Annotated in this window: 42 protein-coding genes, 3 tRNA genes and 2 pseudogenes; 16 read left to right on the top strand and 31 right to left on the bottom strand. The window is 67.2% G+C overall.

Annotated features, from left to right (window positions below):
- Nucleotides 1–184: pseudogene (locus tag G4G93_RS20095) on the bottom strand (IS21 family transposase); the annotation flags it as partial.
- 106 nt (nt 185–290) lie between these two features.
- Complete coding sequence (locus tag G4G93_RS20090; protein WP_165086602.1) at nt 291–605, bottom strand: hypothetical protein; 315 nt, start codon at nt 603–605, stop codon at nt 291–293.
- 310 nt (nt 606–915) lie between these two features.
- Here G4G93_RS20090 and G4G93_RS20085 point away from each other — a divergent pair, with 310 nt between their 5' ends.
- Genes G4G93_RS20085 through G4G93_RS20075 form a run of 3 tightly spaced genes read left to right on the top strand, consistent with a single transcriptional unit; the run spans nt 916 to nt 1,612 of the window.
- Nucleotides 916–1,167: a hypothetical protein gene (locus tag G4G93_RS20085; protein ID WP_060850300.1), complete on the top strand. Its 252-nt coding sequence runs from the start codon at nt 916–918 to the stop codon at nt 1,165–1,167.
- Entirely contained in the window at nt 1,164–1,334 is a 171-nt protein-coding gene (locus G4G93_RS20080) for a hypothetical protein (protein WP_165086600.1), read from the top strand. Before G4G93_RS20085 ends, G4G93_RS20080 begins: the two co-directional genes overlap by 4 nt.
- Nucleotides 1,331–1,612, top strand: a complete 282-nt coding sequence (locus tag G4G93_RS20075; protein WP_060850299.1) for a hypothetical protein — start codon at nt 1,331–1,333, stop codon at nt 1,610–1,612. The genes G4G93_RS20080 and G4G93_RS20075 overlap by 4 nt, the downstream gene beginning before the upstream one ends.
- Before the next feature lie 68 nt (nt 1,613–1,680).
- Here the strand turns inward: G4G93_RS20075 and G4G93_RS20070 are convergent, their stop codons facing one another.
- The 6 genes from G4G93_RS20070 to G4G93_RS20045 form a co-directional block, all read right to left on the bottom strand.
- The gene (locus G4G93_RS20070; RefSeq protein WP_060850298.1) at nt 1,681–2,814 is read right to left on the bottom strand and encodes a hypothetical protein; all 1,134 of its coding nucleotides are present in this window, start codon (nt 2,812–2,814) and stop codon (nt 1,681–1,683) included.
- Nucleotides 2,811–3,326 (bottom strand): DUF4365 domain-containing protein, encoded by a 516-nt coding sequence (locus G4G93_RS20065; protein ID WP_060850297.1) that lies wholly within the window; start codon nt 3,324–3,326, stop codon nt 2,811–2,813. The genes G4G93_RS20070 and G4G93_RS20065 overlap by 4 nt, the downstream gene beginning before the upstream one ends.
- A 70-nt stretch (nt 3,327–3,396) precedes the next feature.
- Nucleotides 3,397–3,726, bottom strand: coding sequence for a hypothetical protein (locus tag G4G93_RS20060; RefSeq protein WP_145984730.1), 330 nt, complete (start codon nt 3,724–3,726; stop codon nt 3,397–3,399).
- Between the two features lie 70 nt (nt 3,727–3,796).
- Nucleotides 3,797–4,081, bottom strand: coding sequence for a hypothetical protein (locus G4G93_RS20055; RefSeq protein WP_060850295.1), 285 nt, complete (start codon nt 4,079–4,081; stop codon nt 3,797–3,799).
- Nucleotide 4,082: 1 nt separating this feature from the next.
- Nucleotides 4,083–5,879, bottom strand: a complete 1,797-nt coding sequence (locus G4G93_RS20050; RefSeq protein WP_060850294.1) for a DEAD/DEAH box helicase — start codon at nt 5,877–5,879, stop codon at nt 4,083–4,085.
- 326 nt (nt 5,880–6,205) lie between these two features.
- On the bottom strand, nt 6,206–7,702 hold the full coding sequence (locus tag G4G93_RS20045) for an integrase arm-type DNA-binding domain-containing protein (RefSeq protein ID WP_060850293.1): 1,497 nt from the start codon (nt 7,700–7,702) through the stop codon (nt 6,206–6,208).
- 112 nt (nt 7,703–7,814) lie between these two features.
- Here G4G93_RS20045 and G4G93_RS20040 point away from each other — a divergent pair.
- Both G4G93_RS20040 and G4G93_RS20035 read left to right on the top strand, forming a co-directional pair.
- Nucleotides 7,815–7,908: transfer RNA gene (locus tag G4G93_RS20040), tRNA-Ser, on the top strand.
- A gap of 393 nt (nt 7,909–8,301) precedes the next feature.
- Nucleotides 8,302–8,670, top strand: a complete 369-nt coding sequence (locus tag G4G93_RS20035; RefSeq protein WP_165086598.1) for a hypothetical protein — start codon at nt 8,302–8,304, stop codon at nt 8,668–8,670.
- Here G4G93_RS20035 and G4G93_RS20030 read toward each other — a convergent pair.
- The 9 genes and pseudogenes from G4G93_RS20030 to G4G93_RS19995 all read right to left on the bottom strand — a co-directional run bounded on the left by G4G93_RS20030 (nt 8,660) and on the right by G4G93_RS19995 (nt 21,680).
- Nucleotides 8,660–9,397, bottom strand: a complete 738-nt coding sequence (locus G4G93_RS20030) for a TylF/MycF/NovP-related O-methyltransferase (RefSeq protein WP_165086597.1) — start codon at nt 9,395–9,397, stop codon at nt 8,660–8,662. The two genes, G4G93_RS20035 and G4G93_RS20030, sit on opposite strands and share 11 nt — an antisense overlap.
- Before the next feature lie 32 nt (nt 9,398–9,429).
- Nucleotides 9,430–10,386, bottom strand: a complete 957-nt coding sequence (locus G4G93_RS20025) for a transposase (protein ID WP_281409714.1) — start codon at nt 10,384–10,386, stop codon at nt 9,430–9,432.
- 64 nt (nt 10,387–10,450) lie between these two features.
- Nucleotides 10,451–10,725 (bottom strand): annotated as a pseudogene (locus tag G4G93_RS36770) (transposase); the annotation flags it as partial.
- Between the two features lie 399 nt (nt 10,726–11,124).
- Nucleotides 11,125–13,014: a tetratricopeptide repeat protein gene (locus G4G93_RS20020; protein ID WP_165086595.1), complete on the bottom strand. Its 1,890-nt coding sequence runs from the start codon at nt 13,012–13,014 to the stop codon at nt 11,125–11,127.
- Nucleotides 13,011–14,348, bottom strand: coding sequence for an HlyD family type I secretion periplasmic adaptor subunit (locus G4G93_RS20015; protein ID WP_165086594.1), 1,338 nt, complete (start codon nt 14,346–14,348; stop codon nt 13,011–13,013). Before G4G93_RS20015 ends, G4G93_RS20020 begins: the two co-directional genes overlap by 4 nt.
- 10 nt (nt 14,349–14,358) lie before the next feature.
- A complete protein-coding gene (locus G4G93_RS20010; protein ID WP_165086592.1) occupies nt 14,359–16,578 on the bottom strand; it encodes a peptidase domain-containing ABC transporter in 2,220 nt (739 codons plus the stop codon).
- Between the two features lie 211 nt (nt 16,579–16,789).
- Nucleotides 16,790–18,952, bottom strand: coding sequence for a calcium-binding protein (locus tag G4G93_RS20005; RefSeq protein WP_165086591.1), 2,163 nt, complete (start codon nt 18,950–18,952; stop codon nt 16,790–16,792).
- 56 nt (nt 18,953–19,008) lie between these two features.
- Nucleotides 19,009–19,479 carry a hypothetical protein gene (locus G4G93_RS20000; RefSeq protein WP_165086590.1) on the bottom strand — a complete coding sequence of 157 codons (471 nt, stop codon included), beginning with the start codon at nt 19,477–19,479 and terminating at the stop codon, nt 19,009–19,011.
- A gap of 1,460 nt (nt 19,480–20,939) precedes the next feature.
- On the bottom strand, nt 20,940–21,680 hold the full coding sequence (locus G4G93_RS19995; protein ID WP_165086589.1) for a ParA family protein: 741 nt from the start codon (nt 21,678–21,680) through the stop codon (nt 20,940–20,942).
- A 586-nt stretch (nt 21,681–22,266) separates the two neighbouring features.
- Between G4G93_RS19995 and G4G93_RS19990 the strand changes: the two genes are divergently transcribed.
- The 4 genes from G4G93_RS19990 to dksA all read left to right on the top strand — a co-directional run bounded on the left by G4G93_RS19990 (nt 22,267) and on the right by dksA (nt 26,055).
- Entirely contained in the window at nt 22,267–22,641 is a 375-nt protein-coding gene (locus G4G93_RS19990) for a hypothetical protein (RefSeq protein WP_165086588.1), read from the top strand.
- Nucleotides 22,642–23,060: 419 nt separating this feature from the next.
- On the top strand, nt 23,061–24,437 hold the full coding sequence (locus G4G93_RS19985) for an MBOAT family protein (RefSeq protein ID WP_165086587.1): 1,377 nt from the start codon (nt 23,061–23,063) through the stop codon (nt 24,435–24,437).
- 13 nt (nt 24,438–24,450) lie between these two features.
- A complete protein-coding gene (locus tag G4G93_RS19980; RefSeq protein ID WP_165086586.1) occupies nt 24,451–25,476 on the top strand; it encodes a hypothetical protein in 1,026 nt (341 codons plus the stop codon).
- A 159-nt stretch (nt 25,477–25,635) separates the two neighbouring features.
- Complete coding sequence (dksA, locus tag G4G93_RS19975; protein ID WP_060847286.1) at nt 25,636–26,055, top strand: RNA polymerase-binding protein DksA; 420 nt, start codon at nt 25,636–25,638, stop codon at nt 26,053–26,055.
- A gap of 462 nt (nt 26,056–26,517) precedes the next feature.
- On the opposite strand, the gene flgH is transcribed toward dksA, so the two are convergent.
- The 4 genes from flgH to flgF are packed head-to-tail and all read right to left on the bottom strand — an operon-like array spanning nt 26,518 to nt 29,891.
- A complete protein-coding gene (gene flgH, locus G4G93_RS19970; RefSeq protein WP_165086585.1) occupies nt 26,518–27,255 on the bottom strand; it encodes a flagellar basal body L-ring protein FlgH in 738 nt (245 codons plus the stop codon).
- A gap of 12 nt (nt 27,256–27,267) precedes the next feature.
- A complete protein-coding gene (gene flgA / locus G4G93_RS19965; RefSeq protein ID WP_165086584.1) occupies nt 27,268–28,329 on the bottom strand; it encodes a flagellar basal body P-ring formation chaperone FlgA in 1,062 nt (353 codons plus the stop codon).
- Nucleotides 28,330–28,337: 8 nt separating this feature from the next.
- Complete coding sequence (gene flgG / locus G4G93_RS19960; protein ID WP_165086583.1) at nt 28,338–29,129, bottom strand: flagellar basal-body rod protein FlgG; 792 nt, start codon at nt 29,127–29,129, stop codon at nt 28,338–28,340.
- A gap of 15 nt (nt 29,130–29,144) precedes the next feature.
- Nucleotides 29,145–29,891 carry a flagellar basal-body rod protein FlgF gene (gene flgF, locus G4G93_RS19955; protein WP_165086582.1) on the bottom strand — a complete coding sequence of 249 codons (747 nt, stop codon included), beginning with the start codon at nt 29,889–29,891 and terminating at the stop codon, nt 29,145–29,147.
- Nucleotides 29,892–30,169: 278 nt separating this feature from the next.
- Here flgF and fliL point away from each other — a divergent pair, with 278 nt between their 5' ends.
- From fliL to G4G93_RS19930, 5 genes are all read left to right on the top strand, one after another.
- Complete coding sequence (gene fliL / locus G4G93_RS19950) at nt 30,170–30,679, top strand: flagellar basal body-associated protein FliL (protein ID WP_165086581.1); 510 nt, start codon at nt 30,170–30,172, stop codon at nt 30,677–30,679.
- A gap of 27 nt (nt 30,680–30,706) precedes the next feature.
- Nucleotides 30,707–31,921, top strand: a complete 1,215-nt coding sequence (gene fliM, locus G4G93_RS19945) for a flagellar motor switch protein FliM (protein ID WP_165086579.1) — start codon at nt 30,707–30,709, stop codon at nt 31,919–31,921.
- A 41-nt stretch (nt 31,922–31,962) separates the two neighbouring features.
- The gene (locus tag G4G93_RS35545) at nt 31,963–32,598 is read left to right on the top strand and encodes a DUF6468 domain-containing protein (protein WP_206289889.1); all 636 of its coding nucleotides are present in this window, start codon (nt 31,963–31,965) and stop codon (nt 32,596–32,598) included.
- Nucleotides 32,595–33,572: a MotE family protein gene (locus G4G93_RS19935; protein ID WP_246736893.1), complete on the top strand. Its 978-nt coding sequence runs from the start codon at nt 32,595–32,597 to the stop codon at nt 33,570–33,572. The genes G4G93_RS35545 and G4G93_RS19935 overlap by 4 nt, the downstream gene beginning before the upstream one ends.
- Before the next feature lie 71 nt (nt 33,573–33,643).
- Complete coding sequence (locus G4G93_RS19930) at nt 33,644–37,060, top strand: hypothetical protein (RefSeq protein WP_165086578.1); 3,417 nt, start codon at nt 33,644–33,646, stop codon at nt 37,058–37,060.
- Nucleotides 37,061–37,239: 179 nt separating this feature from the next.
- Here G4G93_RS19930 and G4G93_RS19925 read toward each other — a convergent pair whose 3' ends face one another.
- The 8 genes from G4G93_RS19925 to G4G93_RS19890 all read right to left on the bottom strand — a co-directional run bounded on the left by G4G93_RS19925 (nt 37,240) and on the right by G4G93_RS19890 (nt 44,639).
- On the bottom strand, nt 37,240–37,446 hold the full coding sequence (locus G4G93_RS19925; RefSeq protein ID WP_165086576.1) for a hypothetical protein: 207 nt from the start codon (nt 37,444–37,446) through the stop codon (nt 37,240–37,242).
- Between the two features lie 168 nt (nt 37,447–37,614).
- A tRNA-Leu gene (locus G4G93_RS19920) sits at nt 37,615–37,699 on the bottom strand.
- A gap of 440 nt (nt 37,700–38,139) precedes the next feature.
- Nucleotides 38,140–38,224: transfer RNA gene (locus G4G93_RS19915), tRNA-Leu, on the bottom strand.
- Between the two features lie 96 nt (nt 38,225–38,320).
- Nucleotides 38,321–39,736, bottom strand: coding sequence for a 3-isopropylmalate dehydratase large subunit (gene leuC / locus G4G93_RS19910; RefSeq protein WP_165086575.1), 1,416 nt, complete (start codon nt 39,734–39,736; stop codon nt 38,321–38,323).
- 195 nt (nt 39,737–39,931) lie between these two features.
- Nucleotides 39,932–40,822 carry a carbohydrate ABC transporter permease gene (locus tag G4G93_RS19905; protein WP_165086574.1) on the bottom strand — a complete coding sequence of 297 codons (891 nt, stop codon included), beginning with the start codon at nt 40,820–40,822 and terminating at the stop codon, nt 39,932–39,934.
- 16 nt (nt 40,823–40,838) lie between these two features.
- A complete protein-coding gene (locus G4G93_RS19900) occupies nt 40,839–41,783 on the bottom strand; it encodes a carbohydrate ABC transporter permease (protein WP_165086573.1) in 945 nt (314 codons plus the stop codon).
- Between the two features lie 334 nt (nt 41,784–42,117).
- Nucleotides 42,118–43,428, bottom strand: a complete 1,311-nt coding sequence (locus G4G93_RS19895; RefSeq protein WP_165086572.1) for an ABC transporter substrate-binding protein — start codon at nt 43,426–43,428, stop codon at nt 42,118–42,120.
- 119 nt (nt 43,429–43,547) lie between these two features.
- Entirely contained in the window at nt 43,548–44,639 is a 1,092-nt protein-coding gene (locus tag G4G93_RS19890) for an ABC transporter ATP-binding protein (protein ID WP_165086571.1), read from the bottom strand.
- Nucleotides 44,640–44,913: 274 nt separating this feature from the next.
- On the opposite strand from G4G93_RS19890, the gene G4G93_RS19885 reads away from it, so the two are divergent.
- Nucleotides 44,914–45,876, top strand: coding sequence for a 2-hydroxyacid dehydrogenase (locus tag G4G93_RS19885; RefSeq protein ID WP_165086570.1), 963 nt, complete (start codon nt 44,914–44,916; stop codon nt 45,874–45,876).
- Nucleotides 45,877–45,890: 14 nt separating this feature from the next.
- The gene (locus tag G4G93_RS19880; RefSeq protein WP_165086569.1) at nt 45,891–46,646 is read left to right on the top strand and encodes an AprI/Inh family metalloprotease inhibitor; all 756 of its coding nucleotides are present in this window, start codon (nt 45,891–45,893) and stop codon (nt 46,644–46,646) included.
- A gap of 16 nt (nt 46,647–46,662) precedes the next feature.
- Here G4G93_RS19880 and G4G93_RS19875 read toward each other — a convergent pair whose 3' ends face one another.
- Nucleotides 46,663–47,331: a pyridoxamine 5'-phosphate oxidase family protein gene (locus G4G93_RS19875; RefSeq protein WP_165086568.1), complete on the bottom strand. Its 669-nt coding sequence runs from the start codon at nt 47,329–47,331 to the stop codon at nt 46,663–46,665.
- Between the two features lie 133 nt (nt 47,332–47,464).
- Nucleotides 47,465–48,838, bottom strand: a complete 1,374-nt coding sequence (locus G4G93_RS19870) for a metallophosphoesterase (protein WP_165086567.1) — start codon at nt 48,836–48,838, stop codon at nt 47,465–47,467.
- Between the last annotated feature and the right edge of the window lie 54 nt (nt 48,839–48,892).

The raw sequence follows: 48,892 nt of genomic DNA, 5'->3' as shown, positions 1-48,892 counted from the left end.
GCCAGGGCCCGAGCTTGGGTGCAGGCTGGACGCTGCGGGTGTAGCGGAAGGCGGTTGCCTCCGAGCGGATCACCTTCCTGACGACCTTGCGGGAGAGCTTCAGCTCCCGGCAGATCTGCTTGATCGGCTTATGCTGCACGAAGTACGCGCGGCGGATCTTCGCGACCGTCTCCACGACCAACATCCTCCGCGAGCCTCCCGTTCCGAGTGCGGGAGGCAGTCTGGATGAAGTATCCTGGGGGGCCCGTTTGGACGCCGATCACCCCGGAAACGGGGTCCTTATTCCACGCCTAATCACACGGCAGGAGCTGCGCGGCGTCGTAGAGCGGCGTGGCGAGATGCTCTGGCGAGCCCTTCTTCTCGCAGGCCGCGAGCAGGGCTCGCTCGGCCCGCAGCGCCGTCCCTGCGCAAGGCTTCGTGAACACTGCCTGGATCGCGAGCCGGCACTCGACGTCGGCGCGGGCGTCCCACAGGAGGAACTCCCCGCCGAACTGCAGCTGCTGCAGCGTCAGGGGCCGACTGGGCTCGCGCGGGCCGGAGATCGGCGACGGGTCGAGAATGAGGGCGCGGATAGCCGAGGCCTCGCGATAGGCAGTGAACGTCATCGGGGGAGTGCTCTCTGAAACGGGACGCGCGTGGGCACGCCGAGCGGGTGGCTCAGGCGGCGGCGGGTTTCTTCCGTTTCAGGCGAGCAGGCATCGGCGGGGGTATCCCGTTCGAGTGGATGGCCACGATGCCGGGGCCCGGGCCTCCCCGCAAGCGGCCTCTCTCCGACTGGTGAACTTTTCCCTGGCCGGATTGCAGAGCGGGGTGACCCTACGAATCAGGGCGGCTGCGCGATTTTTTGGTCAGAGTCCAGTGGCGAATCGGCAAATCGTGTAAAATCGAGCCGGGGATCACAGGACGGGGTGCGGGATGGCTCACACAGTAGCAGTCGCGGCGGCTGGCGGGGTGCCGCCCGAGCTTCGGGCCCGCCTCCACGCGCGGTTCCCCCGCTCCCCGCTGTGGGCCCCGCCGGTCGAGCAGGCCGCCGAGCCAGCGCCGTTGGAGGTCATCCGCGAGGTGCTCGCCAAGGCGCAGGCGGACGGCCTCTCCACGCTGCAGCAGGCCGGGGCGGTCTACGCGATCCTCGTCGGCCGGGGGCTCATGGACGGGGGGCACGCGTGAGCGCGAGCGATCTCATTATCCTGGCGTCTGCCGGTGTCCTCTTCGCCGCCGTCATGCTCGTGGGCTTCGTCGCCCTCATCGAGAAGGGCCTGCCGCGCCGCGACTTCGACATCGTCCGCCTGCTCGCCTCGGTCGAGGCGTCGGAGAAGAAGGGGCGCCGCCGGTGAGCCGCCGTCTCACGGATACCGAGTTCCTCGAAGCCCTCGATGACCTCTGCGTGGACGCGATCTTGGCGATGACGCCGGAGGATCTCCATGCCGAGATCATAGACGAGGGCGGGGATCCGGACGCCATGGCCGCCCAGGTGCGGGAGGCGGGACTGCGGGCGATCCGCGAGTGCAGGGCCCTCGCGGCAGAGGCCCGCCAACTGGCGGAGATGGCCGCCCGCGCGCGGGAGAAGGCCAAGCCGGCGGGCCTGCCGGCCTGCGGATCGTTCTGGAGCTGACCGTGAGCAAGCGCGCCCACCCTCGGGGCGGGGCGCCCTATGGCCCCTGGTGAGGCGGGCCTAGCCGCTCAGAGCAGGGTGAAATCCCTCGGGTTTTCGAGGCGCCAGAACCGGCCCGGCGGCTTGAGCTCGCCATGGATCGAGACCATCCGCCCCGTCTTGTGGGCGTCGACGGCCTGCAGGTACTCCTCAGGGGGCAGCGAGACGCGCACGCGGATGAGCCCGTGCTCCTCGCTGGCCCACTCGACGATGACATCCTGCGTCCCCGAGATGCTGAAGAGGTCGCTCGGGTTCTCGTTCGAGTGGAGGGTGCGGATGAGGCCAACGATCGTGCGGCGCCGCTCGTCGTCGGAGTGACGCAGGGCCTTGGCCGCCTCCCGCATGATCTCGGCCGAGAGCGCGTGCCGGATCTCGAACGAGGGGGCCGCACCGACGTCCTCAGGCACGCCCCACTCGGGAGAGAAGACGATATCGAGCCGGACCTCGCCGGCATGCGGGACCTCGACCAGCGCCGCGAGCTCCTCGCAGGCGTTAGCGTTGAGCCCGACCTCGTAGCCCCGCACGATCTCGCTGGGGTCCTCGTGGGCGATCGCTCCCTCGATGAGGCGCAACCCGCGTGCGAGCCGCTGCACCGTGCGGCGCTCAAGGGGCGGCGCGGGGGGAGCCGCCTCGCCAGGCATGATCGTGTTCGGGCCGACCGGGCTCTCGACCGTGAAACCGAATGAGCCGCGGAACGTGTGCCCGAACCGGCACTCTTCGGCGTAGCGCTGGGCCACGCCATCGACGCAGGTGAAGTAGGCGCTCGCGTGCAGCTCAGCGTGGGCGGAGGCGGCGAGGAGCCGGGCCATGCGCCGGATGAACTCCTCGGCCGTGCCGAGCTTGATCGTGTCGTGCCGGATGACCGAGTCGGGGAGGCGGGACTTGATCAGGTCGTAGCTGATGGCCCGTATTGCCGCGACGACCGCGGTCCGGTCCCGGTCTTCGAGCGCGGTCAGTGTCCGGAGGGCCTGACCGATCCGGACCTGAGCGTCTCGGGCATGCGATGTGCCGGGCAGGATTATCTCGATCTCGTCGTCCTCGGGGCCGAGGGCGAAGAGCTCCAGCCCGCTCCGCAGCGCGTGCCTGCGCCACCCGGCCGTCGCCAGGTAGCGCTTGAGGGAGCCGAGCGGGACACGCTCGATGTCATCGGGCTCGCTGGTCATCGGCCTGCCAGGGCCTCCTCGCGGGCGAGCGTCATGATGCCCTGGAGGCTGTCGGGTGTCAGCACGTTGGCGCGCGGGATCCGAATGCGCTGCTTCGAGGGGTTTTCAGTTGGCGGGTCTTCCGTCCGATACCAGTAGCAGCAGTGCCGCAGGTACATCTCGGTCTCGGACCCAGTCAGCCATTGATTTTCGTCGCGCGGCAAGCAGAGGAGGATGAGGATCGTCATGACACCCTCAGGATCTCGCTCAGCGATAGTCCGGTGCGCGCGGGCATCCAGGTCGTAGACGACATGTCCGTCCCTGTGCTGCCAATCTACGCTGGCCTTCATCTGGAAGCGTACGGGGGCTCCTGTCTCGACACGCTCCCGCCCACGCATCTTCACTCGATAGAAGTAGCCATCGATCCCGTAATCGAAGGTGGCCCTGGCAGCGATGTTGAGCCCCGCGCGACCGGCCAGAGCATGGACGTACGCGAGCGACAGGGCCTCCTGGGTGTGCTCGCGACTAATCAAATCCCCGCCCCGGCGAGATCGTCTTTGCCTGTTGGCATACCACGCAGTCTAGGGGAGTCCAGGGGGCGTCTTACGGCTGGCGATCCCTCTCGACGAGGGCCTCCTCGACGAGCTCGGCAACCCTCTGCGCCGCGGCGCGGGCGCGCTTCACCCGGATGGCGACGATCCGGGTTGGGGGTGTCCCCGGGGCGGAGACGACCAGGGCGCCGTCGGCGCGGAGGCGGACCGCCGCGAGGAGGGTGGGCTCCAGGGTTGGCGGCTGCCCCTCCACCTCGTCTATCGAGGCGACCAGGCGTACGCGCTCGGCGCGGAGACCTTCCAGCCGGGCGTCCACGTCGGCGAGGGCCTCCCGCATCCGCCTAAGCGTCCCCACCCGGACCTGCTCCCTCAGATCGCTCAATGCCGCCTCCATGAAGGGAGGCATCCTCGGGCCCCGGCCGGCCCGAGGCAAGCCCGGGCGGGTGCAGAGGTCAGGCGTCTGGCGGGGCCGGCAGCGCCTGGACGCCATCGGCCGGGATCTCCTCGGCGAAGAGAACCTGACCAGGGACAGCCGCCACGTCCAGCATCATCTGCAGGTATGCCACGTCCTTCCGCAGGATCTGCTGAGCACACGCAAGGCAGTAGTGATCCCAGCTTCGGCCGTTCCTGACCTTCAGCCGTAGCTCGCCCTTGGAGACCCGGTGCTTCGCGCTGGCCTGGCAGTCGTGTGCGCGTAGGGCCCGGTCGAAGCTTATCCGCTCGACGAGGGATCGCACCCTAGGCACCGATGACCTCCGCCACGGCCCGTGCGACGATGGCGTCGAAGTCGGCCTCGATGGCTTCCAGCTGTTGGCGGCTGAACTCGCTCCTCTGACCGGTGCCCCGTCCCGCCGCCACGTTGGCCTGGCGGTCGAGAGCACCCTTCAGTATTACGAAGTTCGTCTTCCCGAGGTGTCGGCGGTCGAGGTCCCTGCCGTCATGACGCAGGCCGCGTGCGCCAAGGATGCGGCCCACCTCGGTCCGGATGCGCATGTCCAGGGATTGGCGCATCGCCTGCCGCTCCCGCGCCCGGGTCGTTGGCACGGCCTCCAATTCCGCCGACGCCTCTGAGATCTGCTCGGTGCTGTACCCTTGGGCGTGCAGTTGGCGAAGCAGGTCGAGTGCCTCCGGGTTGTCCCGGATCAGGGGTATCTCCTGCAGGTCGATACCACCCTGCGCCCGGACGTCGACCTGGTCGGGGAAGTCCCGCGGCGCCGGCTCGATCTCGATCTCGTCGCCGTGGCCGAAGTCGAGACCCTCGACTGGCAGCAACTGGTCGAAGTAGTCCCGGTCTGCCTCGGTGTAGGCTTGGAAATCGGTCCAACGTGATGCGATGTTCGCGCCGGCGTGGAACACGACGACGCCGCGGTTCACGGGCGCGTCAGGCGCACCCTGCTCCACAACCCGCATGATGCGCCCAACGAATTGCACGAACGGTGATAGGTTTGCGAACAGGCTGAAGACCGCCGCCACGGCGAGCAGGGGATGGTCGAAGCCCTCGCCGAGCTTGCGCACCTGGACGATGACGTCGATGCCGTTCGCCTGGAGACGGCCCATCACGCGCTCGTTCGCCGCGGCGTCCTCGCGAGAATGGACGTAGTCAGCCCGCAGTCCACGCGCTCGGTACGCCGCCACGACTTGGCTGCAATGAGTGAAGTTCAGTACCGACGCGATGATCTTCAGATATGGGTTGCCGCTCTCCCGGCGCAGCCGCTGTAGCTCTCGGATCGAGGCGTCGACAATGGTCGTCAGCGTCTCCTGCGAAGTTACGATGCCGCGACGGAAGTCGGCGTCGGTCTCGCCGAGCCGACGGACCTCTTCGAGGCTCACGTCCACCTCGACGCCATCCTCCTGCCGGACGTACCGAAGGGTCCGCGGGTTCAGCACCACGGCCTTCAGCCGCTTGACGTAGCCCTCTCGGATCGCGCGGACGACGGGGTAGGAATAGATGATGCGGCCGGACATGAGCTGCCCGTCCGACCGGAGAGGGGTCGCGCTGAAGTTCAGGATCCGGGCATGCGGGAAGGCCGCCTTGAGGGTGTTCCAGCTCTGCGCGACCGTGTGATGGCCCTCGTCGAACAGGATCAGGTCGAAGTAGTCGGGTGGCAGGTCTTGGAGCCAGCGGTTGTCCGCCCCTTGGAGTTGCTGGATGTTCGTGATGACGACGTGCGCTTCATCCAGGTCGGCGCGGTTCGACGTGCGGCCGCGGATCTCGACCGGCTCCGGCCAGGGTGGACCGCGTAGGACGTCACACTTCTGGTAGAACATGTCTGGCGACGCAGGATCGAAGTCGGCGGCCAACTGCCTGGCGATGGCAACGTTGGGCGCGACGACCAGCGTTCGCTCCGACCCGAACGCGAACGGGGCGAGCGTGATCGTACCCGACTTCCCACAGCCGACCGGGAGGACGATGCCCGCCTCCCGTTCACCCTCGGTGGCGAACGCCTCGATCTCCTCGAAAGCCTCCTTCTGCGGTGTGCGGATGCGCAAGTTGTCGGCGATGGATGGCTGACGGTCGGCGAACGGACTGGGCAAGGGCGCACCGAATCAACGGGGACGGAAATACAGAATACAGATGTCTCGTCGTGCGGAAACTACGAGGATCCGGCTGTCCACCACTTGTGACGGGCTACTCTCGTGATGCTACTAACGTCCGGCCGCGAGCCGGCTCGCATGTTGCCGACCGCCCCGCAGAACGTAATGTCATTCCGCGTTTCAGTATTTATCTATATTATCAGATGTCTCTATATATTCAATGGTAAGGCAGTCAGGTTTATATAATGACTAGTACGATGTGTTCTTAAAAATTAATTTAGGCTGCACGCACGCGGTTTCTAGTGTGCTGGCGCAGGGGAGGGACCCTAGGCGATCGGCTTGAACCTGGCCTTCTCCCGCTCGTAGGCCGCGAGGACATGGGATACCCACGGCTCCATCCCCCTGGCCTTGAGGTCGAGACGTTGCGCCTTCGCGTAGACTCGGCGCGTGATATCCTCGACCTTGGCCTCCTCCTCGGACGCCTTGCCACGGCTGTGGGCGAGGATCGCCGATGCGGCGCCACCTAGATCCTCGTCGTCGAGGAAGGTCGCGATGGCCCGGCGAGCGTCATGGGGCCTCCAGACGCGGATCCCGTACGCCGCGAACAGGTCTCCATTATGCCGCTTCGTCACGGCCGTCCCCTTGCCGGGCTTCATCCGGCCCTGGAGGCGGTAGAAAAACTGGTTGATGCCCGTGGGGGTGATCGGCTTACCCTCGGCTCGGCTCGGGAAGATCCACTCGCCACCCGCCGGCGCGCCTTGCCGGGCGATCGCTTCGATCGCGCCGGGCGGGATCGGTAGGGCGTGGGGCCGGCCGCCGTTCTTGCCGCCCTTCATCATAGCCCCGCTCCATGTCCACACCTGCCACCCGGGCCGATCCGGCATGGGGATGACCGCGTCCCACCGGGTGCTCGTTAGGGGGCCCGTGCGCTGACCGGTCAGAACGACGGCCCAGAGCGCGGCCAACATGCCGGGGCTCGTCTCCTGCGTCGTGCCGCCGAGCGTGAGATGCCGCTCGGCCATCAGGAGGGTCCGGACGAGCTCGGTCACGGTCGGCGTGTGCTCGCGCGTTCCCGACTGATATTGGATCGACCACCGATCCCACCACGTATGCTGGAACTCGCTAAGGCCGGAGCGGGTGGAGTGGTAGCTCCACGCCCATGTCAGCATCTCGCGGTTCTGCCGGACGACGCGCGCCGCGGCCGACACCGTGCGGTTGTCGGCGACCGCGTCCCGCAAGCTCTCAAGGTCGGATATCTCGATGTCCCGGACGTACATGTGCCAGAGATCGTCGAACTCGGATCCGCGGTGATAGGCGCTGTACTTCGGACCGTACCCGGGCTTCAGCCCCTTCACCTTCTCGGCCAGGAATTCCTCGACGAGGTCGCGCCATTGCCACGGACCGCGCCGCCGGCGGTCCTCGTCGGACTGCTCCATCACGACCTCCGGGAAGCCCGCGTCGATCGCGACGTCCAAGTCGCCGGTGCGCTTCATCACGTCGGCGAACACGTAGAGGTCGAGGGGATCGGTCTTGCGGCCGGCCTTGAGGTCGACGAGGGCCCGGAGCGCGGCCTCGCGAGCGGCCGCCACCGGCAGATCCTCCATCGGGCCGAGGCGCACGGTCGCGGCGCGGGTTCGCAGGTACCAGGTCCCGGATGCCTTCGTGACACGAAGCGTGAGGCCCTGGCAGGACGTGTCGAGGAACTCGTGCCCGCGCCCCTCGAACCGGCCGGCGGCTATCATCGAGCGCGCCTTGCGGATGACGTCGGCGGTGAGGTGCAGGCGCTCGCGGGCGTACGTCCCGCGGCTGGCAGTCTTGGGCATCGGCGGCTCGGTCCCCCCGGGATACAACGGGGATACAACGACTGATCCGCGAAGGGCTCAAGCCGGCCGATTGCGCAGATGGCGGGAAAACGGTAGTACAATCAGGGCTTTGGCGAATGTGGTTAACAGTTTTCGGAGAGGGCGCAATCTCGGCAATACAGCCTTCCAAGCTGAATACGAGGGTTCGATTCCCTTCACCCGCTCCACGAATTTCCCTCACGTGTATAGCGGCCTAGCCGGCCTCCTCATGCCACGCGCGGGAGCCTCGCACCGCTGAGGTCCTGGATCTGCAGGAACCCTGCCGAAGCGGTGAATCACGCGCCGGGTGGATCGGCGAGCTTTCCCTGTCATCAGCAGGCTGGTCTGGATCGTCGTACCGCCCGCGCGAGGGCAGGTCTGGAGACCGCTCGGCCGCCGGCCCCGTTCCGAACAAGCCGCCTTTGGCGTTGGTCGCCGCGCGCTGTGCTGGATGAGAGCCCCCTACAGGCTGCGCCCGGTGCCTGCTTGCCGTACGAGATCCCGCCTGGGGGAGACCCGCGCGCCGTCGGTTCCTGCGGGGGCCGCGGGCGGGAATGCGAGGGCCGGCTCGCGCCGCGACGATGGCCGATCGCGAGGGCGCCGGGCACGAAGGCAGCCTGATCGCCGCCGTTCTCGACGCCGGGGCTGCCCGTTCGGCTGGATCGGCCGCGACCCGACGGCGTGTCATCGATCATGGGGCGACCGTGTCCTCCGCGCTCGCCGTCGTCGTTCTGGACGCCGTCATGATCCTCGCCGGGCGAGACACGCTCGCGCCTCGCGAATTCAGGTCTTGTTCGAGGTCGCTGTCTCATTTCAGAAGCCGCGCCACGGCGGGCCTGCATACGGCGTCACTGCAGCGCGATCCCTCGCAGCGCCTTCGGCGCGGACGTCTCGTGGAGCCGGTGCGCGATTCTCGCCCTCCCACAGGTCCCGACGCGATCACCGCTTGACCAGCAGGCCCTGGCCCGTCGACATTTCGAGGATGCGGTATCCGCGCTTGGCGGCCCACTCCTTCTCGGCATCGTGCTGCGCCCTGTAAGCGGACCAACCGTAGTCGTCGAACACGATCATCCCGCCAGGAGAAATTCTATCAAAAACAGCATCGAGTGTTTCGATCTCAGCGCGGGAAGAATTGAGGTCGAGGTGCAGCAAGGAGATTGCTCTGGGGGATTTGTGCTCCAGAATTGCAGGAAGCTGGCCTCTCACCACGTTGACATTGTCATAAGAGCGAAATCTCAGAACGACTTTCTCAAATAAGTTCTCTTCGTGCAGGACGGGGTGGTCGTGCTTCTCGGTGTCATATTTTCTTGGAATGCCCGCGTATGTATCATATAGCCACATCTTTTTATCTGTCTTCTCAAAATCAAAATATTCCGCTAGGACACGAAACAGAAATCCTTTCCAAACACCGCACTCGACAAGATCGCCTTCAATTTTCATTGCGTTGTCAACAGCCCAGACTAGCGTGTTGAGACGAAAAACAAGTGATTTTTCCTGTTCGGTCGTTGAGTGACGATTAATCGCAGTAATCAATTTTGAATCATGTAAAAAAGAGCAAGTTTTTCCTATGATAATATTATTGTCTCCATAGGCGGTGCTGCCAAAGATGACTCTGAGCTTGGTCAGGCATGATTGTAAGAACGAGCTATCGCCAGGCTGAAAATTGCCGTAAAACACCGTGTATCCCCCGTATCATTGCTAAAGTGATTTCATGCCCGCCAACACGGCAAGCGAGCACCATGCGGGCGTGACCTGACCCGCAATCTTTGGATCGGTCTGAGTGGATAGGTAACCCATGGTGGCGGATCGTGTCCCAAGGCATGGTGTGGCTGCGGGTGGCCCACCACGATGACCGGCAGGGCCGGACGGATCAGCCTGACCAGGGTGGGCAAGCTGACGAGGGTGTCAACGTCGATCGGGGCTATGTTGTCCAGTGTCATGGTGCGGCAGCGCTGGACGGCCCACTCGTCGTCCTGCTCCAGCAGGAGTGCGCCGACCAAGCGGCGGATCGCGGGCTCGTCGGGGAAGATGCCGACGACCTCGGTGCGCCGGTTGATCTCGCCGTTGAGGCGCTCCAACGGATTGGTCGAGGCAGCTTGGCACGATGGGCGGTTGGGAAGCTCATGTAGGCCAGGACGTCGGCCTCGGCCGCGTCCATCAGGGCAGCCAGCTTGGGCACCTTGGGCCGGAGTTGATCGGCCCACCCGCCGCCACTTCAGGCGAGCTGCCTCGGCGTCGTCCTGCGCGAACGCCGTGGTGAAGGCCGAGACGACGCGGCGGCCCGAATGGCCGGCATGGGCCAGGACGTTGCGCATGAAGTGGGCCCGGCACCGCTGCCAGGAGGCGGTCATCACCTTGGCGACCGAGGCCTTGATGCCATCATGCGCGTCCGAAATCACCAGCTTGACCCCGCGCAGGCCGCGCCAAGCCAGTTTGCGCAGGAACGCGGTCCAGAACGTTTCAGCCTCGGACGGGCCGATGTCGAACCCCAGCGCTTCGCGCCGCCCATCCGTGTTGACGCCCACCGCCATGATGACGGCGGCCGAGACGATGCGGTGGTTCTGGCGCACCTTCACGTAGGTGGCGTCGATCCAAGGATAGGGCCGCTCGCCCTTGATCGGCCGCTCCAGGAAGGCGTTTACACACTCGTCGATCTCCAGGCACAACTGGCTGACCTGACTTGCGAGAGGTCCCCGTCCCGCCCATGGTCTGAACCGGGTTGTCGGTCACGCGGCGCGGCTTGAGGAGGCTCGGGAAGTCGCTGCCCTTCCTCAGCCGGGGGACGCGCAACTCGACCTTGCCGGCTCGCGTCTGCCCGTCCCGGTCACGATATCCATTGCGATGAAACAGCCTGTCGGGGTTCTGCTCACCGTGGGCTGCGCTGAGTAGGCCGGCCACCACCAGTTCCATCAGGCGCTGCGCGGCAACGCCGATCATCTCGCGCAACACGCCGGTTGAAGGCTCCTCTCAGCCAGGGCGCGCAGGCTCATCACGGCATCGGTCACCGGGGGTCGCCCAGGTTCGGTGACGGTGGCTCACAACCCGCTTCTAACCCGTCACCGTCGATGGACACCGCTGGAGAGCCCGCCTGCTACAGTGCTGTGAGGCGCGCGGGCGGGCTCTCCCGCTTCCGTTCAGCTGCACTACTCCAAAGGACGCGCCCCGACGAGCCGGCATCCACTTCGTAGGAAAATGCTTCAGGGATGGATCGGCTCGCATACCGGCGATTCGAGGTGCCGCTGTTTGCTGCCTTCCCCACGCCAAGATGACGACTAATCCTCGTGGCATTCGGCGAAATGCAGTCCGAATCATTCGAGGACGGCAAGGGGATTCTCTTGTCATCCACGGGCGGGAGGACGGATCGGACTATTATCGGCCCGAGTCAATGCGTGAAAATTTAAATATCAATTTAATTTATTGAATTCTCCTGTCAGTCTGATCGCGCTTTGCAAGCCCTTGGCTGCTGCTGCTTCAAGAAGGCGCTTGGCCTTGATCGGGTCGGCGACGGTTCCAACTCCATTCAGATACATGACGCCTGCATTATATTGTGCGAGCGGATGTCCGGCCTCCGCTGCTGCAACATAATGACTGAGGCCGAGAGACAGATCTTCTGGCGTTGAATGTCGCTGACAATAAAAGACACCAAGGCTGAACTGTGCCGCTGCGTCGCCGCTAGCAGCGGCAGATTGCAGCAAACGTTCTGCCCGTTCACGATTTATGGGAAGATGCCGGCCGGACATAAGCTCGGCCGCTAGCACTGTCATCGCAGTTGAGACGCCCGCGTTCGCCCCCGCCTCAAGCGCTGCCAAAGCCCGCGACAAAGCAAATGAGGGAAGATCGCCGGGATCAAATCGCGTCAGAAGCAGTTCGGCTGCCGCAAGATTGTGCTTATTCGAAGCGCGGGCGAGGAGTTCCGCTGCCCTTGCTTTGTCCGTTTCATTGTTCTCGCTCAAAAGCATCTGCGCCAGAGCAAGCTCTGCTTCAGGGCTGTTTTGCGCGACGGCCTGTTCGAGCAGCGCACGTCCCGACTCGGCATTTTCACCGTGCACGCGCCCAGACACGAGGAGTGATCCGAGCCGTGCCTGCGCTTGAGGCAATCCTAGTGCCGCCGCCATGCCGAGCCACTTCGCAGCCTTGACGAGATCTCGGGGCACGCCTTGGCCCGTTTCATAAAAGATGCCTGCATTCAACGCGCCCACGGCATGACCGCCTAACGCACTGAGGGCAAAATATCGGGCTGCGTGGGTAAGATCCTTTGGCAGGCCCTCGCCGCGTGCGTAGAAGCATCCTATTTGAAACTGAGCTTGCACATGCCCGGCATCGGCGGCCTGCCGATACCATTGTGCGGCTTCGCGGAGATCGGGCCTGATCCGGTCGCCTCGACTAAAAATCTCTCCAAGCACGAAAGCCGCGCCTGTATGTCCAGCCTTCGCTGCGGCGCGAAGGTGATTAAGGACGGGCTCGACATCAAGGCCGTCCTCGACACGGGCGAGTTGCAACACGGCGAGTTCAAACGCCGCTTCAGGGTGGCCCTTTTCCGCGGCGGCTGCAAAATACCGTTCCGCCTGCGCGCGATCCGGCTCAGGCCCCTGCAGCAATGCCCGACCCAGATTGAACGCGGCCGAGGCATTCCCGTGATCGGCCGCTTGCCGCAGCCAGTGGCGAGAATTAGCCTCATCGTAATCTGGCTTGTCGCTCGCCCCGTAATATTCAGCGAGGCCGAACATGGCTTGAGAAATGTTGCTCTCGGCCGCTAAGCTTAACCAATGATGAGCTGCCCTCCTATCAGGCTCGCATCCGATGCCTTTGAGGAGAAGCCAGCCCAGGTTGGCTTGAGCTTCCGGCTTGCCTGCATGCGCTGCCTTACTGAGCCAATAAAAGGCGCGTACATTATCCTTTTCGAACGTCATTCCCCTTGGGAATGCAAGATCAGCCAATCGACTGCCGCGCTTTGTCGCCTCGGCGGCCCACCGGGCGGACGGCCCGGTGCACCATGCAAGATCGCGGTCCGCCATCAGCAGAACCCCGAGTTCGAATTGCGCTTCGACGTAACCGGCCGTGGCGGCCTGCTCGAACCATCGCAGAGCTTCACCGCCGGAGGGAACGCAGCCGCGACCGAGACTGTAATTCAGCCCGACGCGATATTGTGCCTCTGCATGACCGGCGCGCGCGGCGGCGGCGAAGTCACAATGCGCGGCGGCACTCCGCCCCGCCCGGTAGCGAACTTGGCCGCGCCAGAAACGGAGATTGCAGTATAAAATGCGGGTCTCCCGCAGCACGCGAACAGGCATCATGGCTCACGCATCGCTTCGGTCACACGAGAAGCCCCGGAGATCAAGTAGCCGAGCACAGAGCGTTCCCCGATATGGATGTCCGACGCGAGTGTCATCCCGGGGATAAGGCGGAATGTTGCAGGTACACGAGTAAAATGCATTTCATCGATCGACACCCGTGCCTTGTAGTAAGGGTCGACAGACTTGCCGTCCTCGTCGAGCGTGAAGGCCCCTTCACTGACCCAGCTCAACCGCCCGTGTGCCATGCCGTGCTCGATGAATGGGAATGCATCCACCTTGACCGTGGCGCGGTCGCCAGCCCTGATGAAACCGATCTCACGAGCCGAGATGCTGATTTCGGCTTCGATCGGAGAGTTGAGCGGAACAATGGTCATCAACGTCTCTCCCTCCTTCAGGACGGATCCGACGGACGCCTTGGCGCGCGTCAAAACGATCGCGTCGTCGGGAGCATAGAGCTGAACAAGATCCTTGTGCCTCGCAGCTTTTGACAGCTGTGCGACCACGGCATCACGATTTCCCCGTGCCGTAACCAAATCTTGGCTGCTCTGCGACATCCATTGTTGAGTGAATGCGTTCCGATCCGACTGTAGGGCTTCAAGCTGGTGCTTGGCTTCGACCAGACTGTTGCGCCCATTCTCCATCGTCCGTAGCATCTCTAGACGAGCATCGCTCGCGATCAACAAATTCAGAAGGCTGCCGGCCTGCTTCTCGACGAGCTGCTGGCGCATCCCTTCGATTTGTTGCGAGATCTTCTCACGTTCGGCATAGCGCGCTTCGTCACCCTGTAGACGTTTGATAGTGGCCTGGGTTTGCGCGATCTTCTGATCGAAGCTGGCGACTTGAGCCTTGAACTGGCCAGCTCGCTGATCGTACAAGGACTTCTGCAGCAGAGCGTATTGGGCGCTGACGGGATCCGTGATTTCCGGGGCGTAGATTTTCCCGGCTTGCTCTGCTGTCGCGCGAGCGATCTGTGCGTCCAAGCTGGCGAGCTGCTTCTCGAGTTGCTCGACATCGGCAGCTGCGAAAGTCGGATCAAGCGTCGCGAGGAGCTGTCCCTTCTTGACCTGATCGCCTTCCCGTACATTGAGCGTCTTGATAATCGATGTATCGAGCGCCTGGAATAACACGGTACCTTGGGTTGGGACGATTTTCCCCCGTTCACTCGTTACGACCCTGTCGACTCGGGCGATCGCCGCAAAGCCAATCGAGACCATCAAGACTGCTGCTGTAATGAAGGTCGTTGCGCGCAGCACGCGAGGTTCCGGCGCGTGGCGGATATCATCGGACTCCGACTGAAAGCGGAGGAGTGTCGTATCGAGAGATTCTTTCTTCATTGCCGTCTCCCTAGCTCACGAGCCGAAGCTTCGCGTCCGCGGCGTCGCGCACTGGCGCGTTCTGCTGATTCCAGAGATCCCGGTAGATGTCGCAGCGTTCGAGCAACTCCGCGTGCTTTCCAATGTCGTGTACGCGTCCGCGCTCGAGAACCAGGATCGCATCCGACGACACAAGGGAGGAGAGACGGTGCGAGATGACGATCACAGTGCGCCCCTCCGAGATTCGCCGCAGATTCGCGTTCACGATCGCTTCACTTTCAGGATCGAGCGCGCTTGTTGCTTCGTCAAGAATGAGTATTCGTGGATTGGTAATCAGCGCTCGCGCGATAGCGATGCGCTGACGCTGGCCACCGGAGAGGTTGTTCGAGCCTTCGTTGACGTAGGTCTCGTAGCCCCGGGGGAGCCGGTCGATGAATTCCTCTGCTCCGGCTAAGCGTGCTGCCCGCACGACCTCGTCGAACGACGCGTCGGGCTTGGCGGCAATGATGTTCTCGCGAATTGTGCCGGAGAATAGAAAATTGTCTTGAAGTACGACGCCCAAATTGTGGCGAAGGTGGTCGAGCGCATACTGACGAATGTCGATGCCATCGACTTTGATAAGGCCTTCGTAATTCGAGTGCAGACGTTGAAGCAGTCGAGTGACGGTCGTCTTGCCCGAGCCGCTGCGGCCCATAACCCCCAGTGTGGTGCCGGGCGGCAGATCGAACGAGACGTCGTTGAGCGCCGGACTGGTTGCGCCACTATACTGAAACCTCACGGACGCGAACTCGACATGTCCGATGAGCGGCTGCCGGACTCCGTTGCCGGATGTTTGGTCTTCAGTCCCGGCGTCGAGCATTCCTGCAACCATGTTGAGAGAAGTTTTTGCCTCCTCGTATTGCTCCAGCAGTTGTGCGATCTGCCGAAGCGGGCCGACAATCCGTTGACTGAGAAGGAGAAAGATAAATATCGAAGCAATGGCATTATAGTCCGTTGATGATAAGGCGATGTACACGCCAATCGCCAACACGCCTGATATCATGAACCGCTCAATCGGCAAGATTGCCGAGTGAATAATGTTCGCGAGTTGTCCTTCTGCTATTCGCAGCCTTGCGGTTCTGGCAACGATCACATCATGTTGATGGATCTGGCGCGGTTCAAGAGCCAGAGATTTTACCGTGCGAATGCCCTGAAGCGTTTGTACAATGAATGATCCGCGCTGTCCCTCGGCTGCAATGACAGCGCTCGATCGCTTGGCGTATATGGGAAGCATCGCCGCGATCCAGCCTACAATAATGACGCAGCAACCGAGCACAATCGCCGTTAAGATCGGGTTTAATACAAACATAACTGGAATAAAAAATATCAGGCAAATACTATCAAGAATAGTTCCAAATAAATGATTTGTCAAAAACAACTTCACTTTATGCGCTTCGTTCATGTTTCGCGCAATCAATCCGATCGGGGTTTTTTCAAATACATCAATAGGAAGTCGAACAACTCGCTCAAAAATTATATTTGTCATCTTCACATCAATGCGTGCTGTCAGGTGTAGTAACAGCGCTTGTCTGACGAAGCTGAAAATGGTTTCAAAAATTGTGCAAAGGGCGAGTGCGACACAAAGGACAGTGAACGTGCTCATCGCAGCATGGGCGAGCACGCGATCTGTCATCAGGCGCCAAAATAGAATTGGGACTAGAGTGAGCAAACTTAAAAATACAGCTGAAACCACGACGTCGCGGAGAATGCGCTTTTCGCGAAAGATGAGTGACGCGATAAAGCTGATCCCAAGCGGCTGTTCTTCGTCCCGGATGCTGTAGTCACGCTTGAGAATGAGCGCGCTGCCAGCCCAGATCTCCTCGAATCTCACACGGTCGAGAATGAGCGGAGCATCCTCAGGGGCGAGAGGATCCTGTAGGATCACCTGCTCGATGGCGTCCGATGACTCGGCCGACCGCAGGAGGAGGGGAGATCCGTCCGTCAAGAAGACGATGGCCGGAAGAGCCCTTCCGAGCTTCGGAAGATGGCGCCATCGAAGGGAAAGGCGCTTTCCGTTCAGGCCGGCGGCTTTCGCACAGCGAAGAAGTACGTCCGGCGTGACCGATCCGGGTTCCAGCTGATTATCGTGGATGATCTGCTCAGGTGTCAGATGGATCCCATGCTGCCGTGCCACCAGAGTAAGGCATTGCAAAGCGGGCCAATCCGTCTCCGCACCCGACGAGGCCGTAGGACCAGCCTGGATCTGCGACATGAGCACATGTCCTCTTGTCAATCGAAGAAAGTTTTGATCGCCGGACTCAACTGTCAAGCTTTGCCCGGACGCAGCGCATTTTTGCACATTCGAGCATGTGCTTGCGCGTCAATTGCGACGAATCTCGGACCAACGACGAAAGGGGCGGCATGCGCCGCCCCCGATGTTATGCACAAGTTTCAGGCAAGGTGAGCGCTCCTCGCGCCCCGCATTAGCTGATCTGCTTGGTGCCGTCCGTGAAGTTGATCGTGCTGATGCCCGACACGGTGACGCTCTCGGTCGATCCGAACGCGACGGTGTACGAGCCATTCTGGTTGTTGGTGACGCTGGTGATATCCGATTGCGCCCGATTGCCGATCGACAGGAGGTCGTTGCCGCCGCCGCCGACGATCGTGTCGTTCCCGCTCGCCTTGGAGAGGTAGAACAGATCGTCGCCGCTCGATCCGATCAGTTGAGCGCTGCCGGCCTTGGTATCGACGAAGGTCGAACCGCCCGACGCGCCCACCAGAGTATCGCGACCCGTTCCGGCGTAGAGCGTATCGCCCGCACCGAAAGCCGTCAGCAGGTTGTCGCCTGCGATGGCTTGCAGGGTATCCGCACCGATGCCGCCCGTGAGGGTATCGTGGCCCGTCGACAGCCCGCTCGTCGCGAGGGCGTTACCGCCGCTGCCCGCCGTGAGCTTCGAAGCGCCGCCGCCGTAAAGCGTGTCCTGACCCGTGCCACCCTGCAGGATGTTCGCGCCGGAGCCCGCCACGAGGACGTTGTTGCCGGTGGAGGCCGTCAGCGTATCGGCTCCGGTGCCACCGATCAGGAAGTCGTTTCCGCCGACCGCATTGATCTGGTTGGTGCCGTTGCTGCCGATCAGCGTGTCGTTGCCGGCGCCGCCAGTCAGCGTGTTCTGACCGCCGAGCGAGGTCATCAGGAAGTTGCCGCCGGACCCGGCGGTCATTTGCGTGTTGCCGCCGCCGAACAAGGTGTCGTGACCCGTTCCGCCTTGCAGGATGTTGGCGCCGGAGCCGGCGTACAGGATATTGTCCCCGCTGAGTGCGGTCAGCGTATCGGCTCCGGTGCCGCCATAGAGTTGGTCGGTGCCGTTCCCGGTTGCGAAGAGCCGGTTGGCACCGGTCTGCGCGACGAGAATGTCGCTGCCCGAGCCGCCCGTCAGCGTGTTGCTGCCACCGGCATTCGCCAGCAGGAAGCTCCCGCCGGACCCGGCGATCATGTTGGTGTTGCCGCCGGCGAACAGGGTGTCGTGACCCGTGCCGCCCTGCAGCAGGTTCGCGCCCGACCCCGCGTACAGCAGGTTGTCGCCGCCGATGGCCGTCAGAGTGTCCGCGCCGGTGCCGCCGTAGAGCTGATCGGTTCCGGTGCCCACCGCAAGCAGCAGGTTCGTGCCGTTCGTGGCAACGAGGGTGTCGCTGCCCGATCCGCCTTGCAGCGTGTTCTGACCGCCGGCGGAATTGAACAGGAACGTGCCCCCGGTTCCGGCGAGCATCTTGGTGTTGCCACCGCCGAACAGCGTATCGTGACCCGTGCCGCCCTGGAGCAGGTTCGCACCCGATCCGGCGCGCAGCACGTTGTCGCCGTTGACGGCCGTGAGCGTGTCGGCGCCCGTCCCACCGTAGAGCTGGTCGGAGCCGGTGCCGCCGGTGGTGAGCTGGTTGTTGCCCGACTCGGCGATCAGCACATCGCTGCCGGCGCCGCCGGTGAGCGTGTTGCTGCCCCCGATATTGGTGAACAGGGTGTTGCCGCCGCTGCCGGCGATCATCTGGCTCTGGCCGCCGCCAATCAGGGTGTCGTGGCCCGCGCCGCCCTGCAGCAGGTTCTTGCCCGAGCCGGCATACAGAATGTTGTCGCCGCCGCCGTTCGCCTGAAGCGTATCCTGGCCAGACCCGCCATACAGACGGTTGCTGCCCCCGCCCGAGGTGATGAGGTGATTTCCACCGCTCACGCCCGCCAGCAGGGTGTCGTTGCCGGATCCGCCCTGAATCGTGTTGGCGCCGGCGCCGCCCTGCACGTAGCTGGCGCCCGAGCCGACGATCACCTGAACGCTGGCACTGCCCTCGACGACGATCGTTCCGGGCTCCACCCCCGTGGCGATCACCATGTTGTTGGTGGGGCCGACGTTGAGGAACTGATTGTTGCCGTTCGCCACCAGCAGTTCGGTGTTGGTGCCCGAAAGATCGAGGGCGCGCGGCGAGCCGTCCTCGTTGACGAACGTGCTCTTGTAGAAGTCGACCAGCCCGGAACCGTCCGGCGCGACGGCGCCGGAGGCGATGAGGGCTTGCCGGATCGCCGCAGCGACGGACGGATCATCGTTGATCGCAACCGCTTGATCCAGCGTAACCTGGCCAGTCTCGTAGGTCCCCGACATGCTTATTCCCCTCGTGTCGTATATTTGTTTGATTGTTTGACGGAATCGCTTCCAGTCTATCGAAGACTAGAGGATCGAAAAACGCGCACGCGGCTGGCGCGCGTTTCAGCTGGCTGAGCCGTTGGAGGTCGGATCGCGGTATTCTCGCTCTGGACCTTGCCCTTTGTTGTAGGAACAAGGGCAATTTTGAGACCAACGAGCGGATCGACACCCGCGCCACTGATCAATTCCAAGGTATTCCCTCGCGCTGTCTCGACGGTTGATCCGAGGAACAACGCGTCGACATGGAGCGTGAGGAATTGAGCCGCATTGCCGGCGAGTCGAAAGCGGATACCCAAGAGAGGGCGATACTGCCCACGGGTACCCGCATATTCGCCACGCAGCCAGGGAGTCCAGCCACCGTCTTTGCCACCGACAAGAACTTGGTATTCGAGACGGAGCGTTGCCCCAGGGGCATTGAGCCGGATTTCCAGCCCCTCGATCGGCGCAGGCTCACTGGGCCCGGCGACCCACTTGTCGCCACCCACCGGGACGTCACCGCGGCGAGAGACGTGCGCTGTGCCGACCAGTTCGACTCCTGAGGGTCCTGCGGATCCGACAGGTCCTGGAGACGACACGGGTTCCCCGCGCTGCGGCGATGCTGCTTGCCCAGTGACAAGCGCTTCGAGCCGCAGTTCCACCTCACCCGCCCGCGCTCCAGTGGCAGAAACGACAGCGACCTGCACTGTCGATGCCTGCTCGGCCCTGATGACGAGACATCCCCCCGGCGCACTGATCGTATCTGCGGCGTCGAAGGGCGATGATATAATCTGCACATATCGCCGGGTTTCGCTCGGAACGCGAACTTCCACTACCGGCGGAGTGCCGCGGGAAAGTGATTTAATGTATTGTAAAACAAATAGGCCGGCCTGGACTGAAAGCGGGCTTACCTGATCCTCACCCATCACTTCGGCCTATTCCCTCGCACTTCGCGAATCTGAGTTACGGAGCACTCATATGGGAATCTGATGATTGGGTCAATCGTGATTTCATGTCCTGGAAGTGCATCAACTGTTGACGATTCGTGTACGGAAAGATCTCAAGTGCGCAGCCAAGCGATGACGGAACCGATCGCCTATCCGACATCACGTGATTTACAGTGTAAAAAAAACTGTCTAAACCACAAAAATGCAACACCTCCGGGGACGACTGCGAAGTTTTGGACATGTTGTCAATTCGAGTACGGGAATTTCGCTTCTCCCGCCGGGTGAAATGCTCTCTGACTCTTGAGGCTTAACCCGTTCGGGGTATCCTCCAATAGGAGTAGCGCCTCCGATTGCGAAATGCCCGATCGGGGACCAGGATAGCCTCGTCTTGGAGGCTGACGCAGGGCTCCCATAGGCCCCGATGGTTGCGGTGCTGCGCCATGACGGCATCTCGGGGTACATTCCGCTTCGTGATGGAGCACAAGGCTTGACGTCTGGGTAGGCGGTCCGCGCCGCTGGCGTCGGGACCGTGTCCGACGCTCGCCCGAGAGACCCGATAGGATGCGCGGCGCCCGGGCCGGGCTAGAGCGGCGCCCAATCGCGTTGCCATCGAACGCTGCCCTCGATCTGCGATTCCGCTGAATTCTCTGCGACGAGGCGATATCCGCTTCCGTCGCAAAATGCTCCAGGGCGGCGTGTGCGAACGGCTCGCGCCCGACGAGGGCCGATCGCGAGCTTTCCGGGCCCTGGCGCGCCGCCGTGCCGACCGCATGTCGCGCGTGATTGGCCTCGGTTGGGCCGATGCCGTCACGGTGGAGCTCGGCGAGCCCGAGGGAGTGCGGCTGGATCCGCCGCGACCGTCGGCTCGCCGGCGATCATGGAGCGACCGCGTCCTCTTCTGCGCTCGCCTCCTTCGTCCTCGCCCCCGGCATGATCCTCGTCAGGCGACTTGCACGCACCCGACCAGACAGGGGCCGAACCATGCCGTTCTTATACGTCCGCAGTGCAGCGGCAGCCTCGTCTTACGTGCGGGCGATCTGGCCGAGCAGGAAGTCGGCGACGGCACGGATCTCGCTCGCCGCGTTGCTGGCGGGCGCCGCCGTGGTCACCGTCACGCCCTGCGTGAATGCCCGGACATAATATGCGTCATGACTGAGTGCCGGACTCACCGTTTCCCCGAGCGCTCCTAACTCCTCACCGATCTGCTGCCCCTCGGGGGTCTCCCGCTCCACGCGTGTCGGCACGAGCACGACCCGAGGGTGATTGCGATTGTCGTTCTTGAGGTGATCGGTGATTGCCGTAAGGGTGTTGCGAACCGAGTTCAGATCAAGGCTCGAGGGGCCGCACGGGACGAGGACGATGTCCGCCACATCGATCGCGGCACGAAAGACCGGCCCGAGCCCTGCCGGTGTGTCGACGATGGTCACGTCCGCCTGTTGCTTGAGCACATTGCGCAGCCACTGCGACACGGTACCACTCGTGATAAGCTCCGCGCGGACGTGAAAACCAAGCTTGCGCGGCAAGGACCAGGCACTGGCGGAAGCCTGTGGGTCGGCGTCGATCAAGCTAACCTTCATTTTTCTCTGGCGCAACTCTCCTGACAAGTTGACTGCCAGCGTCGTCTTGCCGACCCCGCCTTTTTGCTGGACCACGGATACAACGAACATGCTGTCTGGCTCTCGGTCGAGATAAGGCCCAGGGAAACGGGCGCCTGCGGAGGTGAGGGTGAACGGCAAAGCCTTGAGGTCATTGGACGCTGCCATACTGGCGATCCTGCCTCAATGGCCATGTCGCACCTGCCGATCGGTGAGGCCGACATTGTGGCGTCTGCGTCGCATCACTGAAGTCGACTCGTTCGCGTCGTCGGGTTTCCCCAGGTGCCTCGTATTCGACCCCCGTCCCCATCCGACCGGTGAAGCGGGTCCTTCTGTCTCGGATCTGCCCGCTGCGCCACCGCTCACATCCATCGTGTCCCGTTCGAGCGATCGGTGGCGACGATCATACGGCCCCAGTCTTGCCCCGGACTGTGCCTTTTCGTAACGAGGATTCTTGAGAGAGGGCCGGCCAGGTGCTGACGCGGACCATCGCATACCTGGTTGTCCTGACGACGGATCGTACGGAGCCTGCGGCGCGCTTTCCCGGTCGTCGTCTGCGCCCCATCGGCGCGTCGCGGACCGACAGGCTTCGCTCCTTCCGGACCGCCCGGCACAAAGGCGACGTCCGGGGCGCGAGGATCACGTGCCGATCTTGCGCTGGATCGATCCGACTCGACGCTTCGCTGCTTTCCCATCGTCGTTCTCGTCGCATTGCCCATATCCGGGGCCGGACCACAGCCAAGGAGCATCGTGAATGAATACCGGCAACCGAGGAGGATCCGACGTCACGATCTTCCGCGTAGGCGGCGACGGGAATCTGGAGCGGACCGAAAGCCGGTCCGTCGGCCGCCCAGCCGAGTGGAACGCAACGGGCGATATCAAGGTATATTTAATCGTCTCACGCTTCGAGTCGGACCACGCCTTGACATATTTGTTTTGTCACGGCCCTCGATCGGTAGCTCATGTGCAGGAATTCGTCGACCGTCATCCGGACCGCTTCCGCGGAAGCAATGCCGTCGTCGAGCTTGCCGAGAATTATTTTAATTTATCGCAGGCAAAGCATCGCGCCGTTGCGCTGCGGACGTGGCTCGGCAACGTGAACGTTATTTTTCCTCCCGTAAAACTCTGATCGTCACGATAAAATTCGCAAAGAACACGACTGAAGAAGCGGCGCATCCGCCGGCTTGTCCCGGGATAGCGCCGCTCCTGGATCTCGCGCCACAGGGCCGTCGCGGTCTCGCAGCCCTCGCCGATCCGGCCCGTCAGGCCCGCAAAGGCCGGATCAGGGAGGTTCGGTCCGGCGCCACGGCACGGGCGATCCCGAGCTTCGGCTCGCGGGCGGCGGACCTCGTCGGCGATGGACTGCCATCGCTACCCGCGAACGAGGCAGCCCGCCCTCGAAGGGTCGCCTGCCGGTATGACCCGGGTCCGGAGCCGCGGGGCGCAGCCCCCGGGCGTTGACGCGTCATCCCCGATCTCCCACAACGGCGCCCGTTCGAAGACGGGCGGCCTTGGTGTCGCCGCAAGACCCGCGTCACCCCGGCCTCGATGCTGTTCAACTCCTTTCCGTTCCTCCTCGGCTTCCTGCCGGTCGCCCTCGCCCTCCACGCCGTCGTGGCCCTCCACCGGCCGGGCTGGCGGCTGCCGCTGCTGGTCGGGCTCTCGCTCGTCTTCTACGGCTGGTGGGATCCGCGCTTCGTGCCGCTGCTGGTCGCCTCGATCGGATTGAACTGGCTCGTCGCCCGCTGGTTCGGGCGGAGCCGCGCGGCGCTCCTGATCCCGCTCGCCATCGCGGCGAACCTCGCGGTCCTGGCCTTGTTCAAGTATGCGGGGTTCCTCGCCGGCCTCGCGGCGGTCCTGCCGGGGCTCCACGACTTAGCCCGGCCGAGCCTCGCCCTGCCGCTCGGCATCTCGTTCTTCACCTTCCATCACGTGATGTATCTGACCGACCTGCGCGCCGGCCGGGCGCCGCAGATGGACCTGACGCGCTACGCCCTCTACATCGCGTTCTTCCCCCAGGTGCTCGCCGGCCCGCTGGTGCGCTGGAGCGAGATCCTCCACCAGTTCGACGAGAAGCCCTATGCCCGGCCGGACGCCGCCGAGCGGATCGGCCGCGGGCTGATGCTGCTCTGCCTCGGGCTGGCCAAGAAGGTGTTCCTCGGCGATCCGCTCGCGGCCTACGCCAACCCGGTCTTCGAGGCCGCCGCCGCCGGCAAGGTCGTGAGCGTCACGGAAGCGTGGCAGGGCACGCTCGCCTTCACGTTCCAGATCTATTTCGACTTCTCCGGCTACACCGACATGGCGCTCGGCCTCGCGCTGCTGTTCGGGATCGTGCTGCCGCAGAACTTCGACGTGCCCTATCGCGCCATCTCGCTGCAGGATTTCTGGCGGCGCTGGCACATGACCCTGTCGCGGTTCCTGCGCGACTACCTCTACATCCCGTTCGGCGGCAACCGCCGGGGCCTCGCCGTGCAGATCGGCGCGCTCTTCGCCACCATGACGCTCGGCGGCCTGTGGCACGGCGCCGGCCTCACCTTCGTCGCCTGGGGGGCGGCGCACGGGGCCGGGCTCGGGGCCGGCCTGCTGTGGCGCCGGGCCGGGCTGCCGATGCCGGTCCTCCTCGGCTGGGCCCAGACCTTCGCCTTCGTGGCGCTGACCTGGGTGCTGTTCCGCGCCACCAGCTTCGAGGCAGCTTTGGCGGTGTTCAAGGGGTTGTTCGGCCTCGCGCCGGCCGGGCACGGCTTCAAGTGGCGGGCCTTCGTGCCCGCCGCCCTGGTGGCACTGGTCGGCCCGACGGCGTGGGCAGCGGTCCACCGCCTGCCGCCGCGGCCGGCTTTGGCGATCGCCTTCGCGGTGCTCCTCGTCGCGGTGCTGCTGCGCATCGGCGACGACGCCAACTACGAGTTCATCTACTTCCAGTTCTGAGGGGAGCCGATCGATGCGCGCCGACCCCCTGGATCCCGAGGCCGCGTGGCGCCGCTTCGCCGTCCGCCTGGTGAGCGCGGCGGCCCTGCTGCTCGCCGGCTACCTGGCGCTTGCCCTCGCGGTCGATCCCTACGACACCGGCCGACCGCGGCTCCTCGCCCGCGACGGCGTCCGCCCGCAAGGGCCGCGCACGGCTACGGCGAGCCGGGGCCGCGATCCCGCCTACAGGGCGGCGATCATCGGCAACTCGCACATCCAGCTGATCGCGCCGGAGCGCCTGCGGGCGGCGACCGGGATCCCGTTCGTGCAGCTCTCGGTGCCGGGCACCGGGCCGGGCGAGCAGTTCCGGGTCGCCGACTACTTCCTGCGCCATCACCCCCAGGCGCGGGCCCTGGTGATCGGAGCCGACGCGTTCTGGTGCACCGGCGATCCCGCCCTGCCGCCGCTGCGGCCGTTCCCGTCCTGGCTGCTGGCCGCGGATTGGCCGGGCTACCTGCGCGGCCTCCTGCGCATCACGGTCGCCAGCGAGGTCGTCAACCGCATCGGCTGGGCGATGCGCTCCGCCCCGCGCCGGGCAGCGCCCGACGGCTACTGGGATTACGAGCCGGATTACCTCCGGCTGGGCGATCCGGACATGCCGGAGCGCGTCGCCTCCCGGGCGCAGGCGGCCCCGGACGGACCCGATCCGGGGGAGGGCGGGCCCGGCTTCCCCGCCGCCGCCCGCCTGCGGGCGTTGGCCGACCGCCTGCCCCCTGAGACGGCCCTGGTGCTGGTGTTTCCGCCGGTCGCCCCGGCGACGCGGCCGCGGCCGGGCACGCCCCGGGCCGCGGCGGCCGACTCGTGCCGCGCCGCGCTCGCCGCCGCGGTGGCGCCGCGGGGGCGGGTCGTCGACTGGTCCGGCGACCGGCCCGATCTGCACGGGCCCGACCTGTTCTTCGACGGCAGCCACTATCGCCAGCCCGTCGCCCGACGTCTGGAATCGAACATTGCGGCGGCCCTCGGCGGACGGGCGGGTGGTGCAGATGGTTCAGGACCGTGACACGATTGCAGCAGAGGGCCGCCGTCCCCTGGTCCGGTCCTTGCGTGCCCCGCAGGGACATTGTGATGTCGTGCAGCCTCTATTATAGGGCTGCGCCAAGTGGGCTGCGGCCATGCAATCGGCTGCGGTCAGGACAACATCGGTTTTCCGAGGGGCGCGATGGCGAAGATCGTGATCGAGGAGGGCTATGCCCCCAATGACGCCGAGCCCTTCATGAACGAGCGTCAGCGGGAGTATTTTCGCCGCAAGCTCCAGGGTTGGAAGCAAGACATTCTGCGCGAGGCCCAGGACACCCTGGTGGCGTTGCAGAGCGAGAACGAGAATCACCCCGACCTGACCGACCGCGCCTCGTCCGAGACCGATCGGGCGATCGAATTGCGGGCGCGCGACCGGCAGCGGAAGCTGATCGCCAAGATCGACGCGGCCCTGTCTCGGATCGAGGACGGCTCCTACGGCTATTGCGAGGAGACCGGCGAGCCGATCTCGCTCAAGCGCCTGGAGGCCCGCCCGATCGCGACGCTCTCGCTCGAGGCCCAGGAGCGCCACGAGCGCCGGGAGCGGGTGTACCGGGACGATTGAGGGTTCGCGGCTTCGGCTGGATCGACCGCTCCCGACGCCCGCGCCAAAACCCTCCCTCACGGAACTCGGGCTTGCCCGGGTTCCGCATCGCCGTGGCCGAGTTGGGCAAGCCCAACTTGGGACGGGGAGGGTGTATCCTGCGTCAGCAGGGGCCGGGAGACGGGCAGCGCCACGCTGATCCAGAGGGCGCGCTTCAGAACGGTTCAGTCGTCTCCGCAAACGGCATCCCCTCTCCCGCCCCACATCCGCTGAGGGGGAGGGTCAAGATGCGGGGCGCGAAGCGCCTTTTCCTTGCACCCATGTTGACCTGACGGCCGGGACGGCGCGAGCCGGCACCCCGGTCATGCGCATGTCCGCCTCCAAAACGAGAGCGGCCCCGGCGGGGAGTGCCGGGGCCGCGCCGCGTCCGTGCGGCTCAGGGGGGGAGCGTGCCGCCCGGTGCGGGATCCTTGGCGCCGTTCGCTAGAACGGCAGCACGATGTCGAGGAACTGCTGGCCGTAGCGCGGCTGCTGCACGTCGGTGATCTGGCCGCGGCCGCCATACGCGATGCGGGCCTGGGCGATCTTGCTCGAATCGATGGTGTTGTCGGACTCGATGTCCTCCGGCCGCACCACGCCGCCGACGATCAGTTCGCGTACCTCGAAGTTGATGCGGATCTCCTGGCGGCCTTCCAGCACCAGGTTGCCGTTCGGCAGCACCTGCGTGACGATCGCCGCCACGCTGGTGGTCACCGTCTCGGCCCGCTGCACCGAGCCGGCGCCGTCGTTGGTAGTCGTGGCATCGGTGGCGAGCATCTTCGCCGGGTCGAGGCCGGCGAGCAGCTTGGTCTTCGTCTCGAGGCCGAAGGCGTTGGGCATCCCGAACGATTCGCTGTTCGAGCGCGAGCGCTTGGTCTCGTTGTTGAGGTTGGCCTTGTCGGTGACGTTGATCTTCACCGTGACGAGGTCGCCGACCTTGGCGGCGCGCTGGTCCTTGAAGAAGGCGCGCGAGCCGGTACGCCAGAGCGAGTTCGAGGCGTAGGAGACCGGCTGGACGTCGGGCATCGGCAGCCGCACCGGGCGATAGCCGGGCTGGGCGGTCGGGTCCTCGATCGCCGACAGCACCGGCGTCGCGCCGATCTGGGTGAGCCGGTCGGCGGTGTTGCAGCCGGCGAGCAGCGCGCCGGCGAGGCCGACGAGGGCGAGACGGGAGACGGACATCTCAGGCCCTCCTCACGGCCGGGCCGAGGCGACGCGGCCGGGCACGGCCGCCGCCGTCACCGGCATGATCGGCGCCACGGTGACGCGGCCGGGGCCGATCACGGTGGCCTGGATCACCTTCTTGGAGACCGGGTTGATGACCCCGATCACCGCCCCGAGCGGGCCGCCGTCGCGGGCTTGGCCGCGCAGCGCCAGGGCCACGCCGGGGGTCTCGTACACGATGGTCACCGCCTCGCCGCGGGCGACGAGGTCCGGCCGGCCGAGTTCGCCGGCACGCAGCGCGGTGCCGGCGCCGAGCGGCTTCTGCGCCACCTGGCCGACGAAGGCCGCGGCATCCGCCGCGATGTCCGCCGGCAGGCCCTCGCGCGGGCGCCGCTCGACGGCGATGTCGGGGGCCGCGAGCGTGTCGCCGCGGTTGACCGAGCGGGTCAGCACCGCGACGTCGGCCATTTCCACCACCTGGCCCGACACCCGCAGGGACGCCTGGCGCTCGCCCACCACCACGAGGGCGGTGACCCGGCGGCTGCGCGGATCGTAGGTGACCTCCTGGGCGGTGGCCGCGGCGACGAGGTCCGGCGGCACGGTGAGCACCGGCGGCTCGCCCTCGAAGGCGATCGACGTGAAGCCGGCATCGAGGCCGCGGACCTTGGCGAGCGCCGCCCGGACGGCGCCCTCGATCTCGGGGGCGGCGATGCGGCGGGCCGCGCGCTGCACCGAGATCTGGAGCCGGCCGCCGCTCTCCGGCGCGTCGAGGCCGAGCCCGGCCGCCGCCTCGACGATGCGCCGGACCTGGATGGTACCGGAGGTGCCGAGCGCCGGCGCCCGGAACAGGGCCTTCTGGGCGAGAGCCGGCGGCGCCCCGGCGACGAGGTCGCCGAGCGTGATGACGTCGCGCTCGGCGGTGATGTCGCCCTTGAGCGCGAGGCGCGGGGCCTCGCCGGCCAGGACCGGCAGGGTGAGGGCGCCGAGCGCCAGCAGGGTGAGCGCGGTGCGCGACAGGATGCCGGCGCTGAGAAGCGCGCGGCGTGCCGCGGGCGAATGACGGGTGCGGGCGGGACGAGCGGAACGGATCATTGGGGCGCTCATCCGCGGAACATCTGCGAGGTGGTGGACAGCATCTGGTCGGCGGCGGTCACGACCTTCGAGTTCATCTCGTAGGCGCGCTGCGCGGCGATCAGCGAGGAGATCTCCGAGACCGCGTTGACGTTGGCCTCTTCGAGGTAGCTCTGCTGCAGGTTGCCGAAGCCGTCGGTGCCGGGATTGCCGGTGATCGGCGGCCCCGAGGCCAGGGTCTCGACGAACAGGTTGTCGCCGATCGATTCGAGGCCGACCTTGTTGACGAACCGGGCCATCTGGATCTGGCCGAGATTCTGCGGCGCGGTCTGGCCGGGGATCGTCGCCTGCACGATGCCAGAGGCGCTGATCGTCACGCTGGTGGCGTTGTTCGGCACCGTGATGTTCGGGTTCATCAGGTAGCCTTCGCGGGTGACGATCTGCCCCTGCGAATCGAGGTCGAACGAGCCGTCGCGGGTGTAGGAGGTGCGCCCGTCCGGCATCGTGACCTGGAAGAAGCCCTCGCCGCGCACGGCGATATCGTAGGTCTTCTCGGTCGAGGTCAGGGTGCCCTGCGACATCACCCGGGCGGTCGAGGTGGTCTTCACGCCCGAGCCGAGGGCGAGGCCCGCCGGCAGCTGGTTGTTCTGGTCCGAGGTCGCGCTGCCGGCCCGGCGCAGGTTCTGGTAGAGCAGATCCTGGAAATGCGCCTGCTGGCGCTTGTAGCCGGTGGTGCGCAGGTTCGCGATGTTGTTCGAGATGACCTGGACGTTGAGTTCCTGGGCCGCCATGCCGGTGGCGGCGGCGTAGAGCGCGCGCATCGTGTGGGTGCTCCCTTACGCCGAGCCGACGTCGGCGAGGCGCTGGATCGCCGAGCCGCGCAGGGAATCGAGCCGCGAGACCGTGTCGGAGACGAGCTGGTAGGTGCGGTTCACCTCCAGCATCCGGGTCATCGCCAGCACCGGGCGGACGTTCGAGCGCTCGAGCGCGCCGGGCTCGATCCGCCCCTGCGGGCCCGCCGGTTGCGGCGCCCCGACCGACGAATAGAGGTTCCCGCCGGCATTCGTCAGCGCCTGCGGGTTGGCGAAGGTGACGAGGCGCAAGCGGCCGCGGGTGCCCTGGTTGGTCGAGATCGTCCCGTCCGGCCCGAGTGCGAGCCCGGTCTCCTGCTGGCCGATCTGGATCGGGCCGCCGTCGCCGAGGACGGGGTAGCCGTCGCTCGTCACGATCTGGCCCTGCGCGTTCAGCTCGAAGGCGCCGTTGCGGGTGTAGCGCTCGCCCTGCGGCGTCTGCACGGCGAAGAACGCCTCGCCGCGGATCGCGGCGTTCAGCGGGTTGCCGGTCGCCTCGATCGCCCCCTGCGTGAGGTCGAGCGGCGTGCCCGAATCGATGACGTAGGACAGCTTGCGGTCGGGGCGCTGGAAGGTCTCCGCGCTCGCCTTCGGCATCAGGTATTCCTGGAAGCGTGTCGAGCGCGCCTTGAAGCCCGTCGTGGTGACGTTGGCCATGTTGTTGGCGATGACCTCGAGCTCGCGCCCGAGGGCCATCTGGGACGAGAGCCCGATCAACTGAGCGTTCTGCACCGGCTACTCCCCGACGATGCGTGATGGTGGGCCACCCCGCTCCCCAGCGGCGGACCCGACCTGATGATCGCAGGGGCCGTGCCAGCCGCGGGCACCCGGATTTTCGCTGTCATGGCAAATGCTTGGTTAATCGAGGCGGCCGGGCGGACGCGTCGTTTCGTGCCGACCCGGCAGGTTCGACCGGGCAGAATTTGCCGCCTTAACGGCGCGTTAACCGTCTTCCGCACATTCTCCAGCACGTCCCGGCGACGGGTTTTCCAGGATTTGAGCGGCAGGCGATGGCCAAGAAGCCGAAGAAGACACCGGCTCCGGAGGCCGAGGGCGAGGAGGGCGCCGCCCCCGCCGGCGGGTCGAAGAAGAAGCTGATCATCATCATCGGCGCCGTCCTGCTGCTGGCGGCCGGGGGCGGCGGCGGCTTCATGGTGATGCGCAGCCGCGCGGCCCATGCCGAGAAGCCGGCGGCCGAGCAGAAGCTGCCGGTGGCGTTCATGGACGTCCGCGAGATGACCATGAACCTGCTGCCCGAGCCCGGGCAGACCCAGCCGCGCTTCCTGCGCCTGAAGGTCGCCCTCGAGGTGCGGGATGCCAAAGTGGTGGCCGAGATCCAGCCGCTGATGCCGCGGGTCGAGGACACGTTCCAGGTCTTCGTGCGCGAGTTGCGCGTCGGCGACTTCGAGGCGGCGGGCGGCACCTACCGCCTGCGGGAAGAGCTGCTGCGGCGGGTCAACGTGGCGGTCTACCCCGCCAAGGTCGACGCGGTGCTCTTCAAGGACTTCACCATCCAGTAGGCCTCTCCAGCGAATTTCGGGATTCCCGTGGCCGGACCTGACGACACCATCGACGAGGACGACTGGGCGGCGGCCCTGATCGAGCAAGGCGGCGGCGGCGACGCCTCGCTCGCCGAGGAATGGGGCGCGGCGCTGGCGGAGCAGGGCACCGCCACCCAGGCGAGCGACATGGCGGCCGAATGGGCCAACATGATCGACGAGGGCGAGGCCGAGAACCTCCCCGAGCTCGCCGGCAACGACCGCATCCTGAACCAGGAGGAGATCGACCAGGTCCTCGGGTTCTCGCTGCGCGAGCTCTCGGCCTCGGGCGCCGGCGGCATCCGGGCGATCGTCGATTCGGGCGTCGTCTCGTACGAGCGCCTGCCGATGCTCGAGATCGTCTTCGACCGGATGATCCGGTTGTTGTCGACCTCGTTACGCAACTTCTTCCAGGACAACGTCGAGGTCACCCTCGACAACATCACCTCGGTGCGCTTCGGCGACTACCTGAACGCGATCCCGCTGCCGACCCTGCTCGGGGTGTTCCGGGCCGATGCCTGGGAGAATTCGGGCCTCGTCACGGTCGAGTCGAACCTCGCCTACTCGACCCTCGACCTCCTGCTCGGCGGCAAGCGCGGCGGCACCAGCATCCGCCTCGACGGCCGGCCGTTCACGCCGATCGAGATGCAGCTGGTGCGCCGGATGGTCGAGATCATCCTCGGCGACCTCGAAGCGTCGTTCCAGCCGCTCTCGCCGGTGCGCTTCCTCATCGACCGGATCGAGACCAACCCGCGCTTCGCCACCATCACCCGGCCGGCGAACGCCGCGATCCTGATCGACCTCAAGCTCGACATGGAGGGCCGCGGCGGCCTCCTCCAGATCCTGTTCCCCTACGCCACGATCGAGCCGATCCGTGACCTGCTCCTCCAGAGCTTCATGGGCGAGAAGCTCGGCCGCGACCACATCTGGGAGGGGCACCTCGCCACCGAGATCTTCCAGGCCGACGTCGCCGTCGAAGCGGTCCTGCACGAGGTGTCGCTGCCGCTGCGCCGCGTGCTGTCGCTGGAGGTCGGCGACACGATCATGTTCGACGCCAAGCCCGCCGACCTCATCACCCTGCGCTGCGGCGACTGGGCGATGACGCAGGGGCGGATCGGCCGGCTCGACGACAGCATCGCCGTGCAGGTGACGCGCCCCCTGCGGCGCGCCCGCACCACCTTCGCGGCCTTCGAGGCCTCAATGCAGAACCGCAAGGACGGCTAGCGCCGCATGTCCCTGTCCCTTTTCCGGAGTGAGGCCGTACCGTGAGCCTGATCGTCAGCATCCTGGCCGACCTGCTGGTGGCGGTTCTGCTCGTCGCCTGCATCGCCACCTCGGTCAGCCTCGGGCGCCGCATCACCCGCCTCAAGGGTGACGAGACGGCGATGCGTCAGACCATCGGCGACCTGATGGGGGCGACCGAGTCGGCCGAGCGCGCCATCATGGGCCTGCGCACCACGCTCGCCGAATGCGACCGCACCCTGGCCGAGCGCCTGCGCCTGGCCGAGCGCACCAATGCCGACCTCGCCGCCCAGCTCCAGGCCGGCGACGAGGTGCTGTCCCGCATCGGCCGCATCGTCGCCCAGGCCCGGGCCGCGGCGCCGGGCGAGATGGCGGCCTTCGCCCAGACGCCGGCGGCCTTTGCCCAGGCGCCTGCGGCCTTTGCCCAGGCGCCTGCGGCCTTTACCCAAGCGCCCGGCCCGGTAGCCCAGCCCGGGCCGATGCCGGCCTCCCATGCCCCCGTCCAGCCCACCGCCGTCGCGCCGCAGGCCGCCCCGACGGCGGCGCCCGCGCCCGAGCCGCGGCCGGTCTCGACCAGCGAGCGCCTCGGCGCCGCCGCCGCCGCCGCCCGCGCCCTCAGCGAGCGCGCCCTGAGCCGCCTGCAGGCCCAGGCCGCATGACCCTCGCGCTGCTCCTGCGCCGCTTCGCCGGGCTGCCCCCGACAGCTCCCGATGCCGCAGCACCCGGGGCCGCCGGCACCGGCGCGGCCGCTCCCGCCGCCAGGGCCGCCGCCGCGTCACCGGCTGCGGCGAAACCCGCCGCGCCGAAGCCCGCCGCCGGCACGCTGCCCGCCAAGCTGCCGCAGGCCCCCGCCTCGGTCGCCGTCCTGGTGCAGCGCCTGCTGACGAACGCGGCCTGGCGCGGGCCGCTGATCCGCCTGCGCCTCGTCGACGCGGTGGCGGTAGCGGCCTCGGGGCTGCTGCTCCTGAAGGTGCTGGCCGTCCTCGAGGCCGGCCCCTCGACCGGCGAGCGCTTCGCCGAGATGCTGGTCCATGCCCGTTCGGGCTACGAGCCCCTCGACCCGACGATCACCGGCTCGGTCTCGCCCAAGGAGACGGCCCCGGCGCCGTCCGCGGCGGCGCCCCCGCCCGAGCCGGTGCGGCCGGCCGCCGAGCCGGTCTCGTCCTCCGAGCGGGCGATCCTCGAGAAGCTCGGCGCGCGGCGCGACGCGCTGCAGCAGCGCTCCCGCGACCTCGAGACCCGCGAGCAGCTGATCGAAAATGCCGAGCGCAAGCTCGAGACCCGCATCAACGATCTCAAGATCCTGGAGCAGAAGGGCGATGACGCGGCGGCGAAGCGCGCCGAGGCCGAGGCCGCGGGGCTCAAGTCCCTGGTCACGATGTACGAGACGATGAAGCCGAAGGAGGCCGCCCGGGTCTTCGACCGGCTGAAGCTCGACGTGCTGGTACCGGTGGTGGTCGCCATGAACCCGCGCAAGATGGCCGAGGTGCTGGCGGTGATGCAGCCGGAGGCGGCCGAGCGCCTGACCGTGGCGCTCGCCCAGCGCGCCCGCGGCGCCGGTGGCCCGAAATCCGCCGCCGCGGCCCCGGGCCTCCCCCCCGGCGAGCTGCCGGCGATCGACGGGACGCGCTGAAGCGGGCCCGCTTAATCGCTCATTAGCCCTGTGCCGGCATGGTGCCGCCTCGGGGTTTTCGGGCGGATGCGATGGGTTCGACGGGCAGGAGCCGCCGCGCGGCGGCACTGATCGCGCTGGCGGGGCTGGCCGCCGGAGCGGGCGCGGCCGAGGCGGCCGAACTCGTCGCGATCCAGGGCAGCGAGCAGACGAATTTCGGGCGCATCGCCCTCACCTTCGACCACAACGTCAAGGTGGCCGCCAAGGTCACCGGCGGCGTGCTGGTGGTGAGCTTCCGCGAGCCGGTGACCGGCCAGCGCGACCGCCTGGCCACCGAGATGCCGGCCTACGTGACCCAGGTTCGTCGCGACCCGGACGGCGCCGGCTTTCGCGTCGCGCTCCAGGCGCCCTACAAGATCAACGTGCTGGAGGCCGGCGAGCGGGTCTTCATCGACCTGATGCCCGAGGGCTGGACCGGCCTGCCGCCGGGCCTGCCGCCGGACGTGCTCGCCGACCTGACCCGCCGGGCGGAGGAGCTGAACGAGCGCCTGCGCCGCGAGGCGGCCCGGACCGCGAGGCGCCCGGTTCCCTTGCGCCTCGAAGTGGCGCGCCTGCCGACCCTGACCCGGCTCTCGGTGCGCCTGCCGAAGGACACCGAGGTCGGGTTCGAGCGCGCCGGGTCCGAGATCCGCCTGCGCATCCCCGGCACCTACACGGTCGAGGCCGCCGACGCCCGCGTCGCCCTGCGGCCGGCCGTGACGACGCTCGCCACCGAGACGGGTGCGGAGGCCGCCCGGCTGACCCTGCGGCTCGCCGACGGCACCACGGCCGAGGGCTACCGCGAGGACGATTCCTACGTCCTCGATCTCGTGAAGCCGGCGGGCAAATCCACGTCCGAGAAATCCGCGCCGGAGAAGGCCGCGCCCGAGAAGCCGGTGGCCGAGAAGGCGACCGCCGACAAGCCGGCCGCGCCGGTGGAGAAGGCGCAAGACGCTCCGCCCGCGGCCCCCGCCCCCCCGGCCGGCGCCCGCGCCCCGGCCGAGCCGCCGGCTCCCTCCGGGCCGGTCCAGGCCCGCGTGACCCGGACCGGGCAGGGCCTGCGGATCGCCTTCCCGTTCGCCACCCGGCCTCCGGCGGCCCTGTTCGAGCGCGGCGGCCTCGCCACCCTGGTCTTCGAGACCACCGGGGCGATCGGCCTGCCGGCCTGGCCTGCCGAGGCGCCGGTGAGCCTCGCCGAGGGGCCGAAGATCGAGGGCGCCTTCACGACCTTACGTCTGCGGCTCGATCCCGGCACCCTCGCCCAGCTCGCGGCGGGGGAGGGGCAGGGCTGGGACCTAGTGCTCGGCGACGGCAGCGCGCCGGGCGGCGACGCCCTGGCGCCGCAGCGCAGCGCCGATCCGACCGGCAAGCCCGCGGTGGCGGTGCCGCTCGCCCGCCCCGGCGGCGCGCTGTGGCTCGATCGCGACGGCGAGCGCATCGCCGTGGTGACCGCCCGCGGCCCGCGCATCGCCGGGGTGCCGAAGCGCGGCCGCTTCGTCGAGTTCGAGCTGCTGCCGAGCCGGCAGGGCGTGGCGGTGCTGGCGGCGGCCGACGACATCGCGGTGCGTCCCGGCCTCAACGAGGTGACGATCACCCGGCCCGGCGGCCTGTCGGTCTCGCCGGCGGTGGCGGAGGTGTCGGAGGCCGGCGCGCAATCCGCCTCCACCCTGATGGTGCAGCCGGAGCGCTGGCGCGAGGATCAGCGCGGCGACGTGCGGGCCCGCATCCGCGCCGCGGAGGCCGCCGCCGCCGGGGCCGAGCGGCCGGCCCGCTCCGCCGCGCGCATCGACCTCGCCCGGGTGTTTCTCGCCAACGGCTTGTCGGCCGAGGCCGCCGGGGTGCTGGCCTTCGCGACCCGGGAGGACGCGGCCCTGGCCGCCGAGCGGCCGGTGCGTCTGCTCTCGGCCATCGCCGCCTTGGGGCTGGGGCAGGAGGCGCGTGCGGCCGGCCTCCTCCCCGCCGACAGCAAGCAGGCACAGGACCCGGAGCTGCGGTTGTGGCGCGGCCTCGTCGATGCGCGCGGTCGGCGCAGCGCCGCCGCGCTCGCCGCCTTCAAGTCCGGCCTCCCGGTGATCGAGGCCTATCCCGACGACCTGCAGCTGACCTTCTACCTGGCGGCGGCCGAGGCGGCGCTCGATGCCAAGGACCCGGCCTTCGCCCAGCGGGCGATCACCGCCGTGACGCCGCTGGTCGAGGGGGCGCTGCCGCGCGACCGGCTCGCCTTCCTCAGGGCGCGGTTCTCCGAGGCGATCGGCCAGGATGGCGAGGCACGCCGTGCCTACCAGCAGATCGCCGAGACCGCCGCCCCGCCGGTGGCCGTCCAGGCGATCCTGCGGCTGGTCGATCTCGGCCGGGCCTCCGGCACGATGACGCCCGAGGCGGCGGTCGACCGGCTCGAACGCCTGACGCTGATGTGGCACGGCGACGCGGAGGCCGGGGCCTTCGCCCGGCTCGGCCAGCTCTATGCCGGGGCCGGCCGCTGGCGCGAGGCCTTCGCGACCGCCCGCAAGGCCAACAGGCTCTATCCGGACCACCCGGCGACCCGCGGCCTGCACGACGACATGGTGGCGCTGTTCTCAGGCCTGTTCCTGTCGGATCGCGGCGACAGCCTGGGGCGGATCGAGGCCCTGGCGCTGTTCTACGACTTCAAGGAGTTCACCCCGGTCGGCCGCCAGGGCGACGAGATCGTGCGGCGGCTGGCCGACCGCCTCGTCGCCCTCGACCTCCTCGACGCCGCCGGCGACCTCCTCCAGCACCAGGTCGACAATCGCCTCACCGGCGCGGCGCGGGCGAGCGTGGCGGCGCGGCTCGCCACCGTGCGGCTGATGGAGGGCGAGCCGCTCAAAGCCCTCAAGGTCCTGCAGAACACCCGCCTGCCCGAGTTGCCGGGGCAGATCCGCGACGCGCGCCTGCTGCTGGAGGCCCGCGCCCTGTCCGACCTGTCGCGCACCGACCTCGCTCTCGAACTGCTCGACGGCAATGCGAGCCTGGAGGCGGCGCACCTGCGCGGCGACATCCTGTGGGGCGCCCGCCGCTGGCGCGAGGCCGGGGAGGCGCACGAGGCCCTGCTCGGCGCCCGCTGGCGCGATCCGGGTCCCCTGTCCGACACCGAGCGCAACGACGTGATGCGGGCGGCGATCGGCTACGCGCTGGCCGAGGACAGCTTGAGCCTCGACCGCCTGCGCACGAAATACACCCCGAAGATGGCCGACAGCCCGGATGCCCGCACGTTCGGCCTCGTCGCCGCCCCGAACGCCGCCGGCACCGCGGCCTTCCGCAACCTCGTGCGCCAGGCGACCAGCGCCGAGACCCTGACCGAATTCCTGCGCGCCTACCGCGCGCGCTACCCCGAGAGCGCCACGCCGGAACGGCCGAAGCCGGGGCAGGACGGCACGCCCGCCGCGGGGCCTCAACCCGGCGGGAGCCCGGCCCCCGAGGCCCGCGGCAGCGGCGGGCCGGCGCCGGGCTGAAGCCCCGCGCGATCCGTCCGGCCGACCGCCCGTCGGCGCCGGCTTGTCGCGGTTGCCGGATCCGGAACGTCGTGGCGCCGGTAACGGCTGACGCCGGGGCTCCGCATCAGGTGAAGCCTTCGAGCATACACGCTTGGCGCCCGACGGCCCGGACCTTGGCGGTCGGGCCGGATCCGATGTCAGATTTCACCCTCGCCGGCCGGGGAGGGGCGCACCCGGGGACGCGGCTCCTCGCCGGTGGTGCTGGTGCCCGGATCGAGGGCGTCTGCCCTGCGGGCGGCATCGTGGTCGGCCGGCGCCACCCCGGCCTTGGCGGCGGCCCGATCCTCGTCGCGGCGGGTCAGGTGCGGGCGGGCGGTGAGCAGGTCTTCGCGGCTGTCGGTCATGGATGATCCTCCGGTCGGCGACAGCCAACGCGGAGCGGCCCGGCGAGGTTCGCCCGGCATGACGGGTCACTTGCCGTTACGGCACGACCATGGATCGATCTGACGGGAACGTTAGGGAAGACGTGGTTCTCGTCCGCTGCGGGGACGGCATCAACACCTGTCGGGTGTTGGTGCCCAGGAGAGGACTCGAACCTCCACGGCTTGCACCACTGGTACCTGAAACCAGCGCGTCTACCAATTCCGCCACCTGGGCCCGAAAGCGCCGCCTTGGCGGCGCCCCGGTGTCAGTCGTTTAGAGCGTGGCGGCGACGGCGTCAACGGGATTGAGCGGGGGTGGCGCGGAATGAGCGGCGGGGCGTGGGGACCGAGCCGACGCGGTCATTCCGCCAGCCGGCACTCCGCGTCATCGCACCCGCGGCAGCCTGAGGTGCGACCGCAGGGCGCCTTCTCGAGGCCGCTACCGGGGTGGAGACAGGCGCCGGTGGCGATGATTTGTCTTCGCCGCTCGAGGCCCCCTCCGGAAATTCCGGATCCGCGGAAAGTGCGGGTTTGGGCAGGGGAGGGGAACGCCAGGAAGCGAGATCACCGATGCCGGCATTGCCCTGCATCGGACACCCTGGATGACCAGATGTGATGAATGGTCGAGTTCAGGATCACCGCATCGCGGGAAGCATCAACACCATTGAAGGGTGTTGGTGCCCAGGAGAGGACTCGAACCTCCACGGCTTGCACCACTGGTACCTGAAACCAGCGCGTCTACCAATTCCGCCACCTGGGCCCGAAAGCGCCGCCTTGGCGGCGCCCCGGTGTCAGTCGTTTAGTCGGCGGCGGAGCCGGCGTCAACGCCGAACTCCGCCGTTTCGTCGCGAGGCCGTCAGTTGCCGGCCGGCCACTCGCGGATGTCGACGAAGTGGCCCGCGATGGCGGCGGCGGCGGCCATCGCCGGGGAGACGAGGTGGGTGCGGCCCTTGTGGCCCTGGCGGCCCTCGAAGTTGCGGTTCGAGGTCGAGGCGCAGCGCTCGTGGGGTTTGAGGCGGTCGGCATTCATGCCGAGGCACATCGAGCAGCCCGGCTCGCGCCAGTCGAAGCCGGCCTCGATCAGGATCCTGGCGAGGCCCTCCTGCTCCGCCTGCTGCTTCACCAGGCCGGAGCCCGGGACCACCATGCCGGAGACGCTCGGGTGGATCTTGCGTCCCTCGACCATGCGGGCGACGATCCGCAGGTCCTCGATGCGGCCGTTGGTGCAGGAGCCGATGAACACCTTGTCGAGGGCGATGTCGGTGATCTTCGTGCCCGGGGTCAGGCCCATGTAGGAGAGCGCCTTCTCCTTGGAGGAGCGCAGGTTCTCGTCCTCGATCGAGGCCGGGTCCGGCACCCGGCCCTGGACCGAGACGACGTCCTCAGGGCTCGTGCCCCAGGTCACGATCGGCGGCAGGTTCGCGGCGTCGAGCCGGATCTCGCGGTCGAAATGCGCGCCCTCGTCCGAGACGAGGTTGCGCCAGTAGGCGACCGCCCGCTCGAACGCCTCGCCCTTCGGCGCCTTCGGCCGGTCCTTGATGTAGGCGAAGGTGGTCTCGTCGGGGGCGACCATGCCGGCGCGGGCACCGCCCTCGATCGACATGTTGCAGATCGTCATCCGGCCCTCCATCGAGAGGCCCCGGATCGCCTCGCCGGCATATTCCAGCACATGGCCGGTGCCGCCGGCGGTGCCGATCTCGCCGATGATCGCCAGGATGATGTCCTTGGCGGTGACGCCGGCGGGCAGGCGCCCGTCGACGACGGCGCGCATGTTCTTCGCCTTCTTCTGGATCAGCGTCTGGGTGGCGAGCACGTGCTCGACCTCCGACGTGCCGATGCCGTGGGCGAGCGCCCCGAAGGCGCCGTGGGTCGAGGTGTGGGAATCGCCGCAGACGATCGTCTGGCCCGGCAGGGTGAAGCCCTGCTCCGGCCCGATGATGTGGACGATGCCCTGCCGCTTATCGAGCGCGTCGTAATACTCGATGCCGAATTCGCGGACGTTGTCGGCGAGCGTGTCGATCTGCGTACGGCTCTCGGGATCCTCGATGCCGAGGCTGCGGTCCGACGTCTGGACGTTGTGGTCGACGACCGCCAGCGTCTTCTCCGGATGGCGCACCCGGCGCCCGGCGAGACGAAGCCCCTCGAAGGCCTGGGGAGAGGTGACCTCGTGCACGAGGTGACGGTCGATGTAGAGGAGGCAGGTGCCGTCCGGCTGACGATCGACGACGTGGTCGTCCCAGATCTTGTCGTAGAGGGTGCGAGGGGCAGTCATCGGAATTGTTGCCTTGTCACGAAGACCTGACGATAGGGCCGGGCGCATGGCGTGCGCACCGCCGGACCCGTCATGTAACCGGCTCGATCGCCGACGGGTAGACCCCAATGCGCCGCAAGGGGATGCAAGGATCGCACGCGTCCCGGATCTTGTCCGGGCGCCCCCGGGCGCGGCGGTTCGGGGGCGTCGGGATCGCTATTCCTTCACCGCCCCGGTCATCGCCGAGACGTAGTGCTCGACGAAGAACGAGTACAGGATCACCAGCGGCAGCGAGCCGACCAGGGCGCCTGCCATCAGCGAGCCCCAGCGATAGATGTCGCCGTCGACGAACTCGCTCACCACCGCCACCGGCACGGTCTTGTTGTCGCTCGAGGACAGGAAGGTGAGGGCGTAGATGAACTCGTTCCAGCACAGGGTCAGCGAGAAGATGCCGGCCGAGATCAGCCCCGGCACCGCCAGCGGCAGGATGATCTTGACGAGGATCTGCCAGCGGCTCGCCCCGTCGATGAGCGCGCATTCCTCCAGCTCGTAGGGGATGGTCTTGAAGTAGCCCATCAGCAGCCAAGTGGAGAACGGGATCAGGATGGTGGGGTAGACCAGCACCAGGGCGAAGGGCGAATCGTAGAGCCCGTAGGCCTGGATGATGGTGGCGAGCGGAATGAACAGGATCGAGGGCGGCACCAGGTAGGCGAGGAAGATCGCCGCGCCGACGACGACCGCGCCCTTGTAGCGGATCCGCACGATCGCGTAGGCGGCCAGCACGCTGGCGAACAGCGACAGCACGGTGGCCGCCACCGAGATCATCATCGTGTTCCACAGCCACAGCGGATAGTGGGTCTGGAACAGCAGCTTCGAGATGTGCTTGAGCGTCGGCGAGACCACCCAGAACGGGTTGTAGGTCTCCATGTCGATGAGCTGCTCGTCCGGTTTGATGGCGGTCAGCGCCATCCAGTAGAACGGGAAGAGCAGCACCACCAGGATGACGAAGAGCGGCAGGTAGACCGTGACGACGCGCCTCGGCAGCGTGTCGAGATAGGCCATGCCCTCGCTGTCGTCGGGGGTGTCGGGGGTTGCGGTCGCGGCCATCGTTGCTGTTTCCTTCTCAGCCGGTCTGCCACTTGCGGTTCTGGAGCCCGAACCACGAGATCGCGATGGCCAGGATCAGGAACGGCACCATCGCGGTGGCGATGGCTGCGCCCTCGCCGAGATTCCCCGACAGGATGCCGCGCTGGTAGGACAGGGTCGCCATCAGGTGGGTGGCATTGACGGGGCCGCCGCGGGTCATCGCCCAGATCAGCTGGAAGTCGGTGAAGGTGAACAGCACCGAGAAGGTCATCACCACGGCGATGATCGGGGTGAGCAGCGGCAGGGTGATGTGGCGGAAGTTCTGCCACGGCGTCGCGCCGTCGATCGTCGCCGCCTCGTAGAGCGAGGGCGACACGGTCTGCAGGCCGGCGAGCAGCGTGATGGCGATGAACGGCACGCCGCGCCAGATATTGGCGAAGGTCACGCAGATCCGCGCCATGGTCGGATCGCCGAGGAAATCGATGTTGCGGTCGAGCAGGCCGAGATGGCGCAGCGACCACGAGATGATCGAGAACTGGCTGTCGAAGATCCACCAGAAGGCCAGCGCCGAGAGCACGGTCGGCACGACGAAGGGGATCAGCACGATCGAGCGGATCAGCGCCTTGAACGGCAGCCGCTTGTTGAGGAGCAGGGCCAGGTAGAGGCCGATTCCGAACTTCGCCACCGAGGCGAAGCCGGTATAGACCAGCGTGTTGAACACCGAGAGCCAGAAGACGCTGTCGTCCCACAGCCACTCGTAGTTCTCGAGCCCGACGAAGTTGCCGCCGCGCCCGATCCGGGTGTCGGTGAGCGAGAGCCAGACGCCCTTCGCCAGCGGATAGGCGAGGAACAGCAGCAGGATCGCGGCTGCCGGCAGCATGAACCAGAAGCCCAGCCAGCCGCGGCTCGTCCGGAACCGGCTCCAGGCCGAGCCGGTCGTGGGCGCCGCCGCGGCGGGGCGGGCGAGGGCGATGTCGGCCACGGGGAGCCTCCTCCGGGTGTTGTTTGATCTTGTTCCTGCGGATGGGAACAGGAAATAGACGTCTCAGGGACTGTAGAGCGTCGTCGACTGCATCGACGGCAGGATGGACGCTCACGTTCCAGCTTCACAGGGCCGTCCCGGGGCCGCGACAGCGGAGCCCGGGATCCAGAACCGCAGGTCGTGCAGAACGAAGCTGTCTTCGTCCCGCCTGTTGCTGTTCCACTTGAGTGTCTGGATTCCGGGCTCCGCTGTCGCGGCCCCGGAATGACGATGGAGTGCGTGTGATCCGTCGAGGCCTTCGAGCGGAGTTTCACACTGGAGGTATCGGCGCTCGTCAGGCCGACCGGAAGATCCGCTGTGCCTGCCGCTCGGCCGTCTTGATCGCGCTCTTCAGGTCCTCGCGACCGGTGCAATAGGAGGCGAACATGTCGACGACGACGAAGTCGGCGAGCACGGCGGCCACCTTCTCGCTCACCGGGGCGAGGCCGCCGGCGGCGAGCGTGCGGGTCGAGGCTTCCCCGAACACCTTGTTCTTCGGGTCGGCGGTCCAGATCGGGTTGTTGGCGTAGGCCTGGAGCGGGTGGCAGAGGTAGCCCTGCGACGCCTCGAGCCAGGCATTGTAGTTCTGGGCTTCCAGCGCGAAGGCCATGAAGGCCTTACAGGCGTTGGGCGCCTTGGTGTAGGTGTAGGCCAGGATCGGGAAGGCGAGCTGGAACTCGGTCGGCTTGCCGGACTTGCCGACCGGGTAGGCGGCGTGGTCCATGTCCGCCGCGATGTCCTTCTTGTCGTTCTTGGCCGCGGCGTAGATCGAGATGCCGTTATTGGTCAGGTACAGGTCGCCGGACAAGAACGCCTTGTTGTTGGACGAATCGTTCCACGACACCGTGCCGGGCACGAAGGTCTCGTACAGCGCCTTGACGTAGTCGAGCGCCTTGGCGGTCTCAGGCGAGTTGATGACGATCTTCTCGTTGGCGTCGACCAGGTAGGCGTCGTGCGACCACAGGGCCCAGTGGATCCACGAATTCGCGTCACCCGTGGCATGGCCGAGGGCAAATCCGGCCGGGGTGTTGTTCTTCTTCATCGCCCGGCACAGTTCCAGGAAGCCGGCATGGTCCTCGGGGAACTTCTGGAATCCGGCCTTGTTCATGGCCGAGATGCGATAGTTGAGGTAGCCGCCGTTGAACGCCATCGGGATGGCGATCCACTTGCCCTTGACCTTGCCGTAGGCCTCGGCTGCGGGCAGCCAGCCGCCGTACTTCTTGCCGAGATAGTCCGCGACGTCGCCGACCTCGATGCACTTCGACGGAAAGAGGGCCGGGAAGGAGTAGAGGCCCCAGACCATGTCCGGGCCCTGGCCGGTATTGGCCGCGACCGACGCCTTGGGCTGGATGTCGTCGAAGGACTCGCTCGTCACCGTGACCGGCACGCCGGTCGCCTTGGTGAAGGCGTCGACGAGGCGCATGAAGGCCTCGTCCTCGGAGGGGATGAAGCGCTTCCAGCGCAGGAGCTTGAGCGAGGCGCCCGGTTCGGGCTTCCACTGGTTCTCCTGCGCCCAGGCGCGGGCGAAGCCCTCCAGGCCGGCCGCGGAGGCGAGGCCGAGGGCGGCGCCCCCCTTGAGGATCTGGCGACGGTCGAAGGCTGACATCGTGGCGTCTCTCCCAGGGTGATCGGATGTGATTTCTTATCGTTGCAGCCGGCCGGCGGCGGGATGGCGTCCCGCTTGCCGGTCGGACTTCCTGCTTCGCGGCGTCCCCGAGTCTTCGCTCAGTTGAGCCGGCGACCGTTCTCGGCGTCGAACAGGTGGACGAGGCCGGGATCGGCAGTGATGGTGATCCGCTCGCCCGGGCCGGCGCCGATGCGGTCGCGGAACACGCAGGCGATGTCGCGGGCGACCTCCTTCGAGACGTCCTGCGTGCCGCCGCCCGGCGGGCGCACCAGCACCATGGTCTCGGAGCCGGTCGGCTCCACCACCGCCACTTCCACCGGCACGCCGCCCTCGGCGAGGCGGACATGCTCCGGCCGCAGGCCGTAGACCGCCGGCATGCCGTCGGCGGGGCGCGCGCCGCGGGTCGGCAGCGGCAGGGTCAGGCCGCTCTCGGTGCGGAACGTGTCGCCCGCGATCCTGCCCTTGAGGAAGTTCATCGCCGGCGAGCCGATGAAGCCGGCGACGAACATGTTGTCGGGCCGGTCGTAGAGGTCGAGCGGGGCGCCGACCTGCTCGACCACCCCGTCATGCATCACCACGATCTTGTCGGCCATGGTCATGGCCTCGATCTGGTCGTGGGTGACGTAGACGGTGGTGGTGCGCAGCCGCTGGTGCAGCTCCTTGATCTCGGCCCGCATCGCCACGCGCAGCTTGGCGTCGAGGTTCGAGAGCGGCTCGTCGAAGAGGAACACCTGCGGGTCGCGCACGATCGCCCGGCCCATGGCGACGCGCTGGCGCTGGCCGCCCGACAGCTGGCGCGGATAGCGGTCGAGGAGCTTTTCGAGGCCCAGGATCGCCGCCGCGCGGCCGACCCGGCTCTCGATCTCTTCCTTGGCGGCCTTCCGCAGCTTCAGCGAGAAGGCCATGTTGTCCCGCACCGTCATGTGCGGGTAGAGCGCGTAGTTCTGGAACACCATGGCGATGTCGCGCTCCTTCGGCGGCACCGCGTTGACGACGCGCGACCCGATCCGGATCTCGCCCGCCGTAATGTTCTCCAGTCCTGCGATCATGCGCAGGAGGGTCGATTTCCCGCAGCCCGACGGGCCGACCAAGATCACGAATTCCCCATCCTGAATGTCGATCGAGACGCCGTGCAGGATCGGGGTGGCCCCGAACGACTTGCGCACGTTCCTGATTTCCAGCCCGGCCATCGGCTCCTCGTGTCGTGTTTCTTCTAAAGGAAGGTCGCGCGCGGCGCGCGGACCGGAACGGCAGCGCTGCCACAGGCAGACGACGAACACACGACAGGCGGGCCCGCGGCGGGGCGTCTGGCGCTCATGGGGTGTTTCCTCGACCCGTCGAACGGGGCGGCCTGTCTTGCCGCCTCTCGTGTTGGCGGCCATCATCGGGCGCGCGGGGCGCAAGATCAAGCGCCCTCGCCATGCGCCCATCGTCGGATGCGCCAGAAACGACCGGGAGACAGGCTTGAAGTCCACAGATGTTCTAATCCTGCGGCCGATGTCGCCGCTCGTGACCGAGAGCCTGGAGAGGCATTTCACCGTTCACCGCGGTGACCTGGTGGAGGACAAGGAGCGCCTCATCGACGAGGTCGGGCCGAAGATCCGCGGCATGGCGGTGAGCCACGTCCACGTGAACGACGCGTTGCTCGACCGGCTGCCGAAGCTCGAGATCGTCGCCAATTTCGGCGTCGGCTACGACACGATCGACGCGGCGGCCTGCGGCCGGCGCGGCGTGATCGTGACGAATACGCCCGACGTGCTGACCGACGAGGTCGCCGACCTGGCGGTGGGCCTGCTGCTCGCCACCGTGCGGCAGATCCCGCAGGTCGACCGCTACCTGCGCCAGGGCAAGTGGCTGGAAAAGCCCTATCCGCTCACCGGCACCCTGCGCGGGCGCAAGGTCGGCATCCTCGGCCTCGGCCGCATCGGCCGGGCGATCGCCCACCGCCTCGTCGCCTTCGGGCTGCCGATCGCCTATCACGGCCGGACGAAGCAGGCGGACGTGCCCTACGAGTACGTCCCCTCGCTCCTCGAGATGGCGAAGGCCTGCGACGTGCTGATGGTGGTCGCCCCCGGCGGTCCCGAGACGAAGAACATCGTCGGCCGCGAGGTGCTGGAGGCGCTGGGGCCGCAGGGCGTGCTCGTCAACGTCGCCCGCGGCACGCTGGTGGATGAGGACGCGCTGGCCGCGGCTCTGGCCGACGGCACGATCCAGAGCGCCGGCCTCGACGTCTTCGCCGACGAGCCGAAGGTGCCGGACGCCCTGATCGCCCAGGAGCATGCGGTTCTCCTGCCACATGTCGGCTCGGCCTCGGTCCACACACGCAACGCGATGGGCCAGCTCGTCGTTGATAACCTGACCTCCTGGTTCCAGGGCAACGGTCCGGTGACCCCCGTGGCCGAGACACCCTGGAAGGCTCAGACCTAGAAGAGACCCGTGCCATGTGCCTGCGCCGCCTGCTCCCGGTCCTCGGTCTGCTTGCCTGGACGGGATGCGCGGCGGCGCAGGAAGCGGGCTCGTCCCGCGACGCCGCGGGGCCGTGGGAACTGGCGCTCGACGGGAGCTTCCGCCGCTGCGGCCTGATGCTGGCGGCGGAGGCCGGCCCGGTCGGCCAGGCCCTGCGCTTTCCGGCCGGCTGCCGCCGCGCGCTCCCGGTGGTCAACGGCCTCGCCGGCTGGCGCCAGGACGGCGACCTGATCCAGCTTCTCGACCGGGAGGGACAGCCGGTCCTGGCCTTCGCAGGCCCGGAGGGGGAGCGTCCGCGCAGCGCGGAATCGCTCGGCGGCGAGCGCTACAGCCTGGCTCAGGGCGGATCGCGGCCTCTGCCGCCGGACACCCCGCTGGTGACGCCGGCTGCCCTCTCGACGCCGCCGAGCGCGCGCGAGGCGTCGCGCGAGGGCTTCGCCGTCGCGCCCGCCACCGCCGCCGCGGTGACCGGGCTCTACACCCTCGACCGCTTCGTCGAGAAGGACGTCTGCCGGGTGATGCTCAGGGCCGACGGCGCCCAGGTACAGGAGGGCTGCCGCGACCCGGGCCTCGCCGTGTTCGATCCCACCGCCTGGCACTACGAGGCCGGCCGCCTCGTCCTCGTCGCCCGGCGCGGCCACAGCGTCGAGCTGATCCCGGTGGGGGAGGGGCGCTGGCGCCGCGACCCGGAGGTCGGGACGACCTTCGTGCTGCGGCGGGTGGAGCCGTGAGCGACGGCTCCCGGCCTCAACGGCCCGGAAGCAGCTCCGGGGCCGGGTCGGCTTCGCCCGGGTAATCGCCGAGCGGGATCGTCCCGCCGACCCTTTCGACCTGCCGGGCATCCATCTCCGGCAGCGTGCCCTCGAACAGGTCGAGCCGCTTCCAGGCCGGGAAGGGCTGGCGCCCCCGGTGGTCCGGGACGTGCGGCGAGGGCGTCGCTCCGGCGCTGCGGTGGATGTAGCGGCCGCAATTGACGAAGATCTGCGTCGCGGTGACCCGCACCACGCCGTCGGCGCCGGGATAGAGCGCGAGCAGCCCCTCCTCCCGGGTCAGTTGGGCGGTGCCGTGCACGCGCAGGCGGTGGGGCCGCTCGAAATCGATGAACAGCAGGCCGACCCGCGCAGTCGCCGCGATATTGCCGAGCGTCATGAACATACCGTTGCCGTCGTAGCTCGGGAAGACCAGCTCGCTCGGGCCGGTCACCCGCACGAACCCGGCCGCCCCGCCCTTGTAGGACACGGTCGGCTGGCCGTGCTCGTCGACGGTGCTCAGGAAGAACAGCGCGACGCCCTCGATGAAGGCGCGCTCCTGCGGCTCGAACGCCGCGTGCGCATTCTCCTCCAGCCGGTCCGCCAGCCGGCGCGTGCCGTGCTCGTCCTGGAGCTGCCGGTGCGTGGCGCCGAAGAACACGCTCATGGCCGTCCCCCCTTTTTTTCGTCGGGTGAGGGTATGCCGGACGAGGGCGCGGCGAGAACGTAGACGATGGGACGAGCCGATGCAGGAGCGCGCATCGCGTCGGCATCGAGCCCAGGTTCCGGCCGCGTTGCGTTCAGGAACGCTTTCGCGAAACGTCCACCGTCAGCGCAGGCCCCTTGAAGGGGCGATCGCCCGATCCATGCTGGCCGTGCCCGATGCTCCAGGACGGGGGCCAGTGAATGCCCTCGATCCCCGTCGCGGTGGCGGATCGGAGCGAGGTCCAGGCGGTGGCTCCGCCACTGCGGGAGAGGATGCCTCCCGGCCCCATGTCCGGATAGAAGGCGACCTCGACGTCGAACGCGCGATCCGCCGGGAGGTCGGGGCCGAGCCAGTAGGACGGGCTTCGTCCCGGCGTCTTCCCGACGACGAGGGTCAGGGTCTGCCTCGGTCCGCGCAGTCCGAGCCAGATCGGGGCGATCGTGTCCGGAGCGTGCGCGGTGAACAGGGTCTGCTCCGGGGCCCAGGCCTCCGCCGCGGTTGTCCCGGAGAGGCGGAACGTGACGATGTCGCCGGGATCGATCGACCCGGTGAAGAGGGCGTCCGACCGGCCCGTCGCGACGCGCTGCCAGTCGGCGGACGGGCCGGCGAAGGCGGGCGGCCAGCGCAAGCGCTCCCGCGCGATGCCGTCGGTGTCCAGCACCTGATACCGCAATCCGTCCCGGTCGAGCGCCGCCTGGATGCAGTGGAGGTACTCGATCCCCTCGGGCATCCTGTGCGCCGTCCCGGCGCCCGCGGTGCAGATTTGCAGCACCCCGTCATGCACCTGGACATCGTAGGCAAGGATGTGGCTGCACATGTAGGCGAGGACGCCGGCCTGCGTCAGGATCGTCCAGAAGTCACCCGCATATTCGTGGCCGATTTCGCGCTGGTAGGTCCCGGAGAAGCCATTGACGGGATGGACCGGGTGATGGCCCAGGACGATCTTGTGCCGGGCGTCGGCATGCAGGTCGAGCACGCCTCTCAGCCAGTCGGTTTCGACGTGCCCCTCGCCGCCGAGGCCGGTCCAGAGGGTATGGATGAAGACCATCAGGAGATCGTCGCGGCGGACCCAGTAGGACAATCCTTTCTGGTCCTCGGGTCCGTTGGCGGGCAACCGCAGGACGTCGCGGAAGACGTCCTCGCTCATCGCGTCGTACGTCGTGTGATTGCCGGTCGTGTGCCACATCGGGATGGTGCGACGATCGAGCCAGGCGGTCTCGACCTCGAGCCAGTGTTTCCATTGGGCACGCAGAGCGGCGGGGTCCGGCGTCAATCCGATGATCTCGTCACCTGGAAACAGGATGAAGTCGGGCTGCGGCGAGAGGCGCCTCACGACGGCATTCACCGCTGCGAATGTCTGCTCGTGCAAGGCCCCGGGAACGCCGGAGCACGAGTCGCCGTAGATGACGAATTGATGGCCCGGTGATTTCGGCAGCAAGGACTGCACATGATCTCGCGGTAGGGTCATTTTTTATCCACTGAAATCAAATGCATGACAGCAAGAACGGGCCGCCCGTGGAGT

The organism is Methylobacterium sp. DB0501 (assembly GCF_011043735.1).
Taxonomy (GTDB): domain Bacteria; phylum Pseudomonadota; class Alphaproteobacteria; order Rhizobiales; family Beijerinckiaceae; genus Methylobacterium; species Methylobacterium alsaeris.
Note: the sequence above shows the minus strand (reverse complement) of the source record. Positions and strands in the feature narration are given on the sequence as shown.

Bases quoted from the DNA above. Each gene is read 5' to 3' on its own strand.
- G4G93_RS20090 (WP_165086602.1), bottom strand. From the start codon at position 605: ATGACGTTCACTGCCTATCGCGAGGCCTCGGCTATCCGCGCCCTCATT.
- G4G93_RS20085 (WP_060850300.1), top strand. From the start codon at position 916: ATGGCTCACACAGTAGCAGTCGCGGCGGCTGGCGGGGTGCCGCCCGAG.
- G4G93_RS20070 (WP_060850298.1), bottom strand. From the start codon at position 2,814: ATGACCAGCGAGCCCGATGACATCGAGCGTGTCCCGCTCGGCTCCCTC.
- G4G93_RS20045 (WP_060850293.1), bottom strand. From the start codon at position 7,702: ATGCCCAAGACTGCCAGCCGCGGGACGTACGCCCGCGAGCGCCTGCAC.
- G4G93_RS20035 (WP_165086598.1), top strand. From the start codon at position 8,302: ATGGCCGATCGCGAGGGCGCCGGGCACGAAGGCAGCCTGATCGCCGCC.
- G4G93_RS20020 (WP_165086595.1), bottom strand. From the start codon at position 13,014: ATGATGCCTGTTCGCGTGCTGCGGGAGACCCGCATTTTATACTGCAAT.
- G4G93_RS20015 (WP_165086594.1), bottom strand. From the start codon at position 14,348: ATGAAGAAAGAATCTCTCGATACGACACTCCTCCGCTTTCAGTCGGAG.
- G4G93_RS20010 (WP_165086592.1), bottom strand. From the start codon at position 16,578: ATGTCGCAGATCCAGGCTGGTCCTACGGCCTCGTCGGGTGCGGAGACG.
- G4G93_RS20005 (WP_165086591.1), bottom strand. From the start codon at position 18,952: ATGTCGGGGACCTACGAGACTGGCCAGGTTACGCTGGATCAAGCGGTT.
- G4G93_RS19995 (WP_165086589.1), bottom strand. From the start codon at position 21,680: ATGGCAGCGTCCAATGACCTCAAGGCTTTGCCGTTCACCCTCACCTCC.
- G4G93_RS19990 (WP_165086588.1), top strand. From the start codon at position 22,267: ATGAATACCGGCAACCGAGGAGGATCCGACGTCACGATCTTCCGCGTA.
- G4G93_RS19985 (WP_165086587.1), top strand. From the start codon at position 23,061: ATGCTGTTCAACTCCTTTCCGTTCCTCCTCGGCTTCCTGCCGGTCGCC.
- G4G93_RS19980 (WP_165086586.1), top strand. From the start codon at position 24,451: ATGCGCGCCGACCCCCTGGATCCCGAGGCCGCGTGGCGCCGCTTCGCC.
- dksA (WP_060847286.1), top strand. From the start codon at position 25,636: ATGGCGAAGATCGTGATCGAGGAGGGCTATGCCCCCAATGACGCCGAG.
- flgH (WP_165086585.1), bottom strand. From the start codon at position 27,255: ATGTCCGTCTCCCGTCTCGCCCTCGTCGGCCTCGCCGGCGCGCTGCTC.
- flgA (WP_165086584.1), bottom strand. From the start codon at position 28,329: ATGATCCGTTCCGCTCGTCCCGCCCGCACCCGTCATTCGCCCGCGGCA.
- flgG (WP_165086583.1), bottom strand. From the start codon at position 29,129: ATGCGCGCGCTCTACGCCGCCGCCACCGGCATGGCGGCCCAGGAACTC.
- fliL (WP_165086581.1), top strand. From the start codon at position 30,170: ATGGCCAAGAAGCCGAAGAAGACACCGGCTCCGGAGGCCGAGGGCGAG.
- G4G93_RS19935 (WP_246736893.1), top strand. From the start codon at position 32,595: ATGACCCTCGCGCTGCTCCTGCGCCGCTTCGCCGGGCTGCCCCCGACA.
- G4G93_RS19930 (WP_165086578.1), top strand. From the start codon at position 33,644: ATGGGTTCGACGGGCAGGAGCCGCCGCGCGGCGGCACTGATCGCGCTG.
- G4G93_RS19925 (WP_165086576.1), bottom strand. From the start codon at position 37,446: ATGACCGACAGCCGCGAAGACCTGCTCACCGCCCGCCCGCACCTGACC.
- leuC (WP_165086575.1), bottom strand. From the start codon at position 39,736: ATGACTGCCCCTCGCACCCTCTACGACAAGATCTGGGACGACCACGTC.
- G4G93_RS19905 (WP_165086574.1), bottom strand. From the start codon at position 40,822: ATGGCCGCGACCGCAACCCCCGACACCCCCGACGACAGCGAGGGCATG.
- G4G93_RS19895 (WP_165086572.1), bottom strand. From the start codon at position 43,428: ATGTCAGCCTTCGACCGTCGCCAGATCCTCAAGGGGGGCGCCGCCCTC.
- G4G93_RS19890 (WP_165086571.1), bottom strand. From the start codon at position 44,639: ATGGCCGGGCTGGAAATCAGGAACGTGCGCAAGTCGTTCGGGGCCACC.
- G4G93_RS19880 (WP_165086569.1), top strand. From the start codon at position 45,891: ATGTGCCTGCGCCGCCTGCTCCCGGTCCTCGGTCTGCTTGCCTGGACG.
- G4G93_RS19875 (WP_165086568.1), bottom strand. From the start codon at position 47,331: ATGAGCGTGTTCTTCGGCGCCACGCACCGGCAGCTCCAGGACGAGCAC.
- G4G93_RS19870 (WP_165086567.1), bottom strand. From the start codon at position 48,838: ATGACCCTACCGCGAGATCATGTGCAGTCCTTGCTGCCGAAATCACCG.